At 69.5% G+C, this 56,762-nt stretch carries 54 protein-coding genes and 1 pseudogene (1 of these 55 running past the window's edge); 44 read left to right on the plus strand and 11 right to left on the minus strand.

Annotation, left to right across the window (positions count from 1 at the left end):
- Positions 1 to 111 precede the first annotated feature (111 nt).
- Positions 112 to 531: a DUF7144 family membrane protein gene (locus tag ACWDUM_RS16195; RefSeq protein ID WP_450117218.1), complete on the minus strand. Its 420-nt coding sequence runs from the start codon at positions 529 to 531 to the stop codon at positions 112 to 114.
- 148 nt (positions 532 to 679) lie between these two features.
- Here ACWDUM_RS16195 and ACWDUM_RS16200 point away from each other — a divergent pair, with 148 nt between their 5' ends.
- From ACWDUM_RS16200 to ACWDUM_RS16220, 5 genes are read left to right on the plus strand one after another with little or no spacing between them, the layout of a single operon-like run.
- Positions 680 to 1,132: a DUF6069 family protein gene (locus ACWDUM_RS16200; RefSeq protein WP_450134766.1), complete on the plus strand. Its 453-nt coding sequence runs from the start codon at positions 680 to 682 to the stop codon at positions 1,130 to 1,132.
- Positions 1,129 to 2,409 carry an AI-2E family transporter gene (locus ACWDUM_RS16205; RefSeq protein WP_450134767.1) on the plus strand — a complete coding sequence of 427 codons (1,281 nt, stop codon included), beginning with the start codon at positions 1,129 to 1,131 and terminating at the stop codon, positions 2,407 to 2,409. Before ACWDUM_RS16200 ends, ACWDUM_RS16205 begins: the two co-directional genes overlap by 4 nt.
- A gap of 18 nt (positions 2,410 to 2,427) precedes the next feature.
- On the plus strand, positions 2,428 to 3,051 hold the full coding sequence (locus ACWDUM_RS16210; protein ID WP_450117219.1) for a PH domain-containing protein: 624 nt from the start codon (positions 2,428 to 2,430) through the stop codon (positions 3,049 to 3,051).
- Between the two features lie 49 nt (positions 3,052 to 3,100).
- Positions 3,101 to 3,778, plus strand: a complete 678-nt coding sequence (locus ACWDUM_RS16215; protein WP_450117215.1) for a response regulator transcription factor — start codon at positions 3,101 to 3,103, stop codon at positions 3,776 to 3,778.
- Between the two features lie 16 nt (positions 3,779 to 3,794).
- Positions 3,795 to 5,099: a sensor histidine kinase gene (locus tag ACWDUM_RS16220; protein ID WP_450117214.1), complete on the plus strand. Its 1,305-nt coding sequence runs from the start codon at positions 3,795 to 3,797 to the stop codon at positions 5,097 to 5,099.
- 15 nt (positions 5,100 to 5,114) lie between these two features.
- Here the strand turns inward: ACWDUM_RS16220 and ACWDUM_RS16225 are convergent, their stop codons facing one another.
- Positions 5,115 to 5,669: a GtrA family protein gene (locus ACWDUM_RS16225; protein ID WP_450117213.1), complete on the minus strand. Its 555-nt coding sequence runs from the start codon at positions 5,667 to 5,669 to the stop codon at positions 5,115 to 5,117.
- 132 nt (positions 5,670 to 5,801) lie between these two features.
- Here ACWDUM_RS16225 and ACWDUM_RS16230 point away from each other — a divergent pair, with 132 nt between their 5' ends.
- The 10 genes from ACWDUM_RS16230 to ACWDUM_RS16275 all read left to right on the plus strand — a co-directional run bounded on the left by ACWDUM_RS16230 (position 5,802) and on the right by ACWDUM_RS16275 (position 16,798).
- Entirely contained in the window at positions 5,802 to 7,067 is a 1,266-nt protein-coding gene (locus ACWDUM_RS16230) for a 5-(carboxyamino)imidazole ribonucleotide synthase (RefSeq protein WP_450134768.1), read from the plus strand.
- A gap of 86 nt (positions 7,068 to 7,153) precedes the next feature.
- Complete coding sequence (gene purE, locus ACWDUM_RS16235; protein WP_450117211.1) at positions 7,154 to 7,663, plus strand: 5-(carboxyamino)imidazole ribonucleotide mutase; 510 nt, start codon at positions 7,154 to 7,156, stop codon at positions 7,661 to 7,663.
- A 143-nt stretch (positions 7,664 to 7,806) separates the two neighbouring features.
- Positions 7,807 to 8,913 (plus strand): hypothetical protein, encoded by a 1,107-nt coding sequence (locus ACWDUM_RS16240; protein ID WP_450134769.1) that lies wholly within the window; start codon positions 7,807 to 7,809, stop codon positions 8,911 to 8,913.
- 74 nt (positions 8,914 to 8,987) lie between these two features.
- The gene (locus ACWDUM_RS16245; protein WP_450134770.1) at positions 8,988 to 9,662 is read left to right on the plus strand and encodes a TetR family transcriptional regulator; all 675 of its coding nucleotides are present in this window, start codon (positions 8,988 to 8,990) and stop codon (positions 9,660 to 9,662) included.
- Between the two features lie 147 nt (positions 9,663 to 9,809).
- Complete coding sequence (locus ACWDUM_RS16250; protein WP_450115754.1) at positions 9,810 to 10,967, plus strand: acyl-CoA dehydrogenase; 1,158 nt, start codon at positions 9,810 to 9,812, stop codon at positions 10,965 to 10,967.
- Positions 10,968 to 11,091: 124 nt separating this feature from the next.
- Positions 11,092 to 12,288 (plus strand): sensor histidine kinase, encoded by a 1,197-nt coding sequence (locus ACWDUM_RS16255; RefSeq protein WP_450134771.1) that lies wholly within the window; start codon positions 11,092 to 11,094, stop codon positions 12,286 to 12,288.
- 7 nt (positions 12,289 to 12,295) lie between these two features.
- On the plus strand, positions 12,296 to 12,976 hold the full coding sequence (locus ACWDUM_RS16260; RefSeq protein WP_450134772.1) for a response regulator: 681 nt from the start codon (positions 12,296 to 12,298) through the stop codon (positions 12,974 to 12,976).
- Between the two features lie 162 nt (positions 12,977 to 13,138).
- The gene (locus tag ACWDUM_RS16265) at positions 13,139 to 13,885 is read left to right on the plus strand and encodes an ABC transporter ATP-binding protein (RefSeq protein WP_450115751.1); all 747 of its coding nucleotides are present in this window, start codon (positions 13,139 to 13,141) and stop codon (positions 13,883 to 13,885) included.
- Positions 13,879 to 16,359: an FtsX-like permease family protein gene (locus ACWDUM_RS16270; protein ID WP_450134773.1), complete on the plus strand. Its 2,481-nt coding sequence runs from the start codon at positions 13,879 to 13,881 to the stop codon at positions 16,357 to 16,359. Before ACWDUM_RS16265 ends, ACWDUM_RS16270 begins: the two co-directional genes overlap by 7 nt.
- 19 nt (positions 16,360 to 16,378) lie before the next feature.
- Complete coding sequence (locus ACWDUM_RS16275) at positions 16,379 to 16,798, plus strand: hypothetical protein (RefSeq protein ID WP_450134774.1); 420 nt, start codon at positions 16,379 to 16,381, stop codon at positions 16,796 to 16,798.
- A 39-nt stretch (positions 16,799 to 16,837) separates the two neighbouring features.
- Here ACWDUM_RS16275 and ACWDUM_RS16280 read toward each other — a convergent pair whose 3' ends face one another.
- Together ACWDUM_RS16280 and ACWDUM_RS16285 are read right to left on the minus strand one after the other, a co-directional pair.
- Complete coding sequence (locus ACWDUM_RS16280) at positions 16,838 to 17,560, minus strand: TIGR03089 family protein (protein WP_450134775.1); 723 nt, start codon at positions 17,558 to 17,560, stop codon at positions 16,838 to 16,840.
- Positions 17,561 to 17,602: 42 nt separating this feature from the next.
- Entirely contained in the window at positions 17,603 to 19,153 is a 1,551-nt protein-coding gene (locus ACWDUM_RS16285) for an LCP family protein (RefSeq protein WP_450115747.1), read from the minus strand.
- A 113-nt stretch (positions 19,154 to 19,266) separates the two neighbouring features.
- On the opposite strand from ACWDUM_RS16285, the gene rfbD reads away from it, so the two are divergent.
- From rfbD to ACWDUM_RS16310, 5 genes are all read left to right on the plus strand, one after another.
- The gene (gene rfbD / locus ACWDUM_RS16290; protein WP_450134776.1) at positions 19,267 to 20,136 is read left to right on the plus strand and encodes a dTDP-4-dehydrorhamnose reductase; all 870 of its coding nucleotides are present in this window, start codon (positions 19,267 to 19,269) and stop codon (positions 20,134 to 20,136) included.
- A 10-nt stretch (positions 20,137 to 20,146) separates the two neighbouring features.
- Positions 20,147 to 21,025 carry a glycosyltransferase family 2 protein gene (locus tag ACWDUM_RS16295; protein ID WP_450115745.1) on the plus strand — a complete coding sequence of 293 codons (879 nt, stop codon included), beginning with the start codon at positions 20,147 to 20,149 and terminating at the stop codon, positions 21,023 to 21,025.
- A gap of 1 nt (position 21,026) precedes the next feature.
- A complete protein-coding gene (locus ACWDUM_RS16300) occupies positions 21,027 to 22,133 on the plus strand; it encodes a sugar phosphate nucleotidyltransferase (protein ID WP_450134777.1) in 1,107 nt (368 codons plus the stop codon).
- Positions 22,134 to 22,202: 69 nt separating this feature from the next.
- Entirely contained in the window at positions 22,203 to 22,988 is a 786-nt protein-coding gene (locus ACWDUM_RS16305; protein ID WP_450134778.1) for an SGNH/GDSL hydrolase family protein, read from the plus strand.
- A gap of 171 nt (positions 22,989 to 23,159) precedes the next feature.
- Positions 23,160 to 23,840, plus strand: a complete 681-nt coding sequence (locus ACWDUM_RS16310; protein ID WP_450134779.1) for a GNAT family N-acetyltransferase — start codon at positions 23,160 to 23,162, stop codon at positions 23,838 to 23,840.
- 4 nt (positions 23,841 to 23,844) lie between these two features.
- Here ACWDUM_RS16310 and ACWDUM_RS16315 read toward each other — a convergent pair whose 3' ends face one another.
- The 3 genes from ACWDUM_RS16315 to cofD are packed head-to-tail and all read right to left on the minus strand — an operon-like array spanning position 23,845 to position 26,764.
- The gene (locus ACWDUM_RS16315) at positions 23,845 to 24,396 is read right to left on the minus strand and encodes an NUDIX hydrolase (RefSeq protein WP_450115741.1); all 552 of its coding nucleotides are present in this window, start codon (positions 24,394 to 24,396) and stop codon (positions 23,845 to 23,847) included.
- On the minus strand, positions 24,393 to 25,763 hold the full coding sequence (locus tag ACWDUM_RS16320) for a coenzyme F420-0:L-glutamate ligase (RefSeq protein ID WP_450135185.1): 1,371 nt from the start codon (positions 25,761 to 25,763) through the stop codon (positions 24,393 to 24,395). Before ACWDUM_RS16320 ends, ACWDUM_RS16315 begins: the two co-directional genes overlap by 4 nt.
- A 23-nt stretch (positions 25,764 to 25,786) precedes the next feature.
- The gene (gene cofD, locus ACWDUM_RS16325) at positions 25,787 to 26,764 is read right to left on the minus strand and encodes a 2-phospho-L-lactate transferase (RefSeq protein WP_450134780.1); all 978 of its coding nucleotides are present in this window, start codon (positions 26,762 to 26,764) and stop codon (positions 25,787 to 25,789) included.
- 513 nt (positions 26,765 to 27,277) lie between these two features.
- Here cofD and ACWDUM_RS16330 point away from each other — a divergent pair.
- Positions 27,278 to 27,544 (plus strand): WhiB family transcriptional regulator, encoded by a 267-nt coding sequence (locus tag ACWDUM_RS16330; protein WP_450115761.1) that lies wholly within the window; start codon positions 27,278 to 27,280, stop codon positions 27,542 to 27,544.
- A gap of 131 nt (positions 27,545 to 27,675) precedes the next feature.
- Here the strand turns inward: ACWDUM_RS16330 and ACWDUM_RS16335 are convergent, their stop codons facing one another.
- A complete protein-coding gene (locus ACWDUM_RS16335) occupies positions 27,676 to 28,161 on the minus strand; it encodes a metallopeptidase family protein (RefSeq protein ID WP_450134781.1) in 486 nt (161 codons plus the stop codon).
- Positions 28,162 to 28,242: 81 nt separating this feature from the next.
- Between ACWDUM_RS16335 and ACWDUM_RS16340 the strand changes: the two genes are divergently transcribed.
- From ACWDUM_RS16340 to secA, 17 genes and pseudogenes are all read left to right on the plus strand, one after another.
- Positions 28,243 to 28,620, plus strand: a complete 378-nt coding sequence (locus ACWDUM_RS16340) for a DUF3499 domain-containing protein (RefSeq protein WP_450115738.1) — start codon at positions 28,243 to 28,245, stop codon at positions 28,618 to 28,620.
- A gap of 160 nt (positions 28,621 to 28,780) precedes the next feature.
- Complete coding sequence (locus ACWDUM_RS16345) at positions 28,781 to 30,157, plus strand: phosphomannomutase/phosphoglucomutase (protein ID WP_450134782.1); 1,377 nt, start codon at positions 28,781 to 28,783, stop codon at positions 30,155 to 30,157.
- Between the two features lie 144 nt (positions 30,158 to 30,301).
- Positions 30,302 to 31,429: a tobH protein gene (locus tag ACWDUM_RS16350; RefSeq protein ID WP_450134783.1), complete on the plus strand. Its 1,128-nt coding sequence runs from the start codon at positions 30,302 to 30,304 to the stop codon at positions 31,427 to 31,429.
- Positions 31,430 to 32,659: a mannose-6-phosphate isomerase, class I gene (gene manA / locus ACWDUM_RS16355; RefSeq protein ID WP_450115735.1), complete on the plus strand. Its 1,230-nt coding sequence runs from the start codon at positions 31,430 to 31,432 to the stop codon at positions 32,657 to 32,659.
- Between the two features lie 275 nt (positions 32,660 to 32,934).
- On the plus strand, positions 32,935 to 34,497 hold the full coding sequence (locus ACWDUM_RS16360; RefSeq protein ID WP_450115734.1) for an amino acid permease: 1,563 nt from the start codon (positions 32,935 to 32,937) through the stop codon (positions 34,495 to 34,497).
- A gap of 254 nt (positions 34,498 to 34,751) precedes the next feature.
- Positions 34,752 to 35,963: an alkane 1-monooxygenase gene (locus ACWDUM_RS16365; RefSeq protein WP_450135186.1), complete on the plus strand. Its 1,212-nt coding sequence runs from the start codon at positions 34,752 to 34,754 to the stop codon at positions 35,961 to 35,963.
- Position 35,964: 1 nt separating this feature from the next.
- The gene (locus ACWDUM_RS16370; protein WP_450115733.1) at positions 35,965 to 36,132 is read left to right on the plus strand and encodes a rubredoxin; all 168 of its coding nucleotides are present in this window, start codon (positions 35,965 to 35,967) and stop codon (positions 36,130 to 36,132) included.
- A 13-nt stretch (positions 36,133 to 36,145) separates the two neighbouring features.
- Complete coding sequence (locus ACWDUM_RS16375) at positions 36,146 to 36,319, plus strand: rubredoxin (protein WP_387474511.1); 174 nt, start codon at positions 36,146 to 36,148, stop codon at positions 36,317 to 36,319.
- Positions 36,320 to 36,452: 133 nt separating this feature from the next.
- Positions 36,453 to 37,070, plus strand: a complete 618-nt coding sequence (locus ACWDUM_RS16380; protein ID WP_450134784.1) for a TetR family transcriptional regulator — start codon at positions 36,453 to 36,455, stop codon at positions 37,068 to 37,070.
- Between the two features lie 53 nt (positions 37,071 to 37,123).
- Positions 37,124 to 38,602 carry an adenosylhomocysteinase gene (gene ahcY, locus ACWDUM_RS16385; RefSeq protein ID WP_450115731.1) on the plus strand — a complete coding sequence of 493 codons (1,479 nt, stop codon included), beginning with the start codon at positions 37,124 to 37,126 and terminating at the stop codon, positions 38,600 to 38,602.
- A gap of 175 nt (positions 38,603 to 38,777) precedes the next feature.
- Positions 38,778 to 39,443, plus strand: a complete 666-nt coding sequence (locus ACWDUM_RS16390) for a dTMP kinase (RefSeq protein WP_450134785.1) — start codon at positions 38,778 to 38,780, stop codon at positions 39,441 to 39,443.
- A gap of 4 nt (positions 39,444 to 39,447) precedes the next feature.
- Positions 39,448 to 40,126, plus strand: a pseudogene (gene mtrA, locus ACWDUM_RS16395) (MtrAB system response regulator MtrA).
- A gap of 14 nt (positions 40,127 to 40,140) precedes the next feature.
- Complete coding sequence (gene mtrB, locus ACWDUM_RS16400) at positions 40,141 to 41,859, plus strand: MtrAB system histidine kinase MtrB (RefSeq protein ID WP_450135187.1); 1,719 nt, start codon at positions 40,141 to 40,143, stop codon at positions 41,857 to 41,859.
- Positions 41,856 to 43,619, plus strand: coding sequence for an MtrAB system accessory lipoprotein LpqB (gene lpqB / locus ACWDUM_RS16405; RefSeq protein ID WP_450134786.1), 1,764 nt, complete (start codon positions 41,856 to 41,858; stop codon positions 43,617 to 43,619). The genes mtrB and lpqB overlap by 4 nt, the downstream gene beginning before the upstream one ends.
- 63 nt (positions 43,620 to 43,682) lie before the next feature.
- The gene (locus ACWDUM_RS16410) at positions 43,683 to 44,342 is read left to right on the plus strand and encodes a ComF family protein (protein WP_450134787.1); all 660 of its coding nucleotides are present in this window, start codon (positions 43,683 to 43,685) and stop codon (positions 44,340 to 44,342) included.
- A 175-nt stretch (positions 44,343 to 44,517) separates the two neighbouring features.
- Complete coding sequence (gene hpf / locus ACWDUM_RS16415) at positions 44,518 to 45,186, plus strand: ribosome hibernation-promoting factor, HPF/YfiA family (RefSeq protein ID WP_450115726.1); 669 nt, start codon at positions 44,518 to 44,520, stop codon at positions 45,184 to 45,186.
- A gap of 260 nt (positions 45,187 to 45,446) precedes the next feature.
- Positions 45,447 to 48,248, plus strand: a complete 2,802-nt coding sequence (secA, locus tag ACWDUM_RS16420) for a preprotein translocase subunit SecA (RefSeq protein WP_450134788.1) — start codon at positions 45,447 to 45,449, stop codon at positions 48,246 to 48,248.
- Between the two features lie 44 nt (positions 48,249 to 48,292).
- Here secA and ACWDUM_RS16425 read toward each other — a convergent pair whose 3' ends face one another.
- A complete protein-coding gene (locus ACWDUM_RS16425; RefSeq protein WP_450134789.1) occupies positions 48,293 to 48,850 on the minus strand; it encodes an Rv3235 family protein in 558 nt (185 codons plus the stop codon).
- Between the two features lie 207 nt (positions 48,851 to 49,057).
- On the opposite strand from ACWDUM_RS16425, the gene ACWDUM_RS16430 reads away from it, so the two are divergent.
- The 6 genes from ACWDUM_RS16430 (at position 49,058) to ACWDUM_RS16455 (ending at position 55,286) form a co-directional block, all read left to right on the plus strand.
- Positions 49,058 to 49,504, plus strand: a complete 447-nt coding sequence (locus ACWDUM_RS16430) for an HAD family hydrolase (RefSeq protein ID WP_450134790.1) — start codon at positions 49,058 to 49,060, stop codon at positions 49,502 to 49,504.
- Positions 49,505 to 49,517: 13 nt separating this feature from the next.
- A complete protein-coding gene (locus ACWDUM_RS16435; RefSeq protein WP_450134791.1) occupies positions 49,518 to 50,993 on the plus strand; it encodes a WS/DGAT/MGAT family O-acyltransferase in 1,476 nt (491 codons plus the stop codon).
- Between the two features lie 10 nt (positions 50,994 to 51,003).
- Entirely contained in the window at positions 51,004 to 51,537 is a 534-nt protein-coding gene (locus tag ACWDUM_RS16440) for a DUF6912 family protein (RefSeq protein WP_450115722.1), read from the plus strand.
- A gap of 82 nt (positions 51,538 to 51,619) precedes the next feature.
- Positions 51,620 to 52,735, plus strand: a complete 1,116-nt coding sequence (locus ACWDUM_RS16445; protein ID WP_450134792.1) for a ferredoxin reductase — start codon at positions 51,620 to 51,622, stop codon at positions 52,733 to 52,735.
- Between the two features lie 8 nt (positions 52,736 to 52,743).
- Positions 52,744 to 53,955, plus strand: a complete 1,212-nt coding sequence (locus ACWDUM_RS16450) for a fatty acid desaturase family protein (RefSeq protein ID WP_450134793.1) — start codon at positions 52,744 to 52,746, stop codon at positions 53,953 to 53,955.
- 89 nt (positions 53,956 to 54,044) lie between these two features.
- On the plus strand, positions 54,045 to 55,286 hold the full coding sequence (locus ACWDUM_RS16455) for a fatty acid desaturase family protein (protein WP_450134794.1): 1,242 nt from the start codon (positions 54,045 to 54,047) through the stop codon (positions 55,284 to 55,286).
- 344 nt (positions 55,287 to 55,630) lie between these two features.
- Here ACWDUM_RS16455 and rsgA read toward each other — a convergent pair whose 3' ends face one another.
- Complete coding sequence (gene rsgA, locus ACWDUM_RS16460) at positions 55,631 to 56,674, minus strand: ribosome small subunit-dependent GTPase A (protein WP_450134795.1); 1,044 nt, start codon at positions 56,672 to 56,674, stop codon at positions 55,631 to 55,633.
- Positions 56,632 to 56,762, minus strand: partial view of a 3-phosphoshikimate 1-carboxyvinyltransferase gene (gene aroA / locus ACWDUM_RS16465; protein WP_450134796.1) — the 3' portion only. 1,165 nt of this gene lie beyond the right edge of the window; 131 of the gene's 1,296 nt are visible here — the last part of the coding sequence; its start codon lies beyond the right edge, outside the window; its stop codon occupies positions 56,632 to 56,634. Before aroA ends, rsgA begins: the two co-directional genes overlap by 43 nt.

Raw genomic sequence — 56,762 nt, forward strand, 5'->3', positions numbered from 1 at the left:
CAGCCACACCGACTACACGCGCGAGAGTGAAATCTACGGTCACTACGCGTTGCTCGACGCCGAGCGGGAGCAGGAATTCGCCTGCACCCCGCCGCTCGTCGAAAGGGTGATTCAGTACCGCTCGGTGTCCCAGGTGGTGACCGCCCAGATGATCACCACGTCGATCGCGATGATCAGGATCGACCACAGCGGGTAGTACGGCAGCCACAGGAAGTTCGCGATGATCGACAGGGCCGCCAGGAAGATCGCGGTGATCCGGGCCCAGGTCGCGCCGGTCATCAGGAAGAAGCCGGTCAGCGCGATCAGGATGCCGATCACGAGGTGGATCCAGCCCCACGTCGTGACGTCGAACTTGTAGGTGTACTCCGGGCCGAACACGAGGACCTCGTCCTTCGCGAGCGCCGAGATGCCCTGGAAGATCTGCAGGATGCCGACGGTCAGCAGCAGGATGGCCGCCGCGATGGACGTCCCCGCGGCAAATCCCTGCTTGACACCGCTGTCGCTGTGGTTTGCCACCGAGTGGTCGGTCATGGCCGTTCCTCTCCGAGATGTGTCGTGAGTGTCCTCTTGAAGTTTCGGCAATGTCCGACCGCAAAACCTCATCCGTCGCGGGTGAGGTTCGGACGGCGGCGGCCGGGAAGCCTCGGGGGAGATTCGGGTGCTTCGGAAGGGGACCGAGATGACGGGTTGGCCGGAGACGGGCGGTGCCGCGGGCGCGCCCGAGCAGGGACTTTCCGCCGCGAAGTTCTGGCCGGGGGCCGTTGCGGCGGCGATGGTGACGGCGTTGAGCGCGCTGGTCGTCACGCTGATCACGCGGGCCTTCGGCGTGGTTCCCATCTCCCCGCCGTGGCTCCCGGACCTGTCGCTCCCGGTCCGATTCGCGGTTCTCGGGTTCCTCGCCGCGCTGCTGGCGGCGGTCCTGCTGTACCTGCTCGAGTCGAGCACGCCCGGCGGTGTGTCGTTCTTCGGCTGGATCGTGGGGTTGCTGCTCGTTGCGGCGGTGATCCTGCCGTTCGTCTATGACGCCGTCACGGCGGACCGGGTGGCCACGGCGATCGTGCACCTGTCGATCGGCCTGCCGATTCTCGGCCTGCTGCCCGGGGTGGCCCGGCGGGCGACGGTGTGGAAATGAGGCACTCGGTCGAGGTCCCTCTGCGCCAGCAGGTCCAGGAGCCGTGGCCGCGCGGCCTGATCGTGCTGCTGGGGACGGCCGGCGCGGTGGTCGCGATCGCCGGGATCCGCGGGTTCTCCGGCATCGTCGGCCCGGTGTTCCTGGCCCTGATGCTGGTGGTCGCTGTGCAGCCGCTCGGGGACTGGCTGCAGCGGAAGGGTGCACCGAAGTGGGTGGCCGTGGTCGGGACGCTCACCACCGTCTACGTCGTGTTGCTCGGACTTGTCGCGGCGCTCGCGATCTCGGTGGCCCAGCTCGCGACGCTGCTGCCGCAGTACGCCGACAAGGCCGACAAGCTGGTCGCCGACGTGGAGTCCTGGTTCGGCCAGTTGAACATCGGGGCCGAACAGCTGGACAAGGTGCTCTCGAGCATCGACTTCGGCAAGGTCGTCGGGCTGCTCGACGACGTGCTTGTCGGGCTGCTCGGCGTGTTCTCGAACCTCTTCTTCATCCTCGCCCTGCTGATCTTCATGGCGATGGACGCCAGCTCGTTCGGCGCCCGGATGCGCGCGGTCGCGTTCGCCCGACCCGACATCGCCTATGCGTTCTCCGCCTTTGCATCCGGCACCCGCAGCTACCTGATCGTGTCGACCGTGTTCGGGTTGATCGTCGCGGTGATCGACTCACTTGCACTGTGGGCGCTGGGCATTCCGCTGCCGATCCTGTGGGGCCTGCTCTCGTTCATCACCAACTACATCCCGAACATCGGCTTCGTCATCGGATTGGTCCCGCCCGCACTGATCGCGCTGCTGCAGGGCGGACCGATGTTGATGCTGTGGGTGATCGTCGTGTACAGCGTCATCAACGTCGTCATCCAATCGGTGATCCAGCCGAAGTTCGTCGGCGACGCGGTGGGGTTGTCGGTCACGGTGACCTTCCTGGCGCTGGTGTTCTGGGGCTGGGTGCTTGGCCCGCTCGGTGCGTTGCTCGCGATTCCCGCGACACTGCTGACCAAGGCGTTGCTGCTCGACATCGATCCGTCGACGCGGTGGGCGAACGCACTGATCTCCGGGGCCGCGCCGTCAGCGGAGGAGTTGCTGACCGCCGAGGAGGAGGCGGCGGAGGCGACACGGGAACTGCAGGCCACGGCCGCGGAGGAGGTCGCCGACGCCGTCGACGACGCGGCCGAGGGCGAGCCGAACGAGGTGGGGCGCAGCGGGGCCGACGACCGCGGGGTCGAAGACACCGAGGTTCGGCGCACCGGGGTCGAAGACACCGACGTTCGGCGCAGCCTGTAGGTGGCAGACTCTTCCGGCATGGGCTACCCGGACGACGCGCTCGCCGCCGACGAGGAACTGTTGCTGCACCGCCATCCGCACTGGAAGATGCTCGTGCTGCCGGCGATCACGTTCGTCGTCGGGACCGCTGTCGCCGGGTTCGTCGGCGGGCTGGTGCAGGACCGGCTCGACGGCACCGCGCGGACGGTGGTGTTGCTGATCGTTCTGCTCGCGTGGGTGGCCGTCGTGGCCTGGCGGTGCGTCGCACCGTTGATCACCTGGAAGTCCACGCATTTCATCGTCACCGACCGGCGGGTGCTGATCCGGCAGGGAGTGTTCACCCACAGCGGTATCGACATCCCGATGGGCAGGATCAGCAACGTGCAGTTCCGGCACGGCCTGATCGACCGGATGATGCGCACCGGAACCCTGGTGATCGCGTCGTCGGCGGACGATCCGCTCGAATTCGACGACATTCCCGACGTGCAACGCGTCCACTCGCTGCTCTACCACCAGGTGTTCGACGCGATGCAGTTGCACCAGGACGACCGCCCACAGCAGGGCGGTGCGCATCAGGGCGGCGGCGCGACGGACTTCGGTGGGCGTGCACCGGACGCGGGGAGCGGCGACGAGCGTCCGCCGCGCCGGGGCTGGCGTCGCTGATCTGCCGTTCGGCATCTCACCCGGCGGGGCGGCTCCGTAGGGTGGTCCCGTGACTGCCGTACTTCTTGCCGAGGACGATGAGGCCATCGCCGCGCCACTGTCGCGTGCACTGGGCCGTGAAGGCTACGACGTGACCGTCGAGGAGGCCGGGCCGGCCACCCTCGACCTGGCCCTGAGTGGCTCGTTCGACCTACTGATCCTCGATCTCGGGCTGCCGGGGATGGACGGCCTCGAGGTGTGCCGGCAGCTGCGCGCCAACGGGTCGGAGCTCGCGGTGCTGATGCTCACCGCCCGCACCGACGAGGTGGACTTCGTCGTCGGTCTCGACGCGGGCGCCGACGACTACGTCGGCAAACCGTTCCGGCTGGCCGAACTGATGGCCCGGGTGCGGGCACTGCTGCGCCGACGCGGCGGCCCCGAGGACTCGACCCTCGAGGTCGGTGACATCCGGCTCGAGCCCGCGGCCCGGCGGGTGCTCGTCGGGGGCAGCGAGATCTCGCTCGCCAACAAGGAGTACGAGCTGCTCAAGGTGCTCATGGACCACGCCGGTGAGGTCGTCTCCCGCGACGTCATCCTGCAGGAGGTGTGGGGTGACGCCGACCTGCGCGGTTCGAAGACCCTGGACATGCACATGTCCTGGCTGCGCCGAAAGATCGGCGACGAGGGGCCGATCGGGGAGCGGCGCATCGCCACCGTGCGCGGTGTCGGATTCCGCCTGAACAACTGAGCGGGAGGGCAGCGTCGTGCGCCGCCGCATCCAACTGTCCATCATCGCGGTGGTCCTGGTCACCGGACTGCTGCTCGGTTTGCCGCTCACCTACACCGCGTGGCTGTGGGTGGAGGACTTCACCCGCAGTGACCTGCAGGCGCGGCTCGATCGGATGTCCGCCGAGATCATCGCGCAGGAGGGGCAGACCGGACTGATCGAGGGCACCCTCGATGTGAGCTCGCTGCGGGTGGCCGTTCCCGACGGGGGCCGCCTGACGGTGATCTACCCGACCCCGGAGAACCCGGAAACCCGCGTCGACATCGGAGCGGACACGGTGGACGCGCCGCTCGTCGAGGCGATCTCGATGGGACGCTCCGGATCGTTGCGCCTGGAGACGCCGTCCGCGTCGATGCGGATCCTGCAGCAGCAGGCCGTCGGGGCGGTCGGGTTGGTCGTGCTGGCCTCCCTCGCGGCGGGTACCGCGGTCGCGACGGTCACCGCCCGGCGCCTCGCGGACCCGCTGCAGGACGTCGCCGACCGCGCGGCGCGCCTGGCCAAAGGTGACTTCCGCACCGATGTCCGCCGCTACGGGATCCCCGAGCTGGACCGGGTTTCCGATGTCCTGGACTCGGTCACGATCGAGATCGCGGGCCGGCTGCAACGCGAGCGTGCCCTCGTCGGCGACGTGTCCCACCAGCTGCGGAGCCGGCTGACGGCGGTGCGCCTGCGGCTCGACGAACTGTCGGTGCACCCGGACCCGGACGTCGTCGACGAGGCGAACGCGGCGATGGCGCAGGTGGACCGGCTGACCACGGCGATCGACGAGCTGGTCAGGTCGGCGCGCAGTGACGGGCAGGACCGGCAGGCGCTGGAGGTGATTTCGGAGCTCGCCGCCGTCGTCGCCGAGTGGCAGCCCCAGTACGAGCAGGCCGGGCGGTCGCTGGTGCTGCGCGGTGACCGGCAGGTGCGGACGGCCGCGACCCCGTCCCGGTTGCGGGAGTCGGTCGCGGTCCTCGTCGACAACGCGCTGATGCACGGCGCGGGCACGTGCACGGTGGTGGTGCGGCTCGTCCCCGGAGTGGGGCCGCGACGGGAGGCGATGGTGTGCGTGGAGGTCGGGGACGAGGGGGAGGGCGTCAGCGATCAGCTGGCCCCGCACATCTTCGACCGCGGGTTCTCCGCGGGCGGATCCACCGGTGTCGGGTTGGCGCTCGCGCGAGCGCTCGTCGAGGCCGACGGCGGGCGACTGGACCTGCAGCGGCGCCGGCCGGCGCTGTTCGCGCTGTTCCTGCCGACGGAGCGGAAACCGGACGCCGGGGCCTCGTCGGAACCGCGGTGAGCGCCGGCGGTCGCGTCAGGGGGTGGTGGGTTCCGACTGGGCGAGTTCGTCCGGTGTCGGGTCGTAGTCGTCCGCGCCGCCGCGGGCGTTCTCCTCGGGGAAGGCGAATCGGCGCAGCGCCCAGAACCGGAACGCCATCTGCAGCAGGTTGCCGATGATGTAGTTGAGCACGAAGTCGATGATCACGACCGTGGTCACACTGGTCCGGTCGGCGCGGATGTCGAACACGTTGTTCGCGATCCACAGCGGCGCCGCGGCGATGCCGACACCGATCAGGCTGATGACGAAGAACAGGATCGCCTCGTGGTGGCGTTCGCGCCCGCCGCGGTTCTTGAAGGACCACTCGCGGTTGAGAACGTAGCTGAGGACGGTGGCCATCACGCCGGAGATGATCTTGGCGACGACCGGCTTCTGCTCCAGAACCGTGAGGCTCAGGGTGTAGAAGATGGCCAGGTCGAAGACCATGGTGGTGCCGCCGACGATCGCGAACTTGATCAGTTCACGATGACGCACCACGACGTCCCGTAACGGTGTGGGCACGCGGCTGAGCGCCTGATCGACAAAAGACACAGCAGGTCATTCTACGAACCCGCTCCGGCGAGTCCCGACCGGACACTCCGAACACAGGTCGTTCTCAGGTTCGCGGTGACCGGCGACACCTGCGGGGCGACCACCGCGCCGGTCGTGACACCATGGACACCCGTGAGCGTTGATTCCGGATCCCAGGCCCGCCCCTCGACCCCCCGCGGCTCGAACGCCGCGATGCCGGTGGTCGCGATGATCGGTGGGGGCCAGCTGGCCCGGATGACGCACCAGGCGGCGATCGAGCTCGGTCAGTGCCTGCGGGTGCTCTCCGGCGGACCGGACGAGCCGGCCGCGCAGGTCAGCGCCGACGTGGTGCTCGGCAGCCACACCGATCTGGACGCCCTGCGCACCGTCGCCGTCGGGTCGTCGGCGCTGACGTTCGACCACGAGCACGTCCCCACCGACCACCTCGACGTGCTGGTGTCGGAGGGTGTGAACGTGCAGCCGCCGCCGCAGGCGCTGATCTACGCGCAGGACAAGCTCGCGATGCGCCGCAAACTCGCCGAGCTCGGTGCGCCGGTCCCGGCGTTCGCCGAGGTCACCTGGGCTGGTGACGTGGAGAAGTTCGCGAACGAGCACGGCTGGGACATCGTGCTCAAGGCGGTCCGCGGCGGCTACGACGGCCGTGGCGTGTGGATGCCGTCCGACGCCGAGGAGGCGGAGGCGATCGTCGCCGAACAACTCGACAAGGGCGTCACCCTGATGGTCGAGCAGAAGGTCCCGATGCGCCGGGAGTTGTCGGCGATGGTGGCCCGTTCGCCGTTCGGGCAGGGCGCGACGTGGCCGGTTGTCGAGACCGTGCAGCGGCAGGGCCAGTGTGCGGTGGTGATCGCACCGGCGCCGGAGTTGTCCGACGAGGTGGCCGAGCAGGCCGAGCAGATGGCGTTGCGGATCTCGGCGGCGCTCGGCGCGACCGGCGCGATGGCCGTCGAACTGTTCGAGACCGTCGACGGCCGGCTGATCGTCAACGAGCTCGCGATGCGGCCGCACAACTCCGGGCACTGGACCCAGGACGGCGCCCGGACCTCGCAGTTCGAGCAGCACCTGCGCGCCGTTCTGGACTACCCGCTCGGTGATCCGGCGCCGATCGCGCCGGTCACGGTGATGGCGAACGTGCTCGGTGCCCCCGAGGCACCCGAGATGAGCATGGACGAGCGGCTGCACCACCTGTTCGCGCGGATGCCCGACGCGAAGGTGCACCTGTACGGCAAGGGTGAGCGCAAGGACCGCAAGATCGGGCACGTGAACGTGGTCGGTGCCGCATCCGGCTCGCTCGACGACCCGGAGTACGTGGCCGCGGTCCGTGAGCGCGCGGAGCGGGCGGCGCACTGGCTCTCGCACGCGGTGTGGACCGACGGCTGGGATCCGCACGCCGCGCACTGAGCGGCCGCGGGCTGGGAAGGGCCGGTGCCCTTCCCTCCCTCACGACACGAACGTTCACGACACGAACTTCACGACTGGGAGACGCGATGACGGAGCAGCAGGGACCGCTGGTCGGCCTGATCATGGGCAGCGACTCGGACTGGCCGACGATGGAAGCCGCTGCCGAGGCATTGGCGGAATTCGGGATTCGGTTCGAGGTCGGTGTGGTGTCCGCGCACCGCACCCCGCAGCGGATGCTCGACTACGCGAAGGACGCGGCGGGCCGCGGCATCCGGGTGATCATCGCGGGCGCCGGCGGCGCCGCGCACCTGCCGGGCATGGTCGCGTCCGCGACGCCGCTGCCGGTGATCGGGGTTCCGGTTCCGCTGAAGTACCTCGACGGCATGGACTCGCTGTTGTCGATCGTGCAGATGCCGGCCGGTGTGCCGGTGGCGACCGTCTCGATCGGTGGCGCCCGCAATGCCGGACTGCTCGCGGCGCGGATCATCGGCACCGCCGACCCCGCGGTCCGGGAGGCGATGGAGCGGTTCCAGTCCGGTCTGGAGTCGATGGTGCTGGAGAAGGACGCGGCGCTGCGCGCGAAGCTGTTGGGCTAGCCGGTCGGATTCGGCCGGTCGATACGGCTTGGTCGATTCGGTCACGCGCCACCGGTGGCCGGGGTTAGATTCGCAGGGACGGTTTTTCGTATCACCCTGTAACGGAACCAGCCCTGTCGTGTAACGAGCCCTGGAGTGTCGCCATGCCCGCACCGCTCGACGAGTACCCCATCCACCAGACGCCGCTGCCGATGTCGCGGGTCGTCTCCAGCGACAAGAACTTCTACGACCGCTCCTACTTCAACGCGCTCGATGTGGGAAGTGACCTGTTCCTGGTGACCGGGTTCGGGGTGTACCCGAACCTCGGCGTCACCGATGCGTTCGCCACCGTCCGCAAGGGCGACCGGCAGGTCGCGGTGCGATTCTCCGACGCGCTCGAACACCGTTCGCTCGACCTGAAGGTCGGCGGCTACCGCATCGAGGTGCTCGAGCCGCTGCGGAAGCTGCGGGTGGTGTGCGAGGGCGACGACGCCGGTGGGCTCGGCTTCGACCTGACGTGGGAGGGAACATGCCCTGCCGTCCAGGAGCAGCCGCACCTGCTGACGAACGGACTGCGGCCGCAACTGGAATCGAGCCGGTTCGCGCAGACCGGGTCGTGGTCGGGGGTGCTTTCGGTCGACGGCGAGGACGTCGCGGTAACCCCGGACCGGTGGATGGGCACCCGCGACCGGTCGTGGGGTATCCGTCCGGTCGGCGATCCGGATCCGGCGGGGCGTCTGGTGGAGAACCCGTCGGAGGGGTTCTGGTGGCTGTACGTGCCACTGCGGTTCGAGGGCTTCTCGGTGATCGTCATCGTGCAGGAGAGTCCCGACGGGTTCCGCACGCTGAACGACGCCACCCGGATCTGGGATGACGGCCGAGTCGAGCAGCTCGGCTGGCCGCGGGTCGACTTCAAGTACGCGTCCGGAACCCGGCGGGCGCTGGCCGCGACGCTGAACATGACGGCCGCGGACGGCAGCCCGGTGACGATCGAGGTCACCCCGCGCACCGGGATCGCGCTGCACGTCGGCGCCGGCTACGGCGGCGACCCGGAGTGGTCGCACGGTCAGTGGCGGGGCCGGAACTGGTCGGAGCGGGCCGTCTACGACCTCACCGATCCGGCGATCGCGGGCCGAATCCCGTTCGGCGTCAGTGATTTCTCCGCGTCCGCCACCTGTAACGGCATTCCCGGCGCGGGTCTGTTCGAGCACGCAAGCATGGGGCGTCACGACCCGACCGGCTTCGCCGACTGGTCCTCCGTCGCACCGTAGGCGCCTGTGCGCCTTTTCGGTGGCTCCAGCCACCGAAAAGGCGCACAGGCGCGAAGCGCCTCTACGCTGAGGCCATGCCCGACGATTCAGACAGCTTTCGGCTTCAGGTGGTGTCGGAGGCGCTGCGGCTGTTCTCCGAACAGGGGTACGAGGCCACCAGCGTCGACGAGATCGCCGACGCCGCGGGCATTTCGCGACGGACGTTCTTCCGGCAGTTCCGGTCCAAGGAGGACGTGGTCTTCGCCGACCACGAGATCCTGCTCGCACAGGCGTCCCGGTTCCTCGCCGAGGACCACGCCGACCCCTGGGATGCGGTGTGCGATGCGGCCCTGATCGTCTTCGAGCGCTTCTCGCACTGGGACGACGTCGCCGCCCGCCGGTACGCGGTCGTGCACGAGGTGCCCGCACTGCGGGACCGCGAGATCGTCACCGGCTACCGCTACGAGCGGCTCTTCGTCGAGTACCTGCGTCGTGCGCTGCCCGACGCCGACGACCTCGCCCGCGTGCAGTTCGCGGCATCGGTGACCGCGACGCACAACTACCTGCTGCGCCGGATGGTGCGCGACGGCGCCGAGACCACCTCCCCGGAGTTGCGGGCAGCGCTCGCCGAGATCCGCAGGCGTGTGGACCGGGCGGACACCGAATCCGATCGGGACGAGGAGGTCGTGGTCGCGGTGTTCCCGCGCGGGACCGCGCCCCAGCGCGTGGCGGACCTGCTCCAGCGCAGGCTGGACGGTCATCGGTCGTAAAGGGTGGCACTCGGTGCCGCGCCCTGGCACGTAGTACCCCGAGCTCGTCGGAGGGTGTGCGGTATGATGGCCCGTGAATGGCACTGAGTGCCGCCCTGATCGTCTGACCCACATGCGGTGACGCGACTTCCCACCAAGGAGCGACTGATGGCTGGAAACCCGGACTTCGACCTGTTCAAGCTCGCTGACGAGCACGACGAGCTGCGGGCCGCGATCCGCGCGCTGGCCGAGAAGGAGATCGCGCCGTACGCCAAGGAGGTCGACGAGAAGGCCCGGTTCCCGAAGGAAGCGCTCGACGCCCTCATCGCGTCCGGTTTCAACGCCGTCCACGTCCCCGAGGCATACGACGGCCAGGGCGCCGACTCCGTCGCCGCGTGCATCGTCATCGAAGAGGTCGCGCGTGTCTGCGGTTCCTCCTCGCTGATCCCCGCCGTCAACAAGCTCGGCACCATGGGCCTGATCCTCAAGGGCTCCGAGGAGCTGAAGAAGAAGGTGCTCCCCGAGATCGCCGGCGGTGCGATGGCGTCCTACGCGCTCTCCGAGCGTGAGGCAGGCTCCGACGCCGCCGCGATGCGCACGCGCGCCAAGGCCGACGGCGACGACTGGATCCTCAACGGCTCCAAGTGCTGGATCACCAACGGCGGCCAGTCCACCTGGTACACCGTCATGGCCGTCACCGACGCCGACAAGGGCGCCAACGGCATCTCCGCGTTCATGGTCCACAAGGACGACGAGGGCTTCGTCGTCGGCCCGCTCGAGCACAAGCTCGGCATCAAGGGCTCGCCCACCGCCGAGCTGTACTTCGAGAACTGCCGCATCCCGGGCGACCGGATCATCGGCGAGCCCGGCACCGGCTTCAAGACCGCCCTCGAGACCCTCGACCACACCCGCCCGACCATCGGCGCGCAGGCGATCGGTCTGGCCCAGGGTGCGTTCGACGCCGCACTCGCGTACACCAAGGACCGCAAGCAGTTCGGCACCTCGATCGCGTCGTTCCAGAACACCCAGTTCATGCTCGCCGACATGGCGATGAAGATCGAGTCGGCCCGCCTCATGGTCTACACCGCGGCCGCTCGTGCCGAGCGCGGCGAGAAGAACCTCGGCTTCATCTCCGCCGCCGCCAAGTGCCTGGCCTCCGACGTCGCGATGGAGGTCACCACCAACGCGGTGCAGCTGTTCGGTGGCGCCGGCTACACCACCGACTTCCCGGTCGAGCGGATGATGCGCGACGCCAAGATCACCCAGATCTACGAGGGCACCAACCAGATTCAGCGCGTCGTCATGTCGCGCGCCCTGCTCAAGTGAGCTGACGCACAACACCCCCAGCGTTCCCGAATGGCGCATTCGTTCAATCGAACTGAACGGATGGGCCATTCGGGCACTGTCGTCTCCGGGGAGGATGCCGGGAACGGTGGCTACGCTGGTGCCCATGCCCCGATTCCCGCTGAGCGAGCGGTGGTACCGCTGGAGTGCCGAGCACGTCGTCGGCATCGACCGCACGGTCGCGGTGCTGCTGACGTTGCTCTGCGGCACCCTGGTGGCGTTCACCGGCGAAGGCGTCGACCTCGTCGCGGTCCTGATCACGCTGGGCATGACGGTGCCCCTGGCCTGGCGGCGCACCCACGTGGCCGCGGCCGGGATGACGGTGGCGGCCTTCGCGGTCGCGCATGTGATCCTGGTGCCGAACATGATGCTGCCGTCGGTGATCGCGGTCCCGATCGCGCTGTACGCGCTCGCCGCCTACGGTCCCCGGTGGGCGAGCAGCACCGGACTGGCCGTCGCGCTCCTCGGTGCACTGGCGGCCGGGTTGCGCTACTTCCGCGGCGAGTCCATGAACTGGCAGGGAACGACGTTCACCACGGCGTTCCTGATCGTGATCGTCGTCGCGGTGTGGGCGTTCGGCGATCTGCGGCGGGTACGCAACCAGGAACTCGAGGGCCTGACCGAGCGGGCGCGGTTGCTCGAACTCGAGCGGGCGCAGGAGGCGGAACTGGCGGCGATGGGCGAACGCACCCGCATCGCCCGCGAAATGCACGACATCGTGGCACATTCGCTGACCGTCGTGATCGCCCAGGCCGACGGCGGACGATACGGTGCGCCCTCGGATCCCGCGGCCGCGGTCGCCGCACTCGAGACGATCGCCGAAACCGGCAGGCAGGCGCTGACGGACATGCGCGCGCTGCTGTCGGTGCTGCGTGAGGACGCCCCGCGGGAGACGCGCTCGACGCCGCAGGTGTCGGACATCGAGGAGTTGGTGCGGGACGTGCGGCGCGGCGGACTGCAGGTCGACCTGCAGGTCGAGGGCGAGCCGCGCGAGCTGTCCACCGGCGCCGGACTGACCGCGTACCGGATCGTGCAGGAGTCGTTGACCAACGTGCTCAAGCACGCGGGACCGGCCGCGCAGGTCGTGGTCACGGTGCGGTGGACCGACCACGGGCTCGAGTTGAGCATCGTCGACGACGGTCGCGGGGCCGCGGGAGCGCTCGTCCCCTCGACGGGTGGCGGGCAGGGAGTGCTGGGGATGCGGGAACGAGCGGAACTGCACGGCGGCGACTTCGACGCCGGTCCGATCCCCGGCGGCGGGTACCGGGTTCGAACCGAATTGCCGTACACGAGAAGGGTGTGAGAACACGATGTCGGATGACGGGAACCCGATCCGGGTGGCCCTGGTCGACGACCAGCAACTGGTCCGGGCGGGCTTCCGGATGGTTATCGACTCCCAGCCGGACATGACCGTGGTGGTCGAGGCATCGGACGGCGCGCAGGCGTTGCGTGAGCTGGCCGACGTCCGGGCCGACGTGGTGCTGATGGACGTGCAGATGCCGAACCTGGACGGCATCGAGGCGACCCGGCGCCTGACGGCCGGCGAGCCGGCCCCGAAGGTGGTGGTATTGACCACCTTCGACAACGACGAGTACGTGATCGGTGCGATCTCGGCCGGGGCCAGCGGATTTCTCCTCAAGGACGCCCAGCCGGAGGAACTGCTCGCCGCACTACGGACGGTGCACCGCGGTGACGCGGTGATCGCGGCCCGCTCGACCCGCCGGCTGCTGCAGCACGTGGGGCCGATCCTGTCTGGTCCGCCGCAGCGTCTTCCGGACGATCTGACCCCGCGGGAGGTGGAGGTGCTCGAGGCGATGGCGTACGGGTTGTCCAACGCCGAGATCGCGGCGCGATTCCACGTCTCGGAGGCGACCGTGAAAACGCATGTGGGACGGGTGCTTTCGAAGACGGATTCGCGCGACCGGGTGCAGGCGGTGGTATTCGCGTACCGGATCGGCCTGGTCCGGCCCGAGGACCTGCTCCGCGGGTAGTGCCTGCGCGCTCCGCCGATCCCGGTCCCGTCCCGCGGGATGGCGTCAGCGGTGTCCCCCTCCGGTATGACACACCACCGGCGGTGGGTATGACGCGGCACCGTCGAAGATCCCCCCGCACGGCGACGACCCGGACCTGCCCGCGCACCTAGCGTGGAAAGCATGACCACACTGGACATTTCGGCGGCACGCGCGGTCGCGTTGACCAAACTGCACGGGGAAGGGGAGGCCGCGGTCCGCGCGCTGGACGCGGTGGACGTCGAGTTCCGCCGCGGCGCCTTCACCGCGATCATGGGCCCGTCCGGGTCCGGCAAGTCGACCCTGATGCACTGCCTCGCCGGCCTGGACGAGCCGTCCAGCGGCCGGGTGTATCTCGGGGAGACCGACCTGACCGGACTCGACGACCGGGGCCTGACCGAACTGCGCCGCGACCGGATCGGGTTCGTGTTCCAGGCGTTCAACCTGCTGCCGGTGCTCACCGCGGAGGAGAACATGCTGCTGCCCATGCGCCTGGCCGGTGTCGAGCCCGACCGGATGTGGATGCATCAGATCGTCACCCGGCTCGGATTGAGCGATCGGCTGGCGCATCGGCCGCACGAGTTGTCCGGTGGCCAGCAGCAACGGGTCGCGGTCGCCCGGGCGCTGCTGCCCCGACCCGACGTCGTGTTCGCGGACGAACCCACCGGCAACCTGGACTCGCACGCGGGCGCCGAGGTGCTCGCGCTGCTGCGCGCCAGCGTCCGGGAGGTCGGGCAGACCGTGGTGATGGTGACCCACGACCCGGTCGCCGCGTCCTACGCCGACCGGGTCGTGCTGCTCGCCGACGGCCACGTTGCCGGTGAAATCGACTCTCCGACGCCGGATTCGGTGATCGAGACGATGCGAGGCCTGGGGGCGCGCGCATGCTGAGCCTGACGTTGGCGCAGGGCCGCGCCCACGGCGGCCGCTACCTGGCCTCCGGTACCGCCATCCTGATCGCGGTGGCCTTCGTGGTCGCGACGCTGGTACTCGGTTCGACGACCTCCGCGAGCGTGACCAACTCGCTCGCCGGTCAGTACCGGACGACCACCGTGGTGGTCGACGAGCTCGCGGGCGCCGGGCGGGCGCGAGCCGCGGCCGAGCAGGTCGCGACCCTCCCCGGAGTGCGGGCGGTCACCGTCGACGCGCAGGCGCCGGTGAAGGTCGCCGCCGCCGGCCGCGGCAAGCTGTTCGGCACGATCACCTCGCTCGCGGAGGCGCCGGACCTGCGCTGGCAGCGGCTCGCCCAGGGCCGCTACCCGACCGGGCCCGGGGAGATCGCGGTCGGATCCGGCGCGGGACTCGCGATCGGGGACAGCGTGGCGGTGACCGTGCGCGGCGCGCGCGCCGACGAGCGGACGGAAGCGGTCACCGGCACGGCGACGGTGGTCGGCGAAATCGACCTGTCCGGCAGCGCGCAGCGTCTCGGTGGCGCGGCGGTGTACACGACGAACCAGCAGCTCGAGGCTTGGGCGGGGGACGGTGGGCCGGATGGTGCGGTGGCGCACGAGATCCGGGTGGCCGGCGACGGCGATCCGGCCGCGCTGCGGGACGCGGTCGCCGCGGCACTCGGGCCGGACGTCACCGTGCACACCGGATCCGAGCGGGCCGAGCTGGCGTCGAAGGCGTACCTCGGCGACACCGACGCCATCCGCAACGTGCTGCTGGCCTTCGCCGCCGTCGCGGTGGTCGTCGCGGGACTGGTCATCGCGAACACGTTCGCGGTGCTGCTGGCCGCGCGAACGCGCGAACTGGCGCTGCTGCGGTGCGTCGGCGCCACCGCGCGTCAGATCCGGCGCAGCACCCGGATCGAGGCCCTCGCCGTCGGGGTCGCGGCGTCGACGGCCGGGGTGCTCGCCGGAATCGGGCTGGCGTGGGCGGTGACCCGGGCGGCCGCGGCGTTCGATGCACCGGTGCCGCTGGACACACTGGCCGTCACCCCGGCCGCCGTCCTGGCCGGTCTCGCGGTCGGAATCATCGTCACCTACCTGGCCGCGGTGGCACCGGCCCGCGCCGCCACTCGCGTCTCCCCTCTGGCCGCGCTCGCGCCCGTCGAGGCGACCGCCGAATCGGCGGCGACCTCGAGGACACGGCTGGTCGCCGGGGTGGCCGGACTCCTCGCCGGAATCGCGGTGCTCGGACTCGGGGTGTACGCCGAGCAGGTGGCGGTCGCCTGCGCGGGCGGCATCGGGACGGCGCTCGGTGTGGTCGTCCTCGGCCGGAGCATCGTGCCGCCGCTGGTGGCCGCGGTGGGCAGGGTGCCTGCGCGGCTGGTCGGACCCCTGGGGGAGTTGGCGGTCGGCAATGCGCTGCGGAACCCGCGTCGGACCACCGCGACCGCGACGGCACTGCTGGTCGGGGTGACGGTCACCGCGACGATGGTCGTCGGGATCGCCACGGTCGGAGCGGCGGCGCCGCGGGCGCTGGACGAGCAGTTCCCGGTCGACGTCACGATCGACGCCGACGCCGGTCTGCCGCCGGGCCTCGAGGGGCGGATCGAGGGGATCGAGTCGGTGACCTCGACAGCGCCCCTGCTTGGGGCCGACGTGGTCGCCGGTGACGGCACTCGGCTCGCCGTCCTCGGTGTCGACCGGGTGCAGACGGCCGCGACCCTGCGGATCCCGTTGACGTTGCCCGCGGCGGGGGAGATCTCGCTGTCGCCGGAACAGGCGGAGGCGGTCGGCGCCGCGCCCGGCGGCCGGCTGGACGTCGAGCGCGCGGGTGTCCGCCGGTCCCTGACGGTGGTGGCGGGCCGCGAGGGACAGCCGGCGCTGGTCGAGCGGGCCGACGCCCTTGCCCTGGCGGCGGTTCCACAGTCGCTGTGGGTCCGGTTGGTGGACGGATTGCCCGACCGCGACCTCGTGGCCGCGCAGAGCGAGATCACCGACGTGGCAGAGGAGTTCGCCCCCACCGCCGAGGTGGGAGGGGCGGTGTCGATGCGTGCGGCGATCGACTCGATCCTCGACGTCCTGCTGCTGGTGGTGGTCGGACTGCTGTCGGTGGCGGTGCTGATCGCGCTGATCGGTGTCGGCAACACGATGGCGCTGTCGGTGATCGAGCGCCGGCGCGAGTCGGGTCTGCTGCGGGCACTCGGCGTGACCCGGTCCGGTCTTCGATGCCTGCTCATCTGTGAGGCCGTGCTGGTCGCGGTTGTCGCGTCGGCGCTGGGGGTGGTGCTCGGGTCGGTCCTCGGCGCCGCCGGGACGGCCTCGGTGTTCGGCATCGACAGTCTGGCCCCGGGTTCGATGCCGTGGCTGCAGTTGGCGCTGATCGTGCTGGTCGGCGGCGTGGCGGGGGTGATCGCCGCGGTGGTGCCTGCCCGAACCGCGGCGCGGGCCACTCCGGTTCAGGCGCTTGCCGTCTGAGCGGGGCTAGCCTGGCGTGATGCGTCCGGAGACACTCCGTCAGCGGGCCCGGACCGGTCGCACCCGACTGGTCCGGGTCTCGCGCGGGAGCGTCGGTGCCCTGGTGGCGACGGGCGCGGCCCTCGGTTACGCCGCCGCGCTGGGCGCCCGGATCCGGTACGACCACGAGCACGGCCTGTTCGTGTGCACCGACCTGAGATTCGGGTTCGCCCGCGGCGGGACCACCGTCGGTGCCGTCTACCTCACCCGAACCAACGTGTCACCGGCGATGCTGCGGCACGAGGCCGTGCACGCCGAGCAGTGGGCCCGGTACGGGCTCACCTTCGCGGTGCGTTACCTGGCCGAGGAGATCCGGCGCCCGAGGCACCGCAACAGGTTCGAGATCGAGGCCGGACTGCGCGACGGCGGGTACCTGCGCGGCACGGACGGGAACCGCTGACGGGTGGTCGAGTCTGCCGGTCGGGCCGATCGGGTGCCGTCAGCCGCGGCGGGCGGTGACCTTCTCCGCCTCGATGCGACGCTCCGTCCGGTCCGGGTCCGGGTTCGTCACCTGCACCAGCGACGCGCCGACGGCCAGGATCGACAGCAGTCCGTCGACGAGCTCAGCGGCCGTCGTCCAGTCGGTGGTCGACAGCACCCGGTCCTGCGCGGAGAACCCTTGTGCCGAAGCCGATTCGGTCGCGGCACCGAGCACCTCGACCACCGATCGTCCGTTCAGGGCGGGTGCGCCTGCGGGCGCGGCGTCGGGGCGGAACTGGTCACCGTGCACCCGAACCGAGGTCGCGTAGTCGGTGACCCCGACCGGCAGGTTCTCGGCGGGACGTCCGAACGCGTCCAGCGAAAGCACCGCGATCTCGGCGGCGTCCGCCGCCTCGTCGAGGCGATCCGCGGTGATCAGGGCCAGGTCCGCGTCGGGGTCCGGCTCGAGCACCACCTCGGCGCCGGCCCACCAGCAGCCCAGGAGCACTGCGGCGCTCTGCCAGTGCGCGGGCAGCAGCACGCACACCCGCGACCCCGGCACCAGTCCGAACTCGTCGCGGATCAGGTTGGCGGTCTTGGCCGCCCAGTTCGCGAGGGTCAGCGCCGACAGTTCGATCCGGGCGCCGGACCGGTCGTCGTACCAGGTGACGCGGGGACCGGCCGGGTCGCGCTGCAGGATCGGGTCGAGCAGTGCCGAGGTGAGGTTCGTCGCTGCTGTCATGGTCTGGCCCTGCTCCCTCGGTTCACGCGCTCGTTCACGCATTCAGTTCACGCACTGCGGGCCCGTGCGCCCCGCGTCGATCGGCGGGCCGGGCGGGACCGGGGTCGGGCTGGTGCCCTGGTCGACGATGTCGGAGGTCGGGTCGGTCGAGGTCGTCGCGGACGTCGACCCGGAACCGGGACCGTCGTAATCCGTGGCGAGGACCACCCGCACCGTGTTCTTCGTCAGTGCGGAATCCTGCACCACCGGCAGTCCGCCGAGTGAAGCGGCCACCGATTTCGCGGCGTCGGAGTCGGGGTCGGCGGCCCGCACCTGGCTCTCCGACACCGTGTCACCGGTGTTGTTGCCGACGACGCCGGGCCGATACCCCTTGGCGGACAGGGCATCCGAGACCCGGGCGGCGAGACCGCCGATGCCGCTGTCGTTGGAGACGTCGACGATGACGGTGGACGGATCCACTGTCGGCGTCGGTTCGGTGTCCTTGTCGGTGTCGCTGTCCCCGGCCAGTCCGGCCACGTGCGCGCGGACGGCCTTCGGATCGACCTGGACGATCGACTCGCCGTAGTCGGTCATGGCGTTGATGTCGACCACCGGGATGGTCTCGAACCGGATCTGCCCGCCGGCGAGGTGCTGCAGTTCCCGCGCGAAACCGATGACGTCCCAGTCCTCGTCCAGCACGACCGACCGCTGCACGGCGGACGTCAACTGCGACAGCTTGCCGGGGTTGCTCAGCGTCTTGGCGCTGAGGACCTCGTGCACCAGCGACGCCATGAACACCTGCTGCCGCACGATCCGGTCGAGGTCGCCGCGCTGCAGTTCGTGCCGCTGCCGCACGAACGACAGCGCCTGGGCGCCGGAGAGGGACTGCTCGCCGGCGGGGAAGTTCGCGCCGGACAACGGCTCGTCGACGGCGTTGTTCAGGCACACCTCCACGCCGCCGACCGCATCGGTGAGCAGCACGAACCCCAGCAGGCCGATCTCGGCGTAGTGGTCGACGGTGACGCCGGTGAGGTCGGCGACCGACTTGATCAGCGCCTCCCGGCCGGCCTGGGTGGCCTCCTTCTCGGCGGTCGCGTCGTCGGTGCCCTCGTCGACGAGCTTCTGCTTCTCCGTCGCCTTGGTCGCCCCGAACGCGGCATTGATCTTCGACATCCCGATGCCCGGAACCTTGACGTACGAGTCGCGGGGAATGGAGATCGCGGTCGCCGACTCGCCGTTGCTCGGAATCCGGACGAGCACGATCGTGTCGGTGTTGTCGGCCTCCGCGTCACCGGCGCGCAGGGACTCGAGTTCCTGCTGGCTCAGCGGGTTGCCGTGCGCGTCGGTGCGGCTGTCGGTGCCCACGAGCAACAGGTCGAGCGCGCCGTCCTTCGTCCCGCCGAGTCCGAGTCTCGCGGTCGCGAGATTCGATTCGAGCGCGTCGACACCGCGCCACGCGAATCCGGTGACGACCAGCACGAGGGCCGCCACCGCAGCGATCGCCACCTGCAGCGGCCGGGCCCGTGAGGTCCGGGCCCCGTCTCGTGCGCCGTCGGCCGTCCTCGAGCGCCGGTCGCTCGTGGTCGACCGGCGCGCTCGTCTCTCGCCCGGCACCCTGTTGTCCGGCAAACGCTGCCCCTAACCGTTCTCCACCAATCCGGGTCCAAGGCTACTGGCGAACACCCGGCGACCCGGTGAGCCGAAACCGGCGTGCCAGACTTTGCGGTGTGACGAATATCGTTGTGACCGGTGCCGGCGGGCAAGTCGGCACCCAGTTGCTGCGCCGCCGGGACAGTGCCCGCGCGGCAGGCATCGAGATCGCCGGACTCACGTCGACGGACCTGGACATCACCGACGAGGCCGCCGTACGGGACGTCGTCCGGCCCGGCGCCGTCGTACTGAACTGCGCCGCGTACACCGCGGTCGACGCCGCGGAAACCGAGCTGGAGGCCGCGACCGCGACGAACGTGACCGGGCCCCGGATCCTCGCGGAGGCGACGGCGCGGGCCGGTGCCCGGCTGGTGCACGTGTCCACCGACTACGTGTTCGCCGGTGACGCGGTCGCGCCGTACGACGTGGACGCCCCCACCGGGCCGCGCACCGTGTACGGACGCACCAAGCTGGCGGGGGAGCGCGCGGTGCGGAGCGCGGACCCGTCCGCCGTCGTGGTGCGCACCGCCTGGGTGTACACCGGGACGGGCTCCGACTTCGTCGCCACGATGCTCCGGATGCAACGTGAGCGCGACACCGTCGACGTCGTCGACGACCAGATCGGGTCGCCGACGTTCGCCGGGGACCTGGCCGACGGGCTGCTCGAGCTGGCCGCCAGGCCGGGCGTGGCGGGCACGGTGCTACATGCCACCAACGCGGGGCGGGCCAGTTGGTTCGACCTGGCGCGAGCCGTGTTCGCCGGGGTCGGCGCCGACCCCGAGAGGGTGCGCCCGTGCAGCAGCGACCGGTTCCCGCGACCGGCACCCCGGCCTGCCTATTCGGTCCTGTCCCCGTCGTCGTGGGCGGCGGCGGGCCTGACGCCGCTGCGTCCCTGGGAAGAGGCACTGGCAGCGGCCCTGGATCAGTTGCCGACCGGCAGCGGATAGGGTGACGGGCGTGAGTTCGCAGCTGGCCGTGGTGACGGTGACGTATTCGCCCGGCAAACACCTCCAGGGTTTCCTGGACACCCTCGAGGACGCGACCGAGCTGTCGACGCAGGTCATCCTCGCGGACAACGGATCCACCGACGGCGCGCCCGAGGCCGCGGCCGAGGCCAACGACCACGTCCGGCTCCTGCGGACCGGCGGAAACATCGGCTACGGCGGTGCGATCAACCGGGCCGTGGCCGAGATCGATCCGTCGGCGGAGTTCGTCGTCATCGCCAACCCCGACATCCGCTGGGGTGCCGGGTCGATCGACGAGCTGCTCAAGGCGGCGGCGCGGTGGCCGCGCGCCGGGGCGCTGGGACCGCTGGTCCTCGAACCGGACGGCACCGTCTACCCGTCGGCGCGGCACGTCCCGGGTCTGGTGTCCGGTGCCGGTCACGCGGTGCTCGGCACGGTGTGGCCGTCGAACCCGTGGACCACTCGGTACCGGCAGGAGGACGAGCAGATCTCGGAGCGGGCGGTCGGCTGGCTGTCGGGGTCGTGCCTGCTGGTGCGGCGCGCCGCGTTCGACTCGATCGACGGCTTCGACTCCCGCTACTTCATGTACATGGAGGACGTGGACCTCGGTGACCGGCTGGGCCGGGCCGGGTGGCACAACGTGTACGTGCCGTCCGCCGAGGTGACCCACGCGAAAGGACATGCGGCGGGACGGCATCCGGAGCTGATGCTGCCCGCACACCACCAGAGTGCATACCGATTCCAGGCGGATCGTCATCCACACTGGTGGCAGGCACCGCTGCGCTGGGCGCTCAAGGGGGGCTTGGCAGTGCGATCGAAAATGGCTGTTGCGGCGGCCGTACGAAGCAGAGCGAAGGACGAGGGGAACTGACATGACGGTGACGAACGACACCGCCGAGAAACTGGAAGCCGGTGCGGTGGACGCGGTTGTGCTGGTGGGAGGGAAGGGAACCCGGCTGCGGCCGCTGACCCTGTCCGCGCCCAAGCCGATGCTGCCGACCGCGGGACTGCCCTTTCTGACGCACCTGCTGGCGCGCATCAAGGCCGCGGGCATCACCCATGTCGTTCTCGGCACCTCGTTCCAGGCGGAGGTGTTCGAGGAACACTTCGGCGACGGCTCCGAGCTGGGGCTGGAGATCGAATACGTCACCGAGACCGAACCCCTCGGCACCGGCGGCGGCATCCGCAACGTGCTGCCGAAGCTGCGCGCCGACAACGTCATCGTCTTCAACGGCGACGTGCTCGGGGGCACCGACCTGCGTGACGTTCTCGCCTCCCACTCGGAGCACGAGGCGGACGTGACCCTGCACCTGGTGCGGGTCGGCGATCCGCGCGCGTACGGTTGCGTCACCACCGACGAGGACGACCGCGTCACCCACTTCCTGGAGAAGACGCAGGACCCGCCGACCGACCAGATCAACGCAGGCTGCTACGTCTTCAGGCGCGAGATCATCGAGAAGATCCCGTCGGGTCGCCCGGTGTCCGTCGAACGCGAGGTGTTCCCGAACCTGCTCGCCGACGGCCGTCGCGTGTACGGCTTCGTCGACAACTCGTACTGGCGCGACATGGGCACACCCGAGGACTTCGTCCGCGGGTCCGCGGACCTGGTGCGGGGCATCGCGCCGTCACCGGCACTGAACGGGCAACGCGGTGAGTCGCTGGTTCATCCCGGCGCGGGTATCGGTCCCGGTGCCGTGCTGATCGGCGGCACCGTCGTCGGTCGCGGCGCCGAGGTCGGTGCCGGGGCGCGACTCGACGGTGCGGTGCTGTTCGACGGTGCGGTCGTGGAGGCCGGTGCGACCGTCGAGCGGTCCATCATCGGCTTCGGCGCCCGGATCGGGCCGCGGGCGCTGGTGCGGGATGCGGTGATCGGTGACGGTGCCGACGTCGGTGCCCGCTGCGAGCTGCTGCGCGGGGCGCGGGTGTGGCCGGGCGTCACGCTGCCCGACGGCGGGGTGCGGTTTTCCACCGACGTCTGACGTCCGCGTCATGTTGCATGGCGCAACCCTGTCGGCTGTGACCTGACGCACGCTGGCAGTATGGGTGGGGTGAGTGCGCCGGAACCTGTCTTTCACCGCTATGTCGCCCTGGGTGACTCGTTCACCGAGGGTCTCGGCGACCCGGCACCGTCCCGGCCGAACGAGCTGCGGGGCTGGGCGGATCGGGTCGCCGAGCAGCTCGCCGACCGGACCGACGGCTTCGCCTACGCAAACCTCGCGGTGCGCGGCAAGTTGCTCGGGCAGGTGCTCGACGACCAACTCGATGCGGCGCTGACGATGTCGCCCGACCTCGTGACGATGTACGCCGGCGGCAACGACCTGATGCGTCCGTCCGTGGACATCGACGCACTCGTCGCCCGGTACGACGACGCGGTCGGCAGGCTCACCGCCGCCGGCGCGACCGTCGCGATCTGGACGGCCTACGACGCCGGCTGGGACTCGGTGTTCAAGATGTTCCGCGGCCGGACCGCGATCTACAACGAACTCGTTCGTGGTGTCGCCGACAAGCACGGCGCCACGCTGATCGACTTCTGGCGGTTCGACGGCTACGACGACGACCGGATGTGGGACTGGGACCGGCTCCACATGTCGACCCACGGGCACCAGCGGATGGCCGTCGAGGTGCTCGACGCGCTCCGGGTCCCGCACGGTCTGGTGGTCCCGGACCTCGGACCCGCGCCGGTCCGCAGCGCGGCCGAGGAGAAGAAGGTCAAGTCGACCTGGCGCCGGGAATTCCTGATGCCGTGGATCGGACGCCGGCTCACCGGCAAGTCGTCCGGCGACGAGGTGACCCCGCGCAGGCCCGCTCTCGCTCCGATCTCCGTCACCGACTGACGATTCCCTTCGGGGGCGGTCGGTGGACAGGCGTGTGCACACGGGTGTTGCGGTGCGCACGGGGGTGTTCGGCGTCCAGGGGTTGTGTGGGTGCGGCATCCGGGTTGTGCACCGGGGTTCTGCCGGTGGGGTGGCGGCCGCCGTCGAGTTGCGGAGCCGTAAGGTGGTTGGGTGCAGGAGAATTCAGTGCCGGACCGATTCGTCCCGATCTCGGACCCGCGCCCGGAAGAGGGGCCCTGGCCGCAGATGACGTGGCCGGTCGATCCCGGAACCGCCTTGATCGGGAAGGCCGTGGAGCTGGCGCCGCTGGACCCGGTGGCGGATGCGGCGGAGTTGTTCCGCGCGCTCGACCACGACGCGGTGTGGGCCCACGTCCCGGGGCGACCGCGCGACGCCGAGCACTTCGCGGAGATACTCACCGCCCGCAGTGCCGGCGCGGACTGGCACCTGTGGACCGTCCGCACCCGAGGTCCCGTCGGCGACACACCCGCCGGCGCCGTCGTCGGTGTGAGCGGCTACCTCGACGCGAACCAGCACGACGCCAGGATCGAGATCGGCTACACCCTCTACACGCCGGCGGTGTGGGCCGGGGTGGTCAACCCGGAAGCGAAACTGCTCCTGCTGGGATACGCGTTCGACACCCTGGGCGCCGGCCGCGTCCAGCTCAAGACGGACACCCGTAACCAGCGCTCGCAGCAGGCCATCGCGCGTCTCGGCGCCCGTTACGAAGGAACCCTGCGGCGGCACTTCCGCCGTGAGGACGGCACGATCCGCGACTCCGTCATGTTCGCGGTGATCGCCGAGGACTGGCCCGTCGTTCGCCGCGGGCTCGAGGCGCGCCTCGACGCCTGAGCGTCTATCTCCGCGATCGGGCGAGCGTGACGAGGTGGTCGATCGTCTCGTGCTCGGCGGAGTCGGGCAGGGCGTCGACGGGCCACCAGCGCAGGTCGTCGGACTCCTCGCTGCGCACCGGTTCGGCGCCGACCGGCGCCCACACCAGGAATCGCAGATCCAGGTGCCGGGTCGGCTTGCCGAGCGAGCAGGTGATCGGATGGGTGTGCGCGGACAACAACGCCGGTTCGATGCGCAGGCCGTCGATCCCGGACTCCTCGGTGGCCTCGCGCAGCGCCGCGTCGACCACCGTCTCGTCGCCGGGCTCACAGTGCCCACCGAGCTGAATCCACCTGCCCACCTTGGGATGCAGCGTCAGCAGCACCTGAGTGCCGTCCTCGGAGAGCACCAGCGACGACGCGGTGATGTGACCCGGCTCGTGTTCGCGCAGACACCCCAACGGGGCGGCGTCGAGGAACGCGAGCATCGTGTGCCGCAGCGACTCGTCGGCCTCGTTCGGCGTCTGCCAGTGCGACAGCGCCGCGTGCGCCGACCGGTGCAGCGACTGTGCGGTCACAGCTCCACCAGCAGCTCGCCGGGAACGACCGGAGGCCGCGGCGACAGCGGTTCGTTCGGGTGCCCGATCGCGACCGAACCGAGCGGCTGCCAGTCGTCGGCCAGTCCCAGCTCGGTACGAACCAGGTCCGGTGCGAAGATCGTCGACCCGATCCAGCAGCTGCCGATTCCCCTGGTGGCCAACGCAACCAGTAGTCCCTGCACAGCGGCGCCGGCGGCGACGGTGAACATCGTCTGCTCGGCCGCGGTGCGCGCGGCGTCCGGGTAGCTGTGCGCACCGTCCGGAACGCAGAACGGGATCACCAGCTCCGGGGCGTCGAACAGGATGTTGCCGCGGTCGAGCCGTGTGCTGATCGCCTGCTCGCTCAACCCGTCCGCTGTGAGGTCCGCGCGCCATCTCTCGCGCATCGCGTTCAGCAGCCGCAGCCGCACCTCGCCGGTGCGTATCCAGACGAACCGCACCGGCCGGGTGTGGTGCGGGGCGGGTGCCGTCAAGGCCTCCGCGATGGAGTCCTGGATCAGCTCGGGTGCAACGGGATCCGGACCGAAGGTGCGCATCGAGCGACGCAGCAGCAGGGCCTCGCCGCGGCCGCGTTCGATCGCCTCGTTCGCACCGAGCCAGAACAGGTCCTCCTCGCCCCGCCGGATCAGGTCCGACGCGCTCGACCCGTCGTCGCCCAGCGACAGTCCGCGCACCACCGCGACCGGCATGCTGCCGGTCTTGCCCTTCACCAGATCACCTGCGGCGGCGAGTTCGTCGGCGACGGCGACCGAGGTGACCATCAGTTCGTTGCCCTGGGCGTCGACCGATCCCGCGTACCCGTGCAGTACGGGCACGCCTGCCGATCCGATCGCCGCGTCGGTCTGCCCGTTGCGCCACGCCCGGCCCATCGTGTCGGTGATCACGACCGCGACCCGAACCCCGAGCAGCTCGCCCAGTCGCGCGCGCAACGCCCGCGCGCTGGCGTCCGGGTCCTCCGGGAGCAGGGCGAGTTCGGCCGGGTGCACGTTGGAGCCGTCGATGCCCGAGGCGGCCTGCACGATGCCGAGGCGGTTCTCGGTGATCAGCGTGCGGCCCTTGCGGGCCAGCACCCGCACCGCCTCCTGATCGACCAGCAGGCGCCTCGCGGCGTCGCGCTCCTCGGGGTCGGTGGGAGAGGCCACGATTCGGCCCTCGACCTTCGAGACGATCTTGCTGGTGACCACCAGCACATCGCCGTCCACGAGCCACGGCGCCGCGCCCGCAAGGGCGGTCGCGAGGTCGTCGCCGGGCCGGAACTCCGGCAGCCCCGGCACGGGCAGGATCTCGATTCCCGCGCTCGCCCCGTGGTCGTCGATCGCCCCGTTCACGCCGTGGTCGGCGACCATTCCGTTGGTGCCGTGGTCGGTGCTCACAGGTCCACTCCGGCCAGCTTCAGTGCTGCGCGCGCCATCTCGGCCGTCGCCTCGGGGTCGGTCATCAGCAGCGGCACGGCCCGAACCTCGACACCCGGCACCTCGGCGGTGTCGGTGTCGTGGATCAGCCAGCCGTCCAGGATGCCGGTCGACGAACGCGCGCCGTAGTACCGGCCCACCGCCTCGGCGGAGGTCTGGACCCCGATCACGTCGAGGCACTCGTCTGCCATGCCTCGCAGCGGCTTGCCGTCGATCACGGGGGAGAGGCCGACGACCTTCGCGCGGCCCGTGCGCAGCGCGCCGCGGATACCGGGCACCGCGAGGATCGCGCCGATGCTCACCACCGGGTTGGACGGGGCCAGCAGCACGACGTCGGCGTCCTCGAGTGCCTCGAGCACCCCGGGTGCCGGCGTGGCGGCGTCCGCGCCGACGTGGGCGAAGCTGTGCGTGGGGACCTGGGCGCGGTGCCGCACCCACCACTCCTGGAAGTGGATCGCCCGCTGCTCGCCGTCGGCGGGATCGGTGATCACCACATGGGTCTCGCTGCGGTCGTCGGTCACCGGGAGCAGTCGGACGCCGGGTTGCCAGCGGTTGCACAGTGCCTCGGTGACCGCGGACAGCGGGTATCCGGTGCGGAGCATCTGGGACCGGATCAGGTGGGTGGCGATGTCCCGGTCGCCGAGGCCGAACCAATCCGGTTTCGCGCCGTAGGCGGCGAGTTCCTCCTTGGCGTTCCAGGTCTCGCCGACGTGACCCCATCCCCGCTCGGGGTCGATTCCGCCACCGAGGGTGTACATGCAGGTGTCGAGATCGGGGCAGATGCGCAGTCCGTGCATCCACACGTCGTCGCCCACATTGACGACCGCGGTGATCTCATTTGCTGCAGAATTGCCAACCGATTGGCCGAGCAGGCTGCGCACCCCCATCAGGAAGCGTGCCCCGCCGACTCCACCCACCAAAACTGTGACCTTCACAGTCCACGAGCCTAGGCGTCGAGGCCCGGGGCGGGGGCGGCGCACCCCACACAAGCGTCCAGTTATTTTTCCGGGTGGCCGCGGGATGGCGGGGAATATGCGGCGACACGCTGTTGACGGGCGGGAATCTGGCGAAGGTTGCGATCGGATGTGTTGTCGCTAGCAAATCATCTTTCGGCTTGACCCGACCGAATGGTCCGTGTGTAATCACGTGTATGTCATTTCGCGGTGACCATCCGAGAAGGATTGTGGTCAACCGCTTTCGAACATTTGTTCCTGCTGGTGTAGGGGTGGTTCGGGAGCTGCGGAAAGGCTGTGCCGGGGAGGAAAATTCAACAGCGCAGATAACAGTGCGCTAACAATAAGGTGAAGGAGGCGGAACGGATGGCCAACCAGCACGGAGGATCGATGACTCGATTGAGCGCGCTTGGCGACGAACCGCAGACCGATTCCATGGCAGACGTAATGGGGGACGTCCGCCGATCCGAGGGCGAAGGGAATCACGATCGCCCGATGCTCAGCCTGATCGTGGGCGGCTTCGACGAGATGTTCGATGCCGTCGAGGATCAGTGGCAGGACCGCGCACTGTGTGCGCAGACCGATCCCGAGGCGTTCTTCCCGGAGAAGGGTGGATCGACGCGGGAGGCGAAGCGCATCTGCCTCGGCTGCGAGGTGCGCGACGAATGCCTCGAGTACGCGCTGGCAAACGACGAGCGCTTCGGCATCTGGGGCGGACTCTCGGAGAGAGAACGCCGCCGTCTCAAGAAGGGCATCATCTAGCGCGCCGGATCTCGAAGAGGTTCGGCGCGTGTGTTTTTCGGCGCCGTCACCGATTCGACACCGTCGTTGTGCTTGGCGCCGTCGTCGTTCGGTCGACCGTTCGCTTCCCGCGACCGTCGACCCGACGACCGTCAATCGCCTTGTTCGTCGGACAGGTCGGGATCGATGACCTCGGGGTCCACCCCGAGGTAGGTCGCGACCTGCCGCACGAGGACCTCGTTGAGCAGGTCGACGAGGTCGTCCGGACGCTTGGCCCGCAGTTCCAGCGGTCGGCGGAACAGCACCAGTCGCGCCCGCGTCGCATTGCCGTGCCGGTCGACGCCTGCCGGCACGAGGCGGGACAGCGGCACGGGGCCCTCCGCCACCACCTCCGGCGGCCAGGTGACCGAATCCGGGTCCAGTGCACGGATTTTCGGTACCTCGTCGACGGCGATGTCGAGTTTCGTCATGCGCTCGCGCCAGCGCGCGTCGATCGGTGCGAACGCCTCGAGGACAAGCATGTCGAACTGTTCCGCGCGGGTGCGCCAGGCCGGCACTCCGGGTGGGAGCACGGGCCCGCGAATCCCGCGACCACGCCGAGCCGCGGAACGGGAAGTCAGTGGTCGGGCTCTGCGCATAACTGTCGATGCTACCGACGTCCGGGTGTCTTCGGTGTGTCCGAGTAGGCGCGGCGGGACGGGGGCGCTACCCTCTCATTCGTGAGAGGACTGCGTCGATGCTGCCGGCCCGGGTGCAAGAACCCCGCCGTTGCGACCCTGACGTACGTCTATTCCGATTCCACCGCCGTCGTCGGGCCGCTCGCCACCGTCGACGAGCCGCATTCCTGGGACCTGTGCGAGTCGCACGCGTCCAGGATCACCGCACCGAAGGGCTGGGAACTGGTCCGGTACGAGGGCGGGTTCTCCAGTTCGACCCCCGACGAGGACGACCTGACGGCGCTCGCCGAGGCGGTTCGGGAGGCCGGTCGCGGCGAACGTGGTGACTCGGTCTCCGGCGATCGGTCCGCTCCGGCACCGACCACGACCCGCACCGGTCGTCGCGGTCACCTGCGAGTATTGCCCGACCCGGGTAACTGACGATCCTGCGGATCGCTGTCGCGCACCCACGGTCGTGATCGACGGTGGGGCGGAAGCGGGCCGCGTGGCACTAGGGTGATCGGGGTACGCCCTCGGCAACCCGCGCGCGACCGCGTACCGCGATGACCGAGCCGAGTCGAAGAACCGAGGAGAATCTGCAGTGGCACGAAGCGCCGAAACCGTCCATGCCCTCATCAAGGCATACGACGTCCGCGGTGTCGTCGGGGAACAACTCGACAGCGACTTCGTGCGGGACGTGGCCGGTGCGTTCGCCCGCCTGATGCGCAACGACCCGACCCAGCAGGCCACCCGAATCGTGATCGGACACGACATGCGGGCGTCCTCGCCGGACCTGGCAAAGGTGTTCGCCGAGGGGGTCAACGCCCAGGGGCTCGACGTGGTACTCATCGGGCTCGCGTCCACCGACGAGCTGTACTTCGCGTCGGGACTGCTCGACTGCCCGGGCGCGATGTTCACCGCCAGCCACAATCCCGCCCGCTACAACGGAATCAAGTTGTGCCGCGCCGGCGCGAAGCCCGTCGGTCAGGACACCGGGCTCGGCACCATCTCGGACGAGGTCATCGCCGGCGTGCCCGGCTATGACGGAACGCCGGGCACGGTCACCGAACGTGACGTGCTCGGCGACTATGCCGAGTTCCTGCGCGGCCTGGTGAACCTGTCGGCGATCCGTCAGCTGACCGTGGCCGCCGACGCAGGCAACGGCATGGGCGGGCACACCGTCCCGGCCGTCCTCGGCTCGCTGCCCCTGACGATCGAGCCGCTGTACTTCGAACTCGACGGCACCTTCCCCAACCACGAGGCCAACCCGCTCGACCCGAAGAACCTGGTCGACCTGCAGGCGCACGTGCTCGCGACCGGCGCCGACATCGGGCTGGCGTTCGACGGGGACGCCGACCGCTGCTTCGTCGTCGACGAACTGGGCAATCCGGTCTCGCCGTCCGCGGTCACGGCGCTCGTCGCCGAACGCGAACTGGCAAAGGAGCCGGGCGCCACCGTCATTCACAACCTGATCACGTCGCGTGCGGTGCCCGAACTGGTGACCGAACTCGGTGGCACCCCGGTCCGCACGCGCGTCGGCCACTCGTTCATCAAGCAGCAGATGGCCGAGACCGGCGCGGTGTTCGGCGGCGAGCACTCCGCGCACTACTACTTCCGTGACTTCTGGGGCGCCGACTCCGGCATGCTCGCCGCACTGCACGTGCTGGCCGCGCTCGGCGAGCAGGACAAGCCACTGTCGGAGTTGATGGCCGGCTACAACCGGTACGCGGCATCCGGGGAGATCAACTCGACCGTCGCCGATGCCGGCGAGCGCACCGAGGCCGTGCTCGCGGCGTTCGCCGACCGCACCGCATCCGTCGACCACCTCGACGGCGTGACGGTGGAACTCGGCGACGGTGCCTGGTTCAACCTGCGCGCGTCGAACACCGAGCCGCTGCTGCGCCTGAACGTCGAGGCCCGCACCGGTGCCGAGGTCGACGCCATCGTCGCCGAGGTGCTCGCGGTGGTGCGCGCCTGAGCGAGGCGAGCGAGACGAGTACGCGTTGAGGAGGACACACCTGCGGTCCCGGCAGTGCGAGAATGGTCGGGTCGGGCAATGCTCACGGGCCGAGTCCCCTGCGGTTGCGAGAGTCCTGAGCGGTTGCGAGAAAGGAAGGTTGCCATGACGGCTCCGTCACCCCTTCTCGATCTCGATGACGCCGCGGGTCTCGCCGCCGCCGACACCGAGGGTGCGATGCGCGCCGCGGCACTGGGCGGAGCCCAGGTCAGGTCGGTGGCCGAATCCGTGACCGAGGGGGTCCTCGACCGGCTCCGGGATCTGCGTCCGCGCTGCGTCGTGCTGGTGACCTCGGGTGGGCGCGCGGCCCGGGCCGCGTCCGTGCTCGTCGCTTCCGTCGGGCCGCAGTTCGGGCTGCCGATCGTGCAGTTGTCCACGGTGCCGCCGTGGGTCGGATCGCTGGACGTCGTGGTCGTGGCCGGTGACGACGCCGCCGATCCACGCCTGGTCGCCGCCGCCGACTCCGCCCTGCGCCGCGGGGCGGAACTGGTGGTGGTGGCCCGCGCGGAGGGGCCGCTCGGTGCGGCGGCCGGGCGGGGAACGATCCTCGCGCCGCGCGTGCCCGTGCCCGACCGGCACGGCTTCCTCCGGTACCTGGCGGGCGGTCTCGGGGTTCTCGGAGCCCTCGACACCGGCCGGGGTGCGCAGCTGCCGGACCTCGCGGACCTCGCCGACCGCCTCGACGCGGAGGCCGCCCGCAACCATCCGTCGGCGGAGGTGTTCCACAACCCGGCGAAGTCGCTCGCGGTGCGTTTTCAGGGCCGCCGCGTGGTGCTCGCGGGCGACGGGCCTGCGACGACCGCGTTCGCCGGCCACGGCACCGACATGTTGCTCGGCACGGCGGGGGTGACCGCGACCGCCGCCGATCTGGCGGACGTGGTGGCGTCCGCGGCGCTGCTGTCCGGGACCGGCGACGTGCCGCCCGGATACGACCCGCTCTTCCATGACGAGGAGCTGGACGGCCCGTCTCCGGTGACACCGGCACGGGTGTTCGTCCTGGCCACATCGCAGTCGCGGAACGTGACGATGCGGAGAGTCGCGGTGCTTCCCGACGCGGAGGTGCTGTCGACTGCGGAGGAAGTCGATGAAATCGGAACGGGTGATCGTGAGATGACGGGTCGGGCCGCGAGTGGTTCCGCTCAGGGGGACCGTACCGAGACGGAGCAGCTGGCGGTGTTGGCCGTCCGGCTGGAAATGGCGGCTGTGTACCTGCGGCTGATCGGCGGGCGATAAGTGCATCTCCTGCAGGGCGCGCTCCGCACCTACGCCTGGGGATCGCGCACCGCGATCGCCGAACTGTGCGGCCGGCCGGTCCCGTCCAACCATCCGGAAGCCGAGCTGTGGCTCGGTGCCCATCCCGCGAATCCGTCCCGCCTGAGGGTCGGTGACGGCACGGTGTCGTTGCTCGACGCCATCGCCGACGACCCGGACGGCCAGCTCGGGGACCGGGCCAGGGCAGGATTCGGGGACCGGCTGCCGTTCCTGCTCAAACTGCTCGCCGCGGAGGAGCCACTGTCGTTGCAGGCGCATCCGAGCGCCGCGCAGGCGAAGGAGGGGTTCAGCCGTGAGGAGGCCGCCGGGATTCCGCTGGACTCGCCGGTGCGGAACTACCGCGACGACAGCCACAAGCCGGAACTCGTTGTGGCCCTGACCCGGTTCGAGGCACTCGCCGGATTCCGGGACCCGCACCGCACGGTCGACCTGTTGCGGGCGCTCGACGTGCCCGCGCTCGAGCACTACATCGCACTGCTGGAGGGGCAACCGGATTCGTCGGGACTGCGGGCGCTGTTCACCACGTGGATCACCCTGCCGCCGCCGGCCCTGGGTGCGTTGCTGCCGCAGATCCTCGAGGGCTGCGTGCGGTACCTGTCCGACCCGTCGGCCCCGCGGGTGTACGCGCGTGAAGTGCAGACGGTGCTCGAGCTCGGCGAGTCGTATCCCGGCGACGCCGGGGTGCTCGCGTCGATGCTGCTGAACCGGATCACCCTCGAACCCGGGGAGGGGTTGTACCTGGCCGCCGGCAACCTGCACGCCTACTTGCACGGACTCGGCGTCGAGGTGATGGCCAACTCCGACAACGTGCTGCGTGGCGGGCTGACCCCGAAACACGTCGACGTGCCCGAGTTGTTGCGGGTGCTGGACTTCGAGCCGCTGACCGGCCCGGCCCGCACCGCCTCCACCGTGGACCCGGCGGAGCCCGTGCTGGTCTACGACACGCCTGCTCCCGAGTTCGCCCTGGCTCGGATCGAGTTGACGCCGGAGGCGCCGAGCGTCGATCTGAAACAGGCGGGGCCTCGAATCCTGCTGTGCACGTCCGGATCCGTCGCACTCCGCTGCGGTGGTGAGTCCCTGGTTCTCGACCGGGGCGAGTCGGCCTGGATCGCCGCATCGGATCCGACGGTCACGGTGCGGTCGACGGACGCGGGAGCACCGGCGCAGGTGTTCGGCGCCACCGTCGGCTGACCGGCGCTGCTGGAGGACACCGCTGCCCGGTGCCGACGTCGGTGATGTCATGGGCGATCGAAGAGGTCGAGGCGCGCGTGCGCGCGGCGTGCCCATTGTGCGGATGATCCACCTGCAGCCGGACCTGTACCGGGTCGTCACGCAGTAGTCGCGTCGGCCGCGGGCGCGGTCGCGACGGGCGATGCCGAATCGACGCCGACCGGCGCCCGCGAAATTCGCGGCCCGGGCCCGCGGGCGCAATAGGCTCACTCGGTACCCCTGTCGAGGAGGCAGCGATGACAGTGCACGAGGGATCGGGCGGCAGCGGAGGCCGGCGCGCCGGCCTGTTCCGGACGAAGTCGGTGGAGCAGTCGATCGCCGACACCGACGAACCGGACAGCAAACTCCGCAAGGATCTGACGGCGTGGGACCTGACCGTGTTCGGTGTGGCCGTCGTGGTCGGTGCCGGCATCTTCACGCTCACCGCGCGGACCGCGGGCAACGTCGCGGGGCCGTCGGTGTCGCTCGCGTTCGTGCTCGCAGCGATCACCTGCGGTCTCGCCGCCCTCTGCTACGCGGAGTTCGCGTCGACGCTCCCGGTCGCGGGCAGCGCGTACACGTTCTCGTACGCGACGTTCGGGGAGTTCATCGCCTGGATCATCGGCTGGGACCTGATCCTCGAGTTCGCCCTCGCCGCGTCGGTGGTGGCGAAGGGGTGGTCGCTGTACCTCGCGGACGTCCTCGGTGTCGAGTCGACCGTGGTGAAGATCGGCGCCGTCAAATTCGACTGGGGCGCGGTCCTGCTGATCGCGGCGCTGACCGGACTGCTCGTGACCGGCACCAAACTGTCCTCGCGGGTTTCCGCCGCGATCACCGCGATCAAGGTCGGCGTGGTGCTGCTGGTGATCATCGTCGGCGCGTTCTTCATCACCGGCTCGAACTACTCGCCGTACATTCCGCCGTCGCAGCCCGGTGAGACGGGGGAGGGCATCCACCAGTCCCTGTTCTCGTTCATCACCGGAGCGGGTGGCAGCACCTTCGGCTGGTACGGCCTGCTCGCCGCCGCGTCGCTGGTGTTCTTCGCGTTCATCGGGTTCGACGTGGTCGCCACCACGGCCGAGGAGACGAAGAACCCGCAAAAGGCATTGCCGCGCGGCATTCTCGGCTCGCTGGCGATCGTCACCGTCCTGTACGTGGCGGTGACGCTGGTCCTGACGGGCATGGTGCCCTACACGGCACTGGCCGGTGACAGTTCGACACTGGCGACGGCATTCGAGGCCCACGGCATCACGTGGGCGCAGTGGGTGATCAACCTCGGCGCCCTCGCCGGACTGACCACCGTGGTGATGGTGATGCTGCTCGGCCAGACCCGGGTGGCGTTCGCGATGTCGCGCGACGGGTTGCTGCCGCGGCCGCTCTCCCATACCGGCAAGCACGGCACCCCGGTCCGCATCACCGTCATCGTCGGTGTGATCTCCGGCGCGCTCGCGGCGTTCTTCCCGATGGGCACCCTCGAGGAGATGGTCAACATCGGCACCCTGTTCGCCTTCGTGCTCGTCTGCATCGGTGTCGTCATCCTTCGCCGGACCCGGCCCGACCTGCCGCGCGGGTTCCGGGTGCCGTTCGTCCCGCTGATCCCGATCCTGGCCGTGCTCGCCTGCCTGTGGCTGATGCTGAACCTGTCCGTCGAGACGTGGATCCGGTTCGTGGTCTGGATGGCGATCGGTGTGGTCGTGTACTTCGGCTACGGCTACCGGCACTCGCTGGTAGGGAAGCGTCAGCGGCCGCAGCCCGGGCTGGAAGCGGAGGCGCTCGACCACCTCGGCGGTCCGGACGAACCTCGGCACCGCGGCCGATAGCCGCACGTCTCCGGGGCCGGCTCCGTCGCGGGCTCGGATCACGGGCTGCGCGATCGGGACGCCGGTGTGTCACGACGGTTGACTTTCTGTCGTTTCGTGGCGCTGTGCTGCGCCCCGTTGTCCAGGTCTGTGCGGCCCAAGTGTGTTTACAAAACGATCCAAATGTCTAGACACGGGACAATATGGCGCATATTGTCCAAAGAAAGGTGGTGTGACTCACAGGGTGGCGTGGTGAACGGGAGGAAGTCGTGAGGGTGCAATCCGAAGCGGGGGAGCAGGCCCCCGCGCAGTGGCGGGACAAGAAGCGTCACCTGTGGTTGCTGGGTCTCGTCCCGCCGACCGCCGTCTTCCTGGCGGCCGCGCTGGTGTGGGGTTTCAACGAACTCGGCTGGACGGCGGTGTCCCCGGTCTGGTGGTGGATCGGGCCGATCCTCGTGTACGGGCTGCTGCCGGTGCTCGACGTCTTCTTCGGTCCGGACGGACAGAATCCGCCCGAAGAGGTCATGGAGCGGCTCGAGAACGACCGCTACTACCGGTACTGCACCTACGTCTACATCCCCTTCCAGCTCGCCAGCCTGGTGTTCGCCTGCTACCTGTGGACGTCCGAGAACCTGGGCTGGCTCGGCATCGAGGGCGGGCTCGGGCTGGTGTCGAAGATCGGCCTCGCGCTGAGCATCGGCGTGATGGGTGGCATCGGCATCAACACCGCCCACGAACTCGGTCACAAGAAGGACGACCTGGAGCGGTGGCTGTCGAAGATCACTCTCGCGCAGACCTTCTACGGGCACTTCTACATCGAGCACAACCGCGGCCACCACGTGCGGGTGTCCACGCCCGAGGATCCGGCCAGTGCGCGATTCGGTGAGACCTTCTGGGCCTTCCTGCCGCGCAGCGTGTGGGGCAGCCTGCGATCGTCCTGGGAGCTGGAGAAGGCGCGACTGCATCGACTCGGCAAGGGGCCGTGGACGATTCGTAACGACGTGCTCAACGCCTGGCTGATGTCGGTGGCGCTCTGGGGTGGCCTGGTCGCCGGCTTCGGCTGGGAGGTGCTGCCGTTCCTGGTGATTCAGGGCGTGTACGGCTTCTCGCTGCTCGAGACGGTCAACTACCTTGAGCACTACGGACTTCTGCGTCAGAGGACCGCGAGTGGACGCTACGAGCGGTGCACCCCGGAACACAGCTGGAACTCGGACCACATCTGCACCAACATCTTCCTGTACCACCTGCAGCGCCACAGTGACCATCACGCGAATCCCACGCGGCGCTACCAGACGCTGCGCAGCATGGACGGTGCACCGAACCTGCCCAGCGGCTACGCGAGCATGATCACCCTCGCCTACTTTCCGCCCGTCTGGCGGCGCGTCATGGACCATCGCGTGCTCTCCCACTACGACGGCGACATCGCCAGGGTGAACGTCCAGCCGTCCAAGCGCGCGAAGGTTCACGCCCGATACGGGGTGGCGTGAGATGGCCGCCTACGTGTGTCCCGTCTGCGACTACGTCTACGACGAGGTGAAAGGTGCTGCGCGGGAGGGGTTCCCGGCGGGAACGGTTTGGGGCGACGTGCCTGACGACTGGTGCTGCCCCGACTGTGGTGTACGCGAGAAGATCGACTTCGAGAGGAAGACGTCGTGAAGGGGAAGCTGCCATGAAGCTGTACCGCTGCGTCCAGTGCGGATTCGAGTACGACGAGGAACTGGGCTGGCCCGAGGACGGCATCGCGCCCGGCACCCGGTGGGAGGACATTCCCGACGACTGGAGCTGCCCCGACTGCGGCGCGGCCAAGGCCGACTTCTACATGGAGGAGGTCGCCCGGCCGTGAGTGTCCCGGCGTCGGTGCGGAACACCCGGCCGGGGGCCGGATCCGACCGGATCCGGCCGAGGTGGCTGTGGCGCCCGTCACGGCCGGGTGCGCCTCGTTGACGCGCCACCGGCCGAATGCCACCCTCGCCACCATGGCGCCGTCGTCCCGAGTCCCGTACCAGCAGGCCACCCGCACCCTCCTGCGGGAATCGGTGCTCGGGTCGATGCGGGAGCTGCTCACCGCGAAGGACTGGCCGGAGATCACCATGACCGACGTCGCCGCGGCGGCGGGGGTGAGCCGGCAGACGCTCTACAACGAGTTCAAGTCCCGTCAGGGCCTCGCCGCGGCCTATGCACTCGCGCTCGCCGACACCTTCGTCGGCGCCGTCGACGACGCCGTGTACTCGAACGTCGGCCGGCCCCGCGAGGCACTGATCATGGGCTTCACGAACTTCTTCCGGCAGTCCGCAGCCGACCCGCTGGTGCGGTCGCTGCTCACGGGAGAGGCCAAGCCGGACCTGCTCCGCCTGATCACCACCGACAGCGCGCCGTTGATCGATCGCGCCGCCACACGGCTCGCGGAGACCTTCCGGCGCAGCTGGGTGCAGGCGTCGGAGGCGGACGCGGCCATCCTCGGGCGGGGGATCGCGCGGCTGGCGATCAGCTACATCTCGATGCCACCGGAATCGGACCGCGACGTCGCCGACGAGCTGGCCCGGGTGTTCACGCCGTTCGTCGAGGCGATCATGCCCGCCTCGCAGTACCAGTAGTCCGGCACCTACCGATAGCCTCTATCGGAGATATTGCCAACCAGGAGAGGCAGATGACGACCAGCGTGTCTGAGAACAAGCTCGTGGCGGACAGCCGCAACGGTATCGACTTCAAGGTGGCGGACCTCTCGCTCGCCGAGTTCGGCCGCAAGGAGATCCGCCTCGCGGAGCACGAGATGCCGGGCCTGATGGCGCTGCGCCGCGAGTACGCCGAGGTTCTCCCGCTCAAGGGCGCCCGGATCTCCGGGTCGCTGCACATGACCATCCAGACCGCCGTCCTGATCGAGACCCTCACCGCGCTCGGCGCCGAGGTGCGCTGGGCGTCGTGCAACATCTTCTCCACCCAGGACCACGCGGCCGCGGCGATCGTCGTCGGCCCGCACGGCACGCCCGAGGAGCCCAAGGGCACCCCGGTCTTCGCGTGGAAGGGCGAGACCCTCGAGGAGTACTGGTGGGCGGCCGAGCAGATGCTCACGTGGCCGGGCGAGCCCGCGAACATGATCCTCGACGACGGCGGCGACGCCACCATGCTCGTGCTCAAGGGTGCGCAGTTCGAGAAGGCAGGCGTCGTCCCGCCGACCGACGACGAGCACGACTCCGACGAGTACAAGGTGTTCCTCGCGCTGCTGCGCAAGTCCCTCGAGGCCGACAAGTCCAAGTGGACCGCGATCGCGGAGTCCGTGAAGGGCGTCACCGAGGAGACCACCACCGGCGTGCTGCGCCTGTACCAGGTCGCCGCGGCCGGTGAGCTGTCGTTCCCCGCCATCAACGTCAACGACTCGGTCACCAAGAGCAAGTTCGACAACAAGTACGGCACCCGGCACTCGCTGCTCGACGGCATCAACCGCGGTACCGACGTGCTGATCGGCGGCAAGAAGGCGCTGATCTGCGGCTACGGTGACGTCGGTAAGGGCTGTGCCGAGTCGCTCGCCGGTCAGGGTGCGCGCGTGCAGGTCACGGAGATCGACCCGATCAACGCCCTGCAGGCGTTGATGGACGGCTTCGACGTCGTCACCGTCGAGGAGGCGATCGGCAACGCCGACATCGTCATCACCTCGACGGGCAACAAGGACATCATCCTGCTCGACCACATGAAGGCGATGAAGGACCAGGCGATCCTGGGCAACATCGGTCACTTCGACAACGAGATCGACATGGCCGGCCTGGAGCGTTCGGGCGCGACGCGGCTGAACATCAAGCCGCAGGTCGACCAGTGGACCTTCGAGTCCGGCAAGTCGATCATCGTGCTGTCCGAGGGTCGGCTGCTGAACCTCGGCAACGCCACCGGCCACCCGTCGTTCGTGATGAGCAACAGCTTCTCGAACCAGGTCATCGCCCAGATCGAGCTGTGGACCAAGCCGGACGAGTACGACAACGAGGTGTACCGCCTGCCCAAGCACCTCGACGAGAAGGTCGCGCGGATCCACGTCGAGGCGCTCGGCGGCTCGATCACCAAGCTGACCAAGGATCAGGCCGAGTACATCGGCGTCGACGTCGAGGGCCCGTACAAGCCCGAGCACTACCGGTACTAGCGGCTCCGCCGCCTGTACCGAGGGGCGGCTCCGCTGCGCTTCGCGCCTGCGCGGAGGGGCGGCTCCGCTGCGCTTCGCGCCTGGCGCCCGGTGAGTGAGTTTCACCCCGACCTGGACGGGTTCCCTCCGGGGGAGAAATTCACTCACCGGCGCGGCAGCGCATATTGTGGCGATCGTGGGAATCCTGATCGCTTTGGAAGGGCTCGACGGTGCCGGGAAGCGGACGCTGTCGAATGCCCTCGTTGCCGCGTGGCGAGCGGACGGTTGCACGGTCGCCACGCTGGCCTTTCCTCGCTACGGCGTCTCCGCCTGCGCCGACCTCGGCGCCGAGGCTCTGCACGGCGGCCACGGGGACACCGCCGAGAGCGTCAACGCCATGGCGTTGCTGTGGGCGCTCGACCGCCGCGAGGCCGCCGACGAACTGCGGGAACTGATCGCCACCCACGACATCGTGCTGCTCGACCGCTACGTCGCGTCGAACGCTGCCTACACGGCGGCCCGCAAACACCAGGGCGCCGACGGTCCCGAGGTCGCCTGGATCGAGGAACTCGAGTTCGGCCGCTTCGGGCTACCCAGGCCGGACCGGCAGGTGCTGCTGAGGGTTCCCGTCGAGCTGGCCGCCCAACGTGCGAAGGATCGCGCCGGCGTCGAGGCGGACCGGCAGCGTGACGCCTACGAGCGCGACGGGGGGCTGCAGGCCCGCACGGGGGAGGTGTACGACGGGCTCGCCGCGCGCGGTTGGATCGCGCCGTGGACGGTCGTCGGCCCCGACGTCGATCCCACACAACTCGCCGCCGATGTCACTAATCAGTGTCACGCGGCGTCCGGAGTGACACGATAGAGACATGAAGCCACGCATTCTGGTTGTCGACGACGACACGGCGCTCGCCGAGATGCTCACCATCGTGCTGCGGGGGGGAGGGATTCGAGCCCTTCGTGGTGGGTGACGGAACCCAGGCGCTGACCGCGGTGCGGGAGATCCGTCCGGACCTGGTGTTGCTCGACCTGATGCTGCCCGGGATGAACGGCATCGACGTCTGCCGGGTGCTGCGCGCCGACTCCGGGGTGCCGATCGTGATGTTGACCGCGAAGACCGACACCGTCGACGTGGTGCTCGGACTCGAGTCCGGTGCCGACGACTACGTGATGAAGCCCTTCAAACCGAAGGAACTCGTCGCGCGGGTGCGCGCCCGCCTGCGCCGCACCGAGGAGGAGCCGGCGGAACTGCTGTCGATCGCCGACATCGACATCGACGTTCCCGCGCACAAGGTGACCCGGGACGGGCAGCTGATCGCACTGACCCCGCTCGAGTTCGACCTGCTGGTGGCCCTGGCTCGCAAGCCGCGGCAGGTGTTCACCCGTGAGGTGCTGCTCGAACAGGTGTGGGGCTACCGGCATGCGGCCGACACCCGCCTGGTCAACGTGCACGTGCAGCGACTGCGCGCGAAGGTGGAGCGAGACCCGGAGAATCCGCAGGTGGTACTCACGGTCAGGGGGGTCGGCTACAAGGCCGGACCGCCGTGATCCGTTCCACCCGTATGCGCCGGCGGATCAACGGAACCTTCACACCGCTGCTCCGCCGGTTCCGAAATCTGAGTCGATCACTCGCGCACCTGTGGCGTCGTTCGCTGCAGCTGCGAGTCGTCGTCTCCACGCTGACCCTGTCGCTGGTCGTCATCACCATCCTCGGTGTCGTCCTGACGAGTCAGATCACCGATCGTCTGCTGGAGGCGAAGATCTCCGCGGCCACCGAGGAGATGGACCGTGCCCGTGGCACGGTGCAGAGCTACCTCGCCGGCACGGACGAGACGACGGCGGTGGGCACCCGGTTGGAGGGTGCGCGCGCGTCGCTGACGAACCGCAACGTGGACGCCGGTCCGGCGTCGGGTGCGGCGGGTACGTTCGACCCGGTGCTGATCGCCAACACCGAGCCGGTGGCCGCGGAACCCACGGCGGGACCGTTCGACCAGATCCCGCGCAACCTGCGCGAGTTCGTGCACAACGGGCAGATCAGCTACCAGTTCTCGACGGTGAACGATCCCGACGGCTACTCCGGGCCCGCTCTCATCGTCGGCAGCCCGGTGGTCACCGACATCCCCGACCTCGAGCTGTACCTGGTGTTCCCCCTGGCCGGCGAGGACCGCAGCCTGTCGCTGATGCGCAGCACCCTGCTGATCGGCGGCGCGGTGCTGTTGGTGTTGCTGGCCGCGATCTCGTTGATCGTCGCGCGGCAGGTGGTGCTCCCGATCCGGTCCGCGTCCCGGATCGCCGAACGGTTCGCGGAGGGCAAGCTGCGCGAACGCATGCCCGTGCGAGGCGAGGACGACATGGCCCGGCTCGCGATGTCGTTCAACGACATGGCCGAATCGCTGTCGAAGCAGATCGCCCAGCTCGAGGAGTTCGGCAACCTGCAGAAACGGTTCACCTCCGACGTCAGCCACGAGCTGCGCACCCCGCTGACCACCGTCCGGATGGCGGCCGACCTGATCCACGACGGCAGCGCCGACCTCGACCCCGCGCTGCGGCGGTCGTCGGAACTGCTGGTTGCGGAGCTCGACCGGTTCGAGTCGCTGCTGAACGACCTCCTGGAGATCAGCCGGCACGACGCCGGCGTCGCCGAGCTCGCCGCCGAGAGGCTGGACCTGCGGATGAGTGCCCGCGCGGCGGTGTCCACGATCCGGCACCTCGCCCGGGAAACCGGCACCGAACTGATCCTCGACCTGCCGGAGGAACCGGTGTTCGCGACCGTCGACCCGCGGCGGGTCGAGCGGATCCTGCGTAACCTGCTCGCGAACGCGATCGACCACGGCGAGGGCAAACCGGTGCTGCTGCGGTTGCGCGCCGACGACGATGCGGCCGCCTTCATCGTGCGCGACCAGGGCATCGGCCTGCATCCGGGGGAGGAGAAGCTGGTGTTCAACCGGTTCTGGCGATCCGATCCGTCGCGGGTGCGCCGGTCCGGCGGCACCGGTCTGGGGTTGGCGATCAGCGTCGAGGATGCCCGACTGCACGACGGCAGGCTCGAAGCGTGGGGTGAGCCCGGCGTCGGAGCCTGCTTCCGGTTGACCTTGCCGCTGGTGCGGGGGCACAAGGTGACCAGCAGTCCGCTGCCGCTGCGCCCGCCGACGATCAAGCGCGTCCAGGGCCGGGCCCCCGGCGAGCAACCGGAGCCGCCCGTCGCCGACGGAGCGAAGAGCGAGCCGCTCGATCCCGACGAGACGAGCAGCATTCCGGTTCTGCGGGAGCGACGGACATGAGGCGGCGGTACGGAGTGTGTGCGGCCGTGGGAGCGGTCGCCCTACTGCTCGGCGGCTGCGCCAGTCTGCCGGATTCGTCCACTCCGCAGGCGATCGGCACGATCGCACAGGAACCGGCGAACCCGACGGTGCCCGCGCCGATCCCCGGGCGAGATCCGAACCTGCTGCTGCGGGACTTCTTCGCGGCCAGCACCGATCCGACCGACGAGCACGCCGCGGCACGGCAGTTCATGACCGCCGGCGCCGCCGCATCGTGGGACGACACCGCCAGTACGTCGATCGTCGACAAGGTCGACGTGCTCGAGGAATCGCGGTCCGGCGACAAGGCCAACTACACGATCCGGGCGAACCGGGTCGGGCAACTCGACCCGGAGGGCGTCTATCAGGCGGTGGACGGGACGTACGAGGCCACGATCCGGCTGGTCCTGGACGCCGGTGAATGGCGGATCAACGAACTGCCCCCGGGTGTCACCCTCGACCGCCCGCAGTTCCTCAAGACCTATCAGCGCAAGTCGCTGTACTTCCTGGACCCGACCGGGTCGACCGCCGTCCCGGACCTTCGGTGGATCACGTCGACTCCGCAGGACCTGGCCGACACCCTGATCGAAATGCTGATCGCCGGGCCGAAGCCCACGCTGAAGGGAGCGGTGTCGAACCAGCTCGACGAGGTTCGGCTGAAGGAACCGGTCACGAAGGCGGACGGGCGCAGCGCGGGCGTCGGTGTCGGGTTCGGTGGCCTGCGGATCGAGTTCGAGGGCACCGACGCGCTGGACGTGGTCAGTCGGGACCGGATGGCCGCCCAGGTGGTGTGGACGCTGGCGAACGCCGAGATCCCGGGACCGTACGTTCTGATGGGCGACGGGAAGCCACTCGACGACCGACTGCCGAACGGGTGGACGACGGCGGACGTGTCCTCGACGAATCCGGCGGCTTCGGCTGCGGACACGGTCGGGCTGCACGCCCTGCGCGACGGTTCGCTGGTCCGGGTCTCCGACTCCGGCGTCGAATCCATCCCGGGCTACTTCGGGACCAGTCCGGGCCTGCGGTCGATCGCGGTGTCCCGGGACGGCCACTCCGCGGCCGCGGTCGCCGCACCCCTGCGCCCGGCGCCGGACCAGCTCTCGGCACTGATGATCGGACCGATCGACGGGCTCGCCACCTCCGTCCTCGAAGGTGTGACCCTCACGCGGCCGACGTGGGCGTTCGAGGACTCGGCGGTGTGGACGGTCGTGGACGGGTCGAAGGTGGTGCGTATGTCGCGTGCGCCGTCGGGGGAGATGTCCGCGCAGCCGGTGGACACCGCCGACATCGCCGCTCTCGGCACCACGATCACCGAGTTGCGGCTCTCCCGGGACGGGGTCCGGGCCGCGGCGATCATCGACGGCAAGGTGTTCATGCTGACGGTCGTGCCCAGGGAGGACGGCAGCTACCGCCTGTCCTCGGGGGTGCCGATCGCGGTCGGGCTCGGGAGCCCGGCCGTGGCGCTGGACTGGTCCAGCAGTGACGCGGTCGTGGTGGCACGGGCGGCGTCGGACATCCCGGTCGTCACCGTCGCTGTCGACGGCTCCCGGATGGACGCGCTGCCGAGCCGCAACCTCACCCCGCCGGTGACGGCGGTGGACGCGAGTCCGTCGACGACGTTCGTCGCGGACACGCGGGCGGTCTTCCAGCTGAACAGCACCGACCCGACCGGCGACCGCTACTGGCGCGAGGTGCCCGGCCTGACCGGGGTGAAGGCCGTCCCGGTGCTGCCCGGCTGACCGGAGGCCGTCCGCCGGGCAGCGGCGGCGCCGCGTGTCGGTGGTCCCGCGCACACTGACGGTATGCGTGCGTTGCTGGATCTGGTCCTGCCCCGCGAATGCGGCGGCTGCGGTGCGGCAGGCACCCTGTGGTGTCCGCGATGTTCGACGCTGCTTTCGGGTGAGCCGGTTGCGGTGACGCCCCGGGTGGATCCGGGGGTTCCGGTGTGGGCGCTCGGGTCGCACAGCGGGCCCCTCCGGGCCGCGGTGATCGCCGCGAAGGAACGCGGCCGGCGCGACCTCGCGCGGCCACTCGGTGAGGGACTGGCGGCCGCGGTCCGGCGCCTGCGTGCGTGCGGCGAGATCGACCCTCCCGAATTGGCGCGTCTGGTCCTGGTTCCGGCGCCGAGTCGGCCGCGTGCGGCGCGTGCTCGCGGTGGTGATCCGGTGCTCGCGGCGGCACGAGCGGCGGCCGCCGCCCTGGCGCCCGAAGCGGTGTGTGTCGATCGGTCCCTGAAATTCTCTGCGGGAGTCAGGGATTCGGTGGGTCTGTCGGCGCGGGAGCGGGTGGAGAACCTCGCAGGGCACATCCGCGTGGTCCCGACACCGGCGACCGGGAGGTCTGATTGCGTGCTGCTGATCGACGACGTCCTCACCACCGGAGCGACCGCGGCCGAGTCGGTTCGCGCGCTGACGGCAGGGGGCGTGCGGGTCGATGCGGCCCTTGTGATCACCGCCGCATGACGCGTTCGGCGCCAATGCTGGCACTCGGGTCGAACTCGTACTACCGTCGCCAACACAGCCGACGAAACGGGTGGGAGGTGATAGTTCCAGACCCTGACGCCGGGCGGTCCCCTTCCCGGCGTAGCTCATCCGCCGCAGGTCAATTTCTTGGCTCGGCCGTATTCGGGAGGTACGCGTGACGACCCCTTCGACAGCATCTGTCTTCGTTCAGGACGCTGCAGAATCCACCGGGCAATCCGAAGCCCCACGCTCCGAGATCGTGGTCAAGGGCCGCAATGTCGAGGTCCCGGACCATTTCCGGGTCTACGTATCCGAGAAGCTCGCTCGACTCGAGCGCTTCGATCCGACGATCTACCACTTCGACGTCGAACTCCAACACGAACGCAATCGCCGGCAGGCCAAGAACTGCCAGCGGGTGGAAATCACGGCGCGCGGCAAGGGCCCCGTCGTTCGAGCGGAAGCCGCCGCCGACAGTTTCTACGCCGCCTTCGAGAGCGTGACCTCCAAGCTGGAGGCCAGGTTGCGTCGCACAAAGGATCGTCGTCGCGTCCATTACGGCGACAAGACGCCGGTGTCGGTCGCAGAGGCGACAGCGACGCTGGCCGAGGACGACTCCCTCGGGATCTCGCCCGATCTGTCCCTCGAGCCCGAGCAGCCGGAGGGTCCGGGACAGATAGTCCGCACGAAGGTGCACTCCGCGGCGCCGATGACCGTCGACGACGCCCTGTACGAGATGGAACTGGTCGGACACGACTTCTTCCTGTTCCACGACAAGGAGACGGACCGACCGTCCGTCGTCTACCGGCGACACGCCTTCGACTACGGACTGATCCGGCTCGCCTGAATCGGCGCACTCGGCAACGTTCGGGCAACAAAATGGCCCGAGAGATGCCGGGGAAGCCTGAGTAACAGACAAGAATGAGCGGTCGATCGACTCGATCAGCCGCCACAGCGCCTACCATGGGATCCGGTCGAGGGGTTCACTCCACTCGACCGGATCCTGCTGTGACGGCAGGATCGCCACCTGCCCGCCGAGACCCTAGGACGTTCAAGCCCGTGCCCTCGCTGTCACTGTCCAAGCTGCTCCGTGTTGGTGAAGGTCGCATGGTCAAGCGGCTCAAGCACATCGCCGAGCACGTCGATACCCTCTCGCCCGACTACGAGGCCCTGTCCGACCAGCAGTTGCGGGACAAGACCGTCGAGTTCAGGGACCGCTACGCGAAGGGGGAGTCGCTCGACGACCTGCTGCCGGAGGCGTTCGCGACCGCTCGGGAGGCGTCCTCGCGGGTGCTCGGCCAGAAGCACTACATCGTGCAGATCATGGGCGGTGCGGCCCTGCACTTCGGCAACGTGGCGGAGATGAAGACCGGTGAGGGCAAGACCCTGACCTGCGTGCTCCCCGCCTACCTCAACGCCATCGCGGGCAACGGCGTGCACGTCGTCACCGTCAACGACTACCTGGCCAAGCGTGACTCCGAGTGGATGGGCCGCGTGCACCGCTCCCTCGGTCTCGAGACCAACGTGATCCTGTCCGGGATGACCCCGGCGCAGCGACGTGACGCCTATGCCGCGGACATCACCTACGGCACCAACAACGAGTTCGGGTTCGACTACCTGCGTGACAACATGACGCACACCCTCGACGACCTCGTGCAGCGCGGGCACAGCTTCGCCATCGTCGACGAGGTCGACTCGATCCTCATCGACGAGGCGCGGACCCCGCTGATCATCTCGGGCCCGGCGGACGCCTCCAGCAAGTGGTACGGCGAGTTCGCGCGCATCGTGCCGCTGCTCAAGCGGGACGTCCACTACGAGGTCGACATCAAGAAGCGGACCGTCGGCGTGCACGAGGCGGGCGTCGAGTTCGTCGAGGACCAGCTGGGCATCGACAACCTCTACGAGGCCGCCAACTCGCCGCTGGTCAGCTACCTGAACAACGCGATCAAGGCCAAGGAGCTCTACCAGCGGGACAAGGACTACATCGTCCGCGACGGCGAGGTCATCATCGTCGACGAGTTCACCGGTCGCATCCTGGTCGGCCGGCGCTACAACGAGGGCATGCACCAGGCGATCGAGGCCAAGGAGAAGGTCGAGATCAAGGCCGAGAACCAGACCCTCGCCACGATCACGCTGCAGAACTACTTCCGGCTCTACGACAAGCTGTCCGGCATGACCGGTACCGCCGAGACGGAGGCGGCCGAGCTGCACCAGACCTACGAGCTCGGCGTCATCCCGATCCCGACGAACAAGCCGATGATCCGCGTCGATCAGGGCGACCTGATCTACAAGACGGAGGAGGCGAAGTTCGACGCCGTCGTCGACGACGTCGCCGAGCGGCACGCCAATGGGCAGCCGGTGCTGATCGGCACCACCAGCGTCGAGCGCTCCGAGTACCTGTCGAAGCAGTTCACCAAGCGTGGGATCGCGCACAACGTGCTCAACGCGAAGTTCCACGAGAAGGAAGCACAGATCGTCGCGGAGGCCGGCCGGACCGGTGCGGTCACCGTCGCCACCAACATGGCGGGCCGTGGCACCGACGTCGTGCTCGGTGGCAACCCGGACATCATCGCCGACGTGCTGCTGCGCAAGCAGGGCCTGGACCCGGTCGAGACGCCGGACGAGTACGAGGCGGCCTGGGACGACGCGCTCGCGCAGGTGCAGGCACAGGTCAAGGCGGACGCCGACCAGGTTCGGGAGGCCGGCGGACTGTACGTGCTCGGCACCGAGCGGCACGAGTCGCGCCGCATCGACAACCAGTTGCGCGGTCGCTCCGGCCGTCAGGGCGATCCGGGTGAATCGCGTTTCTACCTCTCGCTCGGTGACGAGTTGATGCGCCGGTTCAACGGTGCGGCGCTCGAGTCGATCATGACCCGGCTCAACCTGCCGGACGACGTGCCGATCGAGGCGAAGATGGTCTCGAAGGCGATCAAGAGCGCGCAGACGCAGGTCGAGCAGCAGAACTTCGAGATCCGCAAGAACGTCCTCAAGTACGACGAGGTGATGAACCAGCAGCGCACCGTCATCTACGACGAGCGTCGCCGGATCCTCGCGGGCGAGGACATGGAGGGCCAGGTCGAAAAGATGATCACCGACGTGGTCACCGCCTACGTGGACGGCGCCACCGCCGAGGGCTACGTCGAGGACTGGGATCTCGACCAGCTGTGGACCGCACTGAAGACGCTGTACCCGGTCGGCATCGATCACCATGCGCTCACCGGCGAGACCGAGGACGGCGAGCGGGGCGACCTGTCCCGCGACGAGCTGCGTGACGCGCTGCTCGCCGACGTCCGTTCCGCCTACGCACAGCGGGAGCAGCAGATCGACGCGATCGCCGGCGAGAACGGCATGCGTGAACTCGAGCGCCGGGTGCTGCTGTCCGTCCTCGACCGCAAGTGGCGTGAACACCTCTACGAGATGGACTACCTCAAGGAGGGCATCGGCCTGCGGGCGATGGCGCAGCGTGACCCGCTCGTCGAGTACCAGCGGGAGGGCTACGACATGTTCACCGCGATGCTCGAGGGTCTGAAGGAGGAGTCGGTCGGCTTCCTGTTCAACCTGCAGGTCGAGGCCGCTCCGGCGCCGCAGCAGTCGGGGTGGACCACCGCTGCCGCCGCCGCGCGCAGCGAGGTCGCCGCGGCGCAGACCGCGACGGCGACCGCACCGGCCGAGCAGACCGCGCGGGCCGAGCAGGCGGCGCCGCAGCCTGCCGCGCCCGCCGCGCTGCGGGCGAAGGGTCTCGACGAGCAGAACGAGAGCCCGCTGACCTTCTCGGGCCCGGCCGAGGACGGCACCGCGGCGGTGCGGACCAGTGGCGGCTCCGCCGCGTCCACCGTCGGCCCCACCCGACGGGAACGCAGGCAGGCCGAGCGGGACGGCAAGAAGTCGCGGCCGAAGAAGAATCGCTGACCAAACCCCGGCCCGACGTCACGCCCGGTGCCGTCGGGCCGGGGTCAGCCCACCTGTAGTGCTGTGAACACCCAGCCGCCCCCGGCTTCCTCGGAACGCCGGCGGGCGGCTGTGCGTTCGAGGCGACCCGCGATCGCGAAGGTGCGTTCGCCGCGGGCGTAGCTGCCGAACACCTCGGCACGGTCGGGTCCGCCGGGGTGCAGGTGCACCCGTCTCAGCCGGGCCGCGCCCAGCCGGCGCCCCGGTGCGCCGGCACGGGTCAGTGCGGTCACGAGGTCGAACGGTGTGGATGCCAGGAGTGGTCGCAGGGCCCCCGCTTGGCGGCGGTGGTCGAGTACCTCGAGGATCATCCGCAGGGTGACCTCGGCGAATCGTCGGCACTCGAGGTCCGGGCGGTCCGCCCCGGTCGCGGCCGGGCGGTCCGGGCGGACGCAGGCACCGGCGGGATCGCCGGTGGTGCGGTGCCCCGTGCGGGCAGTGTGCGGGACGCGATGCGGCGCGTGCAGGTCCGGTCGTCGCGCGCACTGCGCCTGCGGTCGGGTTGCCGGTTCGGGCGCGGTCGGCGGTTCCGCGTGGGGTGCGGCGGTGACATAGGTCCTCATGCGTGCTCTCCTCTTCGCGCCTGATCCGATGTGCCGGGGCGCGCTCGACGGGTGCGCCACAGGCGCGGGAGTGGGTCGAGCCCGGGGAGAGTCCGGGCGGGGAGAGGATCGCACGAATCGTCCTCGACCGCACGGTTTCCGCGGAACCGGCGCGGCGGAGGGGGCGGTGGTGCCTGGGATCGGGAGACACGCCCTAGGGTTGACCCAATGAGGGGTCTGGTACTCGACTTCGGAGGCGTCCTCGACGGCGCACAGCCCGACCCGGACCCGCTGCGCGGGCTGGTCGCCGAGCTCCGTGCGCGGGGGGTGCGGACCGTGCTGCTCAGCAACGACCCGGGTGGTCCGGGTGGCGCGGCGCTCCGGAATCTCGGCGGCGGGCGGTTCGTCGACGAGGTGGTCCTGTCCGGTGACGTCGGCCTGGCCAAACCCGACCCCCGGATCTACCGGCACGCGGCCCGGCTGCTCGACATCGAGCCCGGGCAGTGTGTGTTCGTCGACGACCTGATGGTCAACGTTCGCGGTGCGGTCGCGGCGGGCATGGTCGGAGTCCATCATGTGGACGTGGACGTCACGGTGGCGGAACTGCGGATACTGTTCGACCCTGACACCGGCGTGCCGGGCGACAGCGCGAACTCCGGTACGGGGGACACATGAACACGGGGGTGGCATGGACAGCAGGCTGAGCACGCAGGACGCGTCCTTCTACTTCTTGGAGGCGAGCAGCACTCCGATGCATCTCGGATCGTTGGCGATCCTGCGCGCACCGGAGGGCGGCCTGGACTACGAGGATCTGCTCACGCACGTCGAGAAGCGGTTGCCCCTGGTCCCGCGCTATCGGCAACGGGTGCGCGAGGTGGTGTTCGGGTTGGCGCGGCCGGTGTGGGTCGACGACCGCGACTTCGACATCACCTACCACGTACGGCGTTCGGCACTGCCCAAGCCGGGCTCCGACGAACAGTTGCACGACCTGGTCGCGCGCCTGACGTCGCGGCCACTGGACCGCAGCCGGCCGCTGTGGGAGATGTACCTGGTGGAAGGACTCGCGGAGGACCGCATCGCGATCTTCACCAAGTCGCACTCGGCGCTGGTCGACGGTGTCGACGCGCTCGAGATCGGCCAGGTGATCTTCGACCGGTGCGACCAACCGCGGGAGGTGCCGGAGGAACTGTGGATGCCCGGGCGCGAACCCCGGGAGGCCGAGTTGGTGCTCGGTGCGCTCGCGGAGATGATCGCGCGGCCGGCCGAGGGGGCGGCGACGGTGAAGGCGCTCGTCGGGGACGTGGTCGGGACCGCGACCAGCGCGGTCGGGAACGTCGCTGCGTTGTTGCGGACCGCGGCGACCGCCGCACCGGCGTCACCGTTGAACGCGACGATCTCGCGTAATCGCCGATTCGCCACCGCGAAGACCTCGCTCGAGGAGTACCGGACCGTGCGCCGCCGGTTCGGGTGCACGGTGAACGACGTGATTCTGGCGGTGCTGACCGGGGCGTTGCGGAACTGGCTGCTCTCGCGCGGTGAGCCGGTCACCGCGTTCTCCACGGTACGAGCGATGGTGCCGATCGCGATCGACGTGTCGTCGCCCGACAGCGCCGTCGGAGCGCCGATCACCGACACCGAGCGTGGAACGTCGACCACCGACGCCGAGGGCGGGGCGGACCGGCCCGCGGGCGACGAGCCGCGCGGTGACGAGCGCCGCGCCTCGTCGTTGCTGATCGACCTGCCAGTGGGGGAGCCGAATCCCGTTGTGCGACTGTCGCACATCGCGCACGCAACGGAGGCGCACACCCGGCAGAACCGGACGGTGGCGGCGCAGACGCTGGTGCGGGTGTCCGGGACCGCGCCGGCCACACTGCACGCGATGGGACTGCGAATGGCGAGTGGGCTGTCGCAGCGGATGTTCAACGTGATGATCACCAACGCGCCCGGGCCGCAGTCGACGCTGTGCCTCGGCGGCGCCGAGTTGCTCGAGACCTATCCGGTGTCGCCACTGATCCGAAACCAGGCGGTGAGCATCGGCCTGACGTCGTACGACGGGCACGTCTACTACGGTTTGAACGGTGACCGGGATGCGATGTCCGATGTCGACGTGCTGACCGGGTTGCTGTACGAAGCGCTCGACGAGTTGCTTGAAGCCTGCCGGTGAAGGGGAATGCATGAGGGTCTACGTGCCCGCCACGATCGCGATGCTGCAGCGGCTGGTCGCCGAGGAGGAGCTGAACCCGATCAGCCGGACGGCGTTCGCGGTGACGCCGACACTGCGCGAGGCATACGCCGCCGGGGACGACGACGAGCTCGCCGAGGTCGCGATGAACGAGGCCGCACGGGCGTCGCTGCGGTTGATCGCGACGGAGGCCGGCGACGTGGAGGCCGGTGAGGCGGGTTCCGCCGAGCCGGGGGCGGTGGTGTACCGGCGGGCCGTGATCGCGGCCGACGTGGACGAGGTGACGCTGCGACCGGACCTCGACGACGCCGTGGTGCGGCTCGCGGCACCGCTGCCGCTGTCGGCGGTGGCATCGGTGCACGTGGACCTGTCGGAGGCCGAGCAGGCGATCGAGCGGGCCGCGTCGGTCGTGGACGCGGCGGACCTCGGCGACGCGGATGCCGAGTTCGTCCTCGGTGACGCGGAGGACCACGATCTGGCCTGGTATGCCACCCAGGAACTGCCCTTCCTGCTCGAACTGCTCTGACAGAGCCGCGGACTGCGTGACAGGCCGCGCCACCTGCGGGTAACCTACGGACCCGTAACCTATCCGAGTGGACGGAAGTTTGATGGGCTTGAGGAAGTGGCTCGAGGCGCCGGCGGCAGATGTGTCGGCACCGCGACGGCCGAGTGTGAACATGCTGCGCGGGGCGGTGACCCGAGTCACGACCCCGCTGTTGCCGGACGACTTCCTGCATCTGGCGAATCCGTTGTGGTCGGCGCGCGAACTGCGCGGCAAGATCGTCGAGGTTCGCAAGGAGACGTGCGACTCGGCGACCCTCGTCATCAGGCCGGGCTGGGGATTCGACTTCGACTACCAGCCCGGCCAGTACATCGGCATCGGCCTTCTCGTCGACGGCCGCTTCCACTGGCGCTCGTACTCGCTCACGTCGCCGCCGAGCCGGGACCGGAAGCTGATCACGATCGCGGTCAAGGCGATGCCCGAGGGCCGGCTGTCAAGCCATCTGATCAACGGCGTGCCTGCGGGCACCGTGGTGCGCCTGGCCGCGCCGCAGGGCAACTTCTCGCTGCCGGAACCGCCGCCGGAGAAGATCCTCTTCATCACCGCGGGCAGCGGCGTCACCCCGGTGATGGCGATGCTGCGGTCGATGGTGCGCCGGGGCACGGTGCCGGACGTGGTGCACGTGCACTCCGCGCCGACGGAACAGGATGTGATGTTCGGCGAGGAGTTGGCGGCGCTGCACGACTCGCACCCGACCTTCGTCTCGCACGTCCAGCACACCCGTACCGGCGGCCGGTTCAAGCTGGCCGACCTCGACGAGATGTACCCGGACTGGCGGGAGCGGCAGACCTGGGCGTGCGGTCCGGTGGAGATGCTCGACGAGGTCGAGAAGGTGTGGGCCGAGGCCGGGATCTCGGACCGGCTGCACACCGAGCGGTTCACGATCTCGCGTGCCGACATGTCGGGCCAGGGCGGCACGGTGACCTTCGCCAAGTCGGAGCGCTCCGCCGAGGTCGACGGCGCCACGACCGTGCTGGAGGCCGGAGAGAACCTGGGTGTGCAGATGCCGTTCGGCTGCCGGATGGGAATCTGCCAGACGTGTGTTGCCCCGCTGCTGTCCGGGCATGTGCGCGATCTGCGGTCCGGTCGGGAGCACGGCGAGGGTGAACGGGTGCAGACCTGTATCTCGGTCGCTGCCGGCGACTGCACCATCGACCTGTAGCGCCGATCATGGCCATCACGGACATCAAGGAATTTTCGCACCTGACCGAGGCCGACATCGAGGCGCTCGGGCGGGAGATGGATGCGATCCGGCGGGACGTGGAGAACTCGCGCGGCGCCGCCGACGCGCGGTACGTCCACAACGTGATCCGCCTGCAGCGGGCACTGGAGATCGGCGGCCGGGCGATCCTGTTCGGCAGCCGGTACCGGCCGGCCTGGCTGGCGGGGACCGCGATGCTCGGCGTCGCGAAGATCGTCGAGAACATGGAGCTCGGGCACAACATCGTGCACGGGCAGTGGGACTGGATGAACGATCCGGAGATCCACTCGACCACCTGGGAATGGGACCAGACCGGTCCGTCGTCGCAGTGGAAGCGGGCGCACAACTACTCGCACCACACGTACACGAACGTCGTCGGGATGGACGAGGACGTCGAGTTCGGCATCATCCGGATCACCCGGGACGTGCCGTGGCGGCCGATCAATCTGCTGCAGCCGGTCGCGAACGTCGTCCTCGCAGCAGGTTTCGAGTGGGGGATCGCGCTACACGACTGGCACATCACCCGTGAGGCAGAGGCGGTGCGGGGTGAGGAGCACCGCCGCGAGGTGGATCGGGAGTTCGCCCGTAAGGCGACCCGGCAGGTGGTCAAGGACTTCGTCATCTTTCCGGCGTTGACCGGGCCCGCCTGGCGCACCACCCTGACGGCGAACGCGGCGGCGAACGTGATCCGCAACGTGTGGGCACACGCCGTGATCTTCTGCGGGCACTTCCCGGACGGTGCCGAGAAGTTCACGATCGAGGAGCACGAGCGGGAGACGAAACCCCAGTGGTACCTGCGCCAGTTGCTGGGCAGCGCCAACATCTCCGGGGGCCGGGTGATGGACTTCATGACCGGCAACCTCAGCTACCAGATCGAACACCACCTCTTCCCCGACCTGCCGAGCAACCGGTTGCGTGAGGTGTCGGTGCGCGTTCGGGCGCTGTGCGACAAGTACGACCTGCCGTACACGACCGGGCCGCTCTCGCGTCAGTACCTGTTGTCCCTGCGCACCGTGCTCAAGCTGGCACTGCCCGACCGGTTTCTGACGGCGACCTCCGACGACGCGCCGGAGACCTCCTCGGAACGGAAGTTCCGCGATTCCGGCTCGGCGCGCGTCGATCCGGTGACCGGACGGCGGTCGGGGTTGCGGTCGGCGTTGCGGCGACTTCGCGGTTTGTGATTCACCTCACAGCAATGGATCGGTAACCTACGCAGGCGTAACCTACGGTACGGTAAGCCGGTAATTCGAAGTTCAGGACCGGGAGAGCCATGGCTATTTCAGACATCAAGGAGTACGCGCACCTGACCGAGGCCGACATCGAGGCCCTCGGTCGGGAACTGGACGCGATCCGCCGTGACGTCGAGGAGTCCCGCGGCGAGCGTGACGCCCGGTACCTGCGCAACACGATCCGGCTGCAGCGTTCCCTCGAGATCGGCGGCCGGGCCGTGTTGTTCGGCAGCCGGAAGCGCCCGCTGTGGCTGCTCGGCGCGGGCATGCTCGGCGTCGCCAAGATCATCGAGAACATGGAGCTCGGGCACAACGTGATGCACGGGCAGTGGGACTGGATGAACGACCCCGAGGTGCACTCCGCGAACTGGGAGTGGGACAACGCCGGGCCGTCGGCGCACTGGAAGCAGACCCACAACTACCTGCATCACAAGTACACCAACATCCTCGGCATGGACGACGATGTGGGATACGGTCTGCTGCGCGTGACCCGCGACCAGCGCTGGAAGCCGTTCAATGCCGGCAACGTGGTCTACAACACGGTTCTCGCCCTGGCGTTCCAGTACGGCGTCGCGGCGCAGCACCTCGAGCTCGGCAAGGTGGCCAAGGGGCGCGACGACCGCGAGGAGACCAAGCGCAAGCTGCGCGAGGTCGGCGAGAAGATCGGCAAGCAGGTCGTCAAGGACTACGTGGTGTTCCCGGCGCTGACCGGCAAGGCATGGAAGTCCACCATGACCGCGAACCTGACCGCCAACGTGATCCGCAACGTGTGGACCAACGCCGTCATCTTCTGTGGCCACTTCCCGGACGGTGCCGAGAAGTTCACCAAGGAGGATGTCGACAAGGAGACGCAGGCCCAGTGGTACCTGCGGCAGATGCTGGGCAGCGCCAACATTTCCGGCGGCCGGGTGATGGACTTCATGACCGGCAACCTCAGCTACCAGATCGAGCACCACATCTTCCCGGACCTGCCGTCGAACCGTTACGCGGAGATCGCGGTGCGGGTGCGCGAACTGTGTGACAAGTACGACCTGCCGTACACGACGGGTCCGCTGCTGGTGCAGTACGGCAAGGCGTGGCGCACGATCGCCAAGCTGTCGCTGCCGAACAAGTACCTCCACGACACCGTCGACGACGCACCGGAAACGGCGTCGGAACGCAAGTGGGAGGGGCGCGAGGCCGTTCTCACCGTGGATCCCACGACCGGACGCGCGCGCGGACTGAAGACCGCCATCCGGGAATCGCGGAAGCGGCGCGGCATCCGGAAACTGTTGCCGCGCTGAGTGTTCTGTGGATCGAGTCACCCTCGTTGGGCCCCGCCGGGAACGGCGGGGTCCAACGGCGTTTCGGGTTGCTACTCGTCGGACCCGACGATCGACGAACCGAGGTTCAGCAGGATCTTGATGCTGTCGGTGAAGTTGCCGAGAAGGGCGGAACCGGCTTCGAGAAACGCATCACTCATCAGTACTCCTTGGGTCGTGACGGTGGGAGGGCTCCCACCTGTGTCGTGACTTGCGGGCTGATTCGAATCAGAGTTGAGCCCGTACAGCGTAAGACCGGTGGAGTAACGATCAAGGAGTTCTCGAGCGAATTGACCCAATCGTGACCCGAAGGCGCTGGTCGAGGGTCACCAGGCCTCGTTGGACGACAGTGCAACCAGCAGTTGCCGCACCGCGCCCGCCCGGCGGGCGGCCTGCCCCTCGAGATGGTCGAGCGCGCACTCCGGGTCCGCGGGAGGTCCGAGATGAGTGCACCCGCGCGGGCAGTCCTCGATCGCGGCAGCCAGATCGGTGAACGCCCCCATCACGTCGTCGGGGGAGATGTGTGCAAGGCCGAACGAGCGGATGCCCGGAGTGTCGACGACCCAGCCGCGCGGCGCGTCGGCCGCGCTCGGCAACGGCAGCGCGACCGACTGTGTGGACGTGTGCCGGCCCTTGCCGACGCCCGACACCACTCCCGTGGCCCGGTCCGCCTCGGGGACAAGCCGATTGACGAGCGTCGACTTGCCCACCCCGGAGTGGCCGATCAGGGCGGTGAGCTTCCCCGCGAGGATGTGTTTCACGGCGGTGAGGGGTTCGGACGTGCCCGCCAGCACCACCGGCACGTCGAGGTCCTCGAACGCGGCGGCGAATTCACGATGATCCGCGAGATCGCCCTTCGTCAGGCACAGGATCGGTTCCAACCCGCCGACGTAGGCGGCGACCAGTGCCCGTTCGACGAATCCCGTTCGAGGCGGCGGGTCGGCCAGCGCGACGACGATCAGCAGTTGGGAGGCATTCGCGACCACCACGCGCTCGTACGGATCGGTGTCGTCCGCAGTCCGGCGCAGCACCGTGGACCGGTCCTCGACCCGCACGATCCGGGCCAGGGTGTCGACCCGGCCGGAGACGTCACCGACGACGCCGACCCGGTCCCCGACGACGATCGGGGTGCGGCCGAGTTCGCGTGCGCGCATCGCCACCACAGGCCGGTCGGGGTCGCCGTCCAGGACGCATCCCCAGCGTCCGCGGTCCACCGAGACGACCATCGCGATCTCGGCGGCCTTGTGTTCGGGCCGGTTCTTGGTGCGCGGCCGGGAGCCCTTGCCCGGGCGGATCCGGACGTCGGACTCGTCGTACCGGCGCGCGCTCAGGAGCGCGCCCCGATCTGGTCCTGGAGCATTGTCTCCCAAAGGTTCTCGAAGCCTGGCAGGGTTTTCGCCGTGGTGCCCACGTCGTCGACGTCGACACCGGGCACGACCAGACCGAGGATCGCGCCTG

This window comes from Rhodococcus sp. NPDC003322 (assembly GCF_053589555.1).

What these genes read in the sequence shown, in the direction of transcription:
- ACWDUM_RS16455 (WP_450134794.1), top strand. Translation starts at nt 54,045, where the DNA reads ATGGCTATTTCAGACATCAAGGAGTACGCGCACCTGACCGAGGCCGAC.
- ACWDUM_RS16275 (WP_450134774.1), top strand. Translation starts at nt 16,379, where the DNA reads ATGCGTCCGGAGACACTCCGTCAGCGGGCCCGGACCGGTCGCACCCGA.
- ACWDUM_RS16430 (WP_450134790.1), top strand. Translation starts at nt 49,058, where the DNA reads ATGAGGGGTCTGGTACTCGACTTCGGAGGCGTCCTCGACGGCGCACAG.
- ACWDUM_RS16280 (WP_450134775.1), bottom strand. Translation starts at nt 17,560, where the DNA reads ATGACAGCAGCGACGAACCTCACCTCGGCACTGCTCGACCCGATCCTG.
- ACWDUM_RS16265 (WP_450115751.1), top strand. Translation starts at nt 13,139, where the DNA reads ATGACCACACTGGACATTTCGGCGGCACGCGCGGTCGCGTTGACCAAA.
- ACWDUM_RS16445 (WP_450134792.1), top strand. Translation starts at nt 51,620, where the DNA reads ATGGGCTTGAGGAAGTGGCTCGAGGCGCCGGCGGCAGATGTGTCGGCA.
- ACWDUM_RS16205 (WP_450134767.1), top strand. Translation starts at nt 1,129, where the DNA reads ATGAGGCACTCGGTCGAGGTCCCTCTGCGCCAGCAGGTCCAGGAGCCG.
- ACWDUM_RS16380 (WP_450134784.1), top strand. Translation starts at nt 36,453, where the DNA reads ATGGCGCCGTCGTCCCGAGTCCCGTACCAGCAGGCCACCCGCACCCTC.
- ACWDUM_RS16195 (WP_450117218.1), bottom strand. Translation starts at nt 531, where the DNA reads ATGACCGACCACTCGGTGGCAAACCACAGCGACAGCGGTGTCAAGCAG.
- ACWDUM_RS16260 (WP_450134772.1), top strand. Translation starts at nt 12,296, where the DNA reads ATGTCGGATGACGGGAACCCGATCCGGGTGGCCCTGGTCGACGACCAG.
- ACWDUM_RS16435 (WP_450134791.1), top strand. Translation starts at nt 49,518, where the DNA reads ATGGACAGCAGGCTGAGCACGCAGGACGCGTCCTTCTACTTCTTGGAG.
- ACWDUM_RS16200 (WP_450134766.1), top strand. Translation starts at nt 680, where the DNA reads ATGACGGGTTGGCCGGAGACGGGCGGTGCCGCGGGCGCGCCCGAGCAG.
- ACWDUM_RS16425 (WP_450134789.1), bottom strand. Translation starts at nt 48,850, where the DNA reads ATGAGGACCTATGTCACCGCCGCACCCCACGCGGAACCGCCGACCGCG.
- ACWDUM_RS16300 (WP_450134777.1), top strand. Translation starts at nt 21,027, where the DNA reads ATGACGGTGACGAACGACACCGCCGAGAAACTGGAAGCCGGTGCGGTG.
- ACWDUM_RS16255 (WP_450134771.1), top strand. Translation starts at nt 11,092, where the DNA reads ATGCCCCGATTCCCGCTGAGCGAGCGGTGGTACCGCTGGAGTGCCGAG.
- ACWDUM_RS16450 (WP_450134793.1), top strand. Translation starts at nt 52,744, where the DNA reads ATGGCCATCACGGACATCAAGGAATTTTCGCACCTGACCGAGGCCGAC.
- ACWDUM_RS16320 (WP_450135185.1), bottom strand. Translation starts at nt 25,763, where the DNA reads ATGGTCGCCGACCACGGCGTGAACGGGGCGATCGACGACCACGGGGCG.
- ACWDUM_RS16350 (WP_450134783.1), top strand. Translation starts at nt 30,302, where the DNA reads ATGACGGCTCCGTCACCCCTTCTCGATCTCGATGACGCCGCGGGTCTC.
- ACWDUM_RS16335 (WP_450134781.1), bottom strand. Translation starts at nt 28,161, where the DNA reads ATGCGCAGAGCCCGACCACTGACTTCCCGTTCCGCGGCTCGGCGTGGT.
- ahcY (WP_450115731.1), top strand. Translation starts at nt 37,124, where the DNA reads ATGACGACCAGCGTGTCTGAGAACAAGCTCGTGGCGGACAGCCGCAAC.
- lpqB (WP_450134786.1), top strand. Translation starts at nt 41,856, where the DNA reads ATGAGGCGGCGGTACGGAGTGTGTGCGGCCGTGGGAGCGGTCGCCCTA.
- ACWDUM_RS16440 (WP_450115722.1), top strand. Translation starts at nt 51,004, where the DNA reads ATGAGGGTCTACGTGCCCGCCACGATCGCGATGCTGCAGCGGCTGGTC.
- ACWDUM_RS16330 (WP_450115761.1), top strand. Translation starts at nt 27,278, where the DNA reads ATGCTCAGCCTGATCGTGGGCGGCTTCGACGAGATGTTCGATGCCGTC.
- ACWDUM_RS16210 (WP_450117219.1), top strand. Translation starts at nt 2,428, where the DNA reads ATGGGCTACCCGGACGACGCGCTCGCCGCCGACGAGGAACTGTTGCTG.
- purE (WP_450117211.1), top strand. Translation starts at nt 7,154, where the DNA reads ATGACGGAGCAGCAGGGACCGCTGGTCGGCCTGATCATGGGCAGCGAC.
- secA (WP_450134788.1), top strand. Translation starts at nt 45,447, where the DNA reads ATGGTCAAGCGGCTCAAGCACATCGCCGAGCACGTCGATACCCTCTCG.
- ACWDUM_RS16270 (WP_450134773.1), top strand. Translation starts at nt 13,879, where the DNA reads ATGCTGAGCCTGACGTTGGCGCAGGGCCGCGCCCACGGCGGCCGCTAC.
- ACWDUM_RS16410 (WP_450134787.1), top strand. Translation starts at nt 43,683, where the DNA reads ATGCGTGCGTTGCTGGATCTGGTCCTGCCCCGCGAATGCGGCGGCTGC.
- ACWDUM_RS16370 (WP_450115733.1), top strand. Translation starts at nt 35,965, where the DNA reads ATGGCCGCCTACGTGTGTCCCGTCTGCGACTACGTCTACGACGAGGTG.
- ACWDUM_RS16245 (WP_450134770.1), top strand. Translation starts at nt 8,988, where the DNA reads ATGCCCGACGATTCAGACAGCTTTCGGCTTCAGGTGGTGTCGGAGGCG.
- ACWDUM_RS16240 (WP_450134769.1), top strand. Translation starts at nt 7,807, where the DNA reads ATGCCCGCACCGCTCGACGAGTACCCCATCCACCAGACGCCGCTGCCG.
- ACWDUM_RS16360 (WP_450115734.1), top strand. Translation starts at nt 32,935, where the DNA reads ATGACAGTGCACGAGGGATCGGGCGGCAGCGGAGGCCGGCGCGCCGGC.
- ACWDUM_RS16375 (WP_387474511.1), top strand. Translation starts at nt 36,146, where the DNA reads ATGAAGCTGTACCGCTGCGTCCAGTGCGGATTCGAGTACGACGAGGAA.
- mtrB (WP_450135187.1), top strand. Translation starts at nt 40,141, where the DNA reads ATGCGCCGGCGGATCAACGGAACCTTCACACCGCTGCTCCGCCGGTTC.
- ACWDUM_RS16250 (WP_450115754.1), top strand. Translation starts at nt 9,810, where the DNA reads ATGGCTGGAAACCCGGACTTCGACCTGTTCAAGCTCGCTGACGAGCAC.